Source organism: Rahnella victoriana, assembly GCF_021276285.1.
In the GTDB taxonomy this organism is placed as follows: domain Bacteria; phylum Pseudomonadota; class Gammaproteobacteria; order Enterobacterales; family Enterobacteriaceae; genus Rahnella; species Rahnella victoriana.
The window spans coordinates 1,901,736-1,959,406 of the sequence record NZ_CP089919.1; the positions used below are offsets into that span (position 1 = coordinate 1,901,736).

Genomic DNA, 57,671 nt, shown 5'->3' on the forward strand with positions numbered 1-57,671 from the left:
GGCGCAACGTGCCATGGCGCTGCTGGCCGGGCAGTTTTCTGCCGGCCTCAGCGCACCGGTTCGCGGCCAGCTTTCCCTCCCTTCCTGACAAACCTCTCATGTCGCGCAGCAACGGATATCCGCCTGCGCGATTGTTTGCTAACATCACACTCTGATCCCTTAACCTTTCAGCGGCACCATCTCATTGATGAATATCAAGAAAAAAAGACCCGTACTCCAGGATGTTGCCGATAAAGTGGGCGTCACCAAAATGACGGTCAGCCGTTATTTGCGCAATCCTGAACAGGTTTCCGGCGCGTTGCAGGAAAAGATTTCTGCGGCGCTCGATGAGCTGGGTTACATCCCCAACCGCGCCCCGGACATTCTTTCTAACGCCAAAAGCCGCGCCATCGGCGTGCTGCTGCCGTCGCTGACCAATCAGGTGTTCGCGGAAGTACTGCGCGGCATCGAAAGCGTGACCGATATTCACGGCTACCAGACCATGCTGGCACACTACGGCTACAGTCAGGAGCGCGAAGAACAGCGTCTGACCTCGCTGCTTTCCTACAATATTGACGGGCTTATTCTTTCCGAACGCCATCACACGGCGCGAACGCTGAAGATGATTGAAGTGGCCGGTATTCCGGTGGTGGAAATGATGGACTGCGTGTCGCCGTGTGTGGATCTGGCGGTGGGTTTTAATAACTTCGAAGCGGCACGGCAGATGACCCAGCAAATTATCGCGCACGGGCACCGCCATGTGGTGTACTTCGGCGCCCGTCAGGACGAACGAACCATTATCAAACAGCAGGGGTACGAGCAGGCGATGCGCGAATCCGGGCTGGAGCCGTACAGCGTGATGACCAGCCGTTCCTCAAGTTACAGCGGTGGGGCGGAATTACTGCGTCAGGCCCAAAAAGACTGGCCGCAAATCGACAGTATTTTCTGCACCAACGATGACCTCGCGGCGGGCGCGTTCTTTGAATGCCAGCGTCAGGGGCTGAAAATCCCGTCCCAAATGGCGATTGCCGGTTTCCACGGACACAACATGGGACAGGCGATGGAGCCGCCGCTGGCCAGCGTACTCACGCCGCGCGAAAGAATGGGGCAGATTTCTGCTGAACACCTGCTGGCAAGATTACGTGGCGAAGAAGTAGTACCGAGGATGGTAGATGTCGGATTTACGATATCTGCGGGTGGAAGTATCTGATCTTTTACTCCTTCCCCTCTCACGAGGGGAAGGCTGGGATGGGGTGTGGGTTTTGCAGAAGACAGCGCTGCCATTAAAACCCCCTCCCGACCTCCCCCTTCGCAGGGGGAGGAGAAAGTCTTACTTCTGTACCGTCTTCAAAGCCGCGATACAACGATCCACCACACCATCGAGTTTGTGATCGATATTCACCCGCAACACATCCGGCTCATCTTCGCCCGGTTCTTCGAGGGCATCGAACTGGCTGCGCAGTAAATCGGTCGGCATGAAATGTCCGGCGCGGGCTTTCAGGCGCTCGGCAATCACATCAAAACTGCCTTTCATGTAGATGAACACCATGCCTTCGTTGTCTTTACGCAGCGCGTCGCGGTAGCGGCGTTTCAGCGCAGAACAGACAATAATGCCGGTTTCATTTTTATGGCGCAGGCTGTAGGCCGCGTCATTCAGGCGCAATAACCACGGCGCACGGTCGTCGTCGTTCAGTGGCGTGCCGCTGGCCATTTTCTGAATATTGGCGCGGGGATGAAGATCATCGCCGTCGATAAATTTCGCGTTAATTTCACGGGCCAGTGCCGCGCCGACGGTGGATTTACCGCTGCCTGACACGCCCATCAGAATGATGCTTTGTCCTGCCATAAGTATGATCTCTATCCCAAAATGAACATTTTGACTGCGTAGTGAGTCCTAATATTAGCATGTTACCGGTATCATGATACCGGTAACAAATGGAGATGTGACTAATATCACAAAGGAATGCACTGCTGTTTTAGCGGTCGCGGTCTGTACCCGTTGCACTGTTAATTCCTACAACATCTTGAAAATTAAAAACAATGCGTCACCCGGTTTTTTGACATACCGCCGTGACAGCATGAGGGGAAAAATATGCCATTAGTTATTGTAGCGGTGGGTGTCGCACTGCTGTTGTTACTTATGATCCGATTTAAGCTTAATGGCTTCATTGCACTGATTCTCGTCGCGCTGGCGGTGGGGATCATGCAGGGAATGCCGGTCGATAAAGTCATCACCTCGATCAAAAACGGGGTGGGCGGCACGCTGGGAAGTCTGGCGCTGATCATGGGCTTCGGGGCCATGCTCGGTAAAATGCTGGCGGATTGCGGGGGCGCACAACGTATCGCCACCACGCTTATCGAAAAATTTGGTCGCGAACACATTCAGTGGGCGATTGTGCTGACCGGTTTCATCGTCGGTTTTGCACTGTTCTATGAAGTCGGGTTCGTGCTGATGCTGCCGCTGGTCTTCACCGTGGCGGCGGCAGCGCGTCTGCCACTGCTGTACGTCGGTGTGCCGATGGCCGCGGCGTTATCCGTCACCCACGGTTTCCTGCCTCCGCACCCTGGCCCGACGGCGATTGCCACCATTTTCCATGCCGATATGGGTAAAACCCTGCTGTTCGGTTCACTGCTGGCGGTGCCGACCGTGATCCTGGCCGGTCCGGTTTATGCACGCTTCCTGAAAGGGATCGACAAACCGGTGCCGGAAGGTCTGTTCAACCCGAAAACCTTCACGGAAGAAGAGATGCCGGGCTTTGGCGTCAGCGTGGCGACGTCACTGGTGCCGGTTATCCTGATGGCATTCCGCGCGGTCTGCGAAATGATCCTGCCGAAAGGCCATCCGGTGCTGGCGTATGCTGAGTTCTTCGGCGACCCGGTAATGGCCACGTTGATTGCGGTGCTGATCGCTATCTTCACCTTCGGCCTCAACCGTGGCCGTAAGATGGATGAAGTGATGGCGACCGTGAGCGATTCCATCAAAATCATCGCGATGATGTTGTTAATCATTGGCGGTGGCGGGGCGTTCAAACAGGTGCTGGTAGACAGCGGGATTGAAAAATATATCGCTGCCCTGATGCACGGCAGCAACCTGTCGCCGATCCTGCTGGCCTGGTCCATTGCCGCCGTGCTGCGTATCGCACTGGGTTCCGCCACCGTGGCGGCCATTACCGCAGGCGGTATCGCCGCGCCGCTGATCGCCACCACCGGCGTCAGTCCTGAGCTGATGGTGATCGCCGTCGGTTCCGGCAGCGTGATTTTCTCGCACGTCAACGATCCGGGTTTCTGGCTGTTCAAGGAGTACTTCAACCTGAGCATTGTCGAAACCTTCAAATCCTGGTCGGTGCTGGAAACCATCATCTCCCTGTGTGGTCTGGGCGGATGCCTGCTGCTGTCGATGGTCGTCTGACGGCATATTGTTAGCATAAAAAAGGCGAGCCAGATGGCTCGCCTTTTTCGTTTCCTGTTGTCGCTAAATCTTCAAATACGCCCTGATCCCGTCGAGGAACATTTGCGTTGAGAGCATGACCAGAATCAGGCCCATCAGGCGTTCGAGGGCGCTGACGCCTTTGTCGCCGAGCAGGCGCAGGAACAGGTTGGACAGCAACAGGATGGCCATCGACAGTCCCCAGGCGATAAACAGGGCCAGCGTCAGGTGGCTCATCTGATTCGGGTACTGGTGCGAAAGCAACATCAGCGTGGCGAGGATCGACGGACCGGCGACCAGCGGGATCGCCATCGGCACCAGGAAGGGTTCTTCACCGGCAGGCAGGCCGCTGCTGCTTTTCTCTTCCGACGGGAAAATCATTTTGATGGCAATCAGGAACAGAATAATACCGCCGGAAATCGACACGGTTTCGGTGCGCAGATTCAGGAACGACAGGATTTTTTCCCCGGCGAACAGAAAAATCAGCATCAGGATCAGGGCGATCAGCATTTCGCGGATCAACACCACACGGCGGCGTTTCGGGTCGAGATGTTTTAATACCGACATGAAAATCGGTAAGTTGCCCAGCGGATCCATAATTAAAAACAGCAATATGGTTGCTGAAATCATTTCGGTCATGACTACCTCAGAATAATTCGGCTTAAAACGCCTGTTATAAGTCGTGCTGCTATTAAAGGCTGCACTATTGATTAAATTCACTTGCCACTTTTGGTGCATTTTGTAAGGTGGTAGACCCGCGCGTTAACGGGGCACAGTGCAGCAAAACAGGCACTCTCTTAGTGCAGGCGCGCGTTCGAGCCGTTTTAAGCAGTTATCACCCTCAGGGCAGGACAGATATTATGAAAAATGTAGGTTTCGTTGGCTGGCGTGGAATGGTCGGTTCTGTACTCATGCAACGCATGATTGAAGAACGCGATTTCGACGCTATCCGTCCGGTATTCTTCTCCACCTCTCAGCACGGTCAGGCCGCGCCTTCTTTCACGGGTCAGTCTGGAACCTTGCAGGATGCCTATGATCTGGACGCTCTGAGCGCACTGGACATTATCATCACCTGTCAGGGCGGCGATTATACCAATGAAATCTATCCGAAGCTGCGTGAAATCGGTTGGTCCGGCTACTGGATTGACGCAGCATCCTCTCTGAGAATGGAAGATGACGCGATAATCATCCTCGACCCGGTGAACAGCGCCGTGATCCACCAGGGCATCGACAAAGGCATTAAAACTTTTGTGGGCGGTAACTGTACCGTCAGCCTGATGCTGATGTCGCTCGGCGGCCTGTTTGCCAATGACCTGATCGAGTGGGCGTCTGTTGCCACCTATCAGGCGGCGTCCGGCGGCGGTGCGCGTCACATGCGTGAACTGCTGACCCAGATGGGCATGCTGCATAACAGCGTGGCGAAAGAGCTGCAAAACCCGGCCTCCGCCATTCTGGATATCGAACGTAACGTGACGGCGCTGACCCGCAGCGGCACGTTGCCGACCGATAACTTCGGTGTTCCGCTGGCGGGCGGTCTGATCCCGTGGATCGACAAACAGCTCGATAACGGCCAGACCAAAGAAGAATGGAAAGGTCAGGCGGAAACCAACAAAATCCTCGGCACTTCCGACATTATTCCGGTGGATGGCCTGTGTGTGCGCATCGGCGCGCTGCGTTGCCACAGCCAGGCGTTCACGCTGAAACTGAAAAAAGACGTGTCGATCCCGGAAATCGAACAGATGCTGGCGTCGCATAACGACTGGGTTCGCGTGATCCCGAATGACCGTGAACTGTCGATGCGTGAACTGACACCGGCGGCGGTCACCGGCACCATGAACACCCCGGTGGGCCGTCTGCGTAAACTGAATATGGGCCCGCAATATCTGTCTGCGTTCACCGTCGGTGACCAGCTGCTGTGGGGCGCGGCAGAGCCGTTGCGCCGCATGTTAAGGATCTTACTCTGACGGGAAAACTGCCCTGTTTTCTTTGAGATGATTTCGCACGGGACACCAGCACGGTGTCCCGTTTTTGTATCTGCCATCCCTCACTTCACCCTTTATCCGCCTTTTTCCAGCGCAACTCTCTGAATTTCATTTTGCGAAAAATTCCTCAGTTTCTTCACGCTGATTTTTCGAACCTTTGTCTATGCTTAGTAGAAGAGCTCTGCCTCTTTGAGAAGCTGAAATAAGCACTTATTTGGAAATTGTGAGCGTAAGCGTCATCGCGCACCTTTTGGCAAAACTGAAACATAGCCGGATCACAAAGCGGCGATAAAAAGGGGAGCACACTGGGATCACGTTTCGTATTGAATACCTGAATGATTTTATTGGATTTATTGATTTAATTAATCATAGGACGAAATACATGTCTGTACTTCCCGATCAGCACGTTATTAATCAAATTATATCTGGCCACTACGCTGATCCTTTTTCTCTTTTGGGCATGCATTCTGTGGCCGCCGGGCTGGAAGTGCGTGCCCTGTTGCCGGATGCCGATCAGGTCTGGGTCATCGATGTAGAAAAGGGTAAGCAGGTGGCGGAACTGCGTCGTTATGACGATCGCGGTTTCTTCGTCGGCCTGATCCCGCGCCGTAAAAATGCGTTTCGCTACAAACTGGAAGTCCGCTGGGGCGAAAATCTCCATGTGATTGACGACCCGTACCGCTTCGGCACGCTGTTGCAGGAGCTGGATATCTGGCTGCTGGCGGAAGGCACGCACCTGCGGCCCTACGAAAAACTCGGCGCGCATCTGCAAACGCTGGATGACGTCGATGGCGTCAGTTTTGCGGTCTGGGCACCAAACGCCACGCGGGTTTCCGTGGTCGGTGAATTCAACTTCTGGGACGGCCGCCGCCACCCGATGCGTCAGCGCCGCGAAAATGGTATCTGGGAATTGTTCATTCCTGCCGTCAGCGAAGGTCAGCTGTATAAATTCGAAATTATCGACTGCCGCGGGCATGTCAGCCTGCGCGCCGACCCTTATGCCTTTGAGGCGCAGATGCGTCCGGACACCGCCTCGTGCGTGCGTAAATTACCGGACGTTGTGCCGCATTCAGAAAGCAGAAAGAAAGCCAATGCGCTGAATCAGCCAGTTTCTGTCTATGAAGTGCATCTGGGATCCTGGCGTCGTCATACCGACGACAATTTCTGGCTCAGTTATGGCGAGCTGGCCGAACAACTGGTGTCGTACGCCAAATGGATGGGCTTCACGCATATCGAACTGATGCCGGTCAACGAGCATCCGTTCGACGGCAGCTGGGGTTATCAGCCGCTCGGCATGTATGCGCCGACCCGCCGATTTGGCACGCCGATGGAGTTCAAGGCGTTTGTCGATGCCGCGCATAACGCCGGTCTGAACGTCATTCTCGACTGGGTGCCGGGGCATTTCCCGAGCGATGCCTACGGGCTGGCCCAGTTCGACGGCACCGCGCTGTACGAATATGCCGATCCGCGCGAAGGCTACCATCAGGACTGGAATACCCTGATCTACAACTATGGCCGTCATGAGGTACGAAACTATCTGGCGGGCAACGGCTTTTACTGGATAGAACGCTTCGGCATCGACGGTCTGCGCGTGGATGCGGTGGCGTCGATGATTTACCGCGATTACAGCCGCAAAGCCGGCGAGTGGATCCCCAATTATTACGGTGGCCGCGAAAACCTCGAAGCCATTTCCTTCCTGAAATACACCAACCATACGATTGGCCGTGAACTCGGCGGCGCAGTGACGTTAGCGGAAGAATCCACTGATTATCCGGGCGTCACCATGCCGCCGGATGCCAACGGGCTGGGTTTCCATTACAAATGGAATCTGGGCTGGATGCACGACTCGCTGGCGTATATGCAGCTCGATCCGGTTCACCGCAAATACCATCACAATCTCATGACGTTCGGCGTGCTTTACGCCTACAGCGAGAACTTCATGCTGCCGCTTTCGCACGATGAAGTGGTGCATGGCAAAAAATCCCTGCTGGATAAAATGCCCGGCGACGTCTGGCAGAAGTTTGCCAACCTGCGCGCCTATTACGGCTTTATGTGGGCGCATCCGGGCAAAAAACTGCTGTTTATGGGCGGAGAATTTGCGCAGGGGCGAGAGTGGAATTTTGACGCCAGCCTCGACTGGCATCTGCTCGATGACCCGGCAGGTTGGCACAGCGGCGTGCAACATCTGGTGCGCGACCTGAATCTGACCTATCAGGCCAATGCGCCGCTGTATGAACTGGATTACAACCCGCGCGGCTTTGAATGGCTGGTGGTCGACGACCACGAAAACTCGATTTTCGCCTTTGCACGTCGCGACGAAAATGGCGGTGAAATCATCGTTATCAGCAATTTCACGCCAGTGCCGCGTGAGCACTACCGCATCGGCATCAGTCAGCCGGGCCGTTATCGTGAAATTCTCAACACCGATTCGCATTACTACCGTGGCAGCAATGTCGGCAACGGCGGCGATGTTTACAGTGAAAATATTGGCCACCATCAGCGCGATCACTCCATCAGCGTGGTGATCCCGCCGCTGGCCACTGTGTATCTGCGAAGGGAGGCGTAATGAAACAACCCGGGCCCGGTCTGCCTGCACCTTTTGGTGCGCATCTCAGAGATAACGGCGTCAATTTTTGCCTGTATTCCGCCCATGCGGAAAAAGTCGACTTGTGCCTGTTTGATGAGAGCGGTAGCGAGCAGCATCTGCCTTTAACCGGCCGCACCGGCAATCTGTGGCACGGGTTTGTGCCGGATCTGAAAGCCGGACAACGCTATGGTTACCGGGTTTACGGACCGTTCGATGCGAAAAACGGCCATCGTTTTAACCCGAAAAAAGTGCTGATCGACCCCAGCGCCCGGGCGATAGACGGCGTGCTGCTTGATAACGCACGTTTTACCGGCGGCACCGATGCGCCGGACGATAAAGACAGCGCCGTGGTTGCGCCAAAATCCGTGGTGGTCGCCGGGAATTTCGACTGGGGCGATGATAAACCGCCCGCCAGACCGTGGGGCGAAACGGTGATTTACGAGGCGCATGTGCGCGGGCTGACCCGTCAGCATCCGCATATTCCCGCCGCCCTGCGCGGCACCTACGCCGGGCTGGCGCATCCGGTCATGCTGGAGTATTTGCAGCATCTGGGTGTGACGGCGATAGAGCTTTTGCCGGTACAACATCATGCCGACGAGCCGCGTCTGCAACGACTCGGACTGAGCAATTACTGGGGCTACAACGTGCTGGCACCCTGCGCCGTGGAACCGCGTTACGCCAGCGGACAGGGCGGCGTGTCGGCGCTGAATGAGTTTAAATCGGCGGTCAAAGCGCTGCATCAGGCGGGCATCGAAGTGATCCTCGACGTGGTGTTCAACCACAGCGCGGAACTGGATATCGACGGGCCGTTTATTTCGTTTCGCGGCATCGATAACGCCAGCTGGTACTGGCTCAACGATGACGGCTCAGACAACAACATGACCGGCTGCGGCAACACGATGAGGCTGGTGGATGAAGAGGTGATCGCCTGGATACTCGACTGCCTGCATTACTGGGTTCGCGAATGTCACGTCGATGGCTTCCGCTTTGATCTGGCGTCTGTTCTCGGCAGAACGCCGGAGTTCACTGCGCAATCGCCGCTGTTTGAAGCCATTAAAAACGATGAAATCCTGTCAAAAACCAAACTGATTGCCGAGCCGTGGGATATCGGCACCGGCGGCTATCAGCTCGGGAATTTTCCGGCACCTTTTGCCGAATGGAGCGATATCTGGCGCGACGATATGCGTCAATTCTGGCTGCATGGCGACACCTCCCTCGGTCAGTTTGCCGGACGTTTTGCCGCTTCGGCGGACAAATTCAATCCCGCACAGCGCGAACCTTACGCCAGCATCAACATGCTGACGGCACACGACGGCTTCACGCTGCGCGATCTCGTGAGTTTTAACCAGAAACACAACCAGGCCAACGGCGAAGAAAACCGCGACGGCCATAACGAAAATTTCAGCCAAAACCACGGCGAAGAAGGGCTGGAGGCGTCTGCACACGTTCTGCAACAGCGCCGTCTCAGTCAGCGTGCTTTGCTGGCGACGCTGTTTCTGTCACAGGGCACGCCGATGTTGCTGGCCGGTGACGAACTCGGTAACAGCCAGTCGGGCAACAACAACGCCTATTGTCAGGACAATCCGCTGACCTGGCTCGACTGGGAAAATGCCGATGACAGCCTGATGGCCTACACCAGCGCGCTGATTGCCCTGCGCCGGAAAATTCCGGCACTGACGCAAAACCGCAGGTGGCAGGCAGGCAGCGACGACGTGCAATGGCTGAATCAACAGGGGCAACCGATGAGCCCCGGCGACTGGGAACAGGGGCCGCAGCAATGGCTGCAAATCTGTCTCTCCCGGCGCTGGCTGCTGATCGTGAATGCCTCGCTGCACGAGGTGGATATGCACCTGCCGCCGGGAAACTGGCAGCCGGTCGCACCGTTCAACAGTGTGCTTTTTGATGAGGAACCCCGGCGTGTCATGGACGGCTCGCAATGGCGGGCAGCAGCAAAAACCCTCTGTGTCCTACAAGATTTCACTCCACAGAGCCGGTAATAATAAAAACGAAGGAGTCAGATATGGCGACATTAGATAACCGGGACCCGGTCATGCTGGCACGACAGTTGCCGCTCAAATCCGTGGCATTGATCCTTGCCGGTGGCCGGGGTTCCAGGCTGAAAGATTTGACCGCAACCCGGGCAAAACCCGCCGTTCACTTTGGCGGTAAATTTCGCATCATTGATTTCGCCCTGTCGAATTGCCTGAATTCCGGCATTCGCCGCATCGGTGTGATCACGCAATATCAGTCGCACACGCTGGTTCAGCACATTCAGCGCGGCTGGTCTTTCCTTAACGAAGAAATGAACGAGTTCGTGGATTTGCTCCCGGCGCAGCAACGCCACAGTACCGAGCACTGGTACAAAGGCACCGCCGATGCGGTCTATCAGAATCTGGATATTATTCGCCGCTATGACGCCGAGTTTGTGGTGATCCTGGCCGGGGATCATATCTACAAGATGGACTACTCGCGCATGCTGATCGACCACGTGCAGAAGGGCGGTGAATGTACCGTCGCCTGTCTGGAAGTCCCGCGCGCCGAGGCCAGTGAATTCGGGGTTATCGGCGTGACTGAAGATTATCACATCACCAGTTTTGTCGAAAAACCGCAAGATCCGCCTGCCATGCCCGGCAATCCTGATATGGCGCTGGCGAGCATGGGCATCTACATTTTTAATGCAGACTATCTGTTTCGCATGCTCGAAGAAGACATGGCAAGTGAGGAATCCAGTCATGATTTCGGCAAAGACCTGATCCCAAAACTGACCCGTCAGGGCGTCGCCCGCGCGCATCCGTTTGGTCTTTCCTGCGTGACTCAAAATGATGAATTGCCGCCGTACTGGCGTGATGTCGGGACGCTGGATGCCTACTGGCGCGCCAATCTGGATCTGGCATCGGTCACGCCGGAACTGGATATGTACGACCGCGACTGGCCGATCCGCACCCATATGGAGCCGTTGCCGCCAGCCAAATTTGTGCAGGACCGCTCAGGCAGCCACGGCATGACCATGAACTCGCTGGTGGCGGGCGGTGTGATTGTCTCGGGTTCCGTGGTGGTGCACTCCGTATTGTTCCCGCGGGTGCGCATCAATTCTTTCTGCAATATCGACTCAACGATTATTTTGCCGGATGTGAACGTGGGGCGTTCATGCCGCTTACGCAAATGTGTCATTGACCGCGCCTGCCAAATCCCCGAAGGGATGGTGATTGGCGAGAATGCGGATGAAGACAGCCGCCGGTTCTACCGCTCGGAAGGGGGCGTGGTACTGGTGACGCGCGCGATGCTGGCGAAACTATAAACAGACGTTAGAAAGCACGACTTTTCGTCATCCCGCTGAACGCCGGGATGACCGGGATAATCAGGAGCGCGAATGCAGGTTTTACATGTTTGTTCCGAGCTGTTTCCGCTGTTAAAAACGGGCGGCCTTGCTGACGTCGCCGGAGCACTTCCCGCCGCACAAATTGCGGAGGGCGCGGATGTCCGCGTGCTCATTCCGGCGTTCCCAGATGTCAAAAAAGGACTGGGGGAAACGCAGGTGATCGGTACGCTGGCGACCTTTGCCGGACACGTCACCCTTTCACTGGGGTACTTTGATGGCGTGGGTATTTATCTGATTGATGTGCCGGGTTTGTACGATCGTCCCGGCAGTCCGTATCACGATCAATCGTCTTTCGCCTATCCGGATAACCATCTGCGCTTTGCGCTGCTGAGCTGGATGGCCTGCGAGCTGGCGCTGAATTTCGACCCGCACTGGAAGCCGGATATTGTCCATTCTCATGACTGGCACGCCGGGCTGTGTTCTGCCTATATCCGCGCCCGCAACGCGCCGGTGAAGACCGTTTTCACGGTGCATAATCTGGCGTTTCAGGGATTGTTCTTCGCGCATCATCTCGATGAGCTGTACATCCCGCGCGAATTCTTCCAGATGCACGGGCTGGAATTCTACGGCCAGATTTCTTTCCTGAAAGCCGGTCTGTTCTATTCCGATCATGTGACGACGGTCAGCCCGACCTACGCGAAAGAAATCACCCGGCCGGAATTTGGTTACGGCATGGAATCTCTGCTGCTGGAACGCGAAATGCAGGGGCGGCTGACGGGGATCCTCAACGGTGTCGATGAAGCTATCTGGCAGCCGCGTGATGACGTGTTGTTGTCGGCGCGTTACGACGCTGATGATTTGCGTTCGAAAGCGGTCAACAAAGCTTATCTGCAACGGGCGATGGGGCTGGATGTGGATGACTCGCGTCTGGTGTTCGCGGTGGTCAGCCGCCTGACCAGCCAGAAAGGGCTGGATCTGGTGCTGGAAGCCTTGCCGGACCTGCTCGAACGTGGCGGCCAGCTGGCGCTGTTAGGCGCAGGTGACGCGGTGCTGCAACAGGCATTTCTGGCGGCGGCGGCGGACAATCCGGGGCAGGTCGGCGTACAGCTGGGTTATCACGAAGCGTTTTCCCACCGCATCATCGGCGGGGCGGACGTCATCATGGTGCCGAGCCGTTTCGAGCCGTGTGGATTAACCCAGTTGTATGGCCTGAAATACGGCACCCTGCCGCTGGTGCGCCGTACCGGCGGGCTGGCCGACACGGTGGTCGACTGTGCGCTGGAAAATCTGGCTGACGGAACCGCCAGCGGGTTTGTCTTTGAAGACGCAACGGGGAAATCGCTCGGAAGTGCGATCCGCCGGGCATTTGTTTTGTGGAGCCGACCGAAACACTGGCGACACGTCCAACAACACGCCATGGGTATTGATTTCGGCTGGAAGGTAGCTGCACAGGAATATCTCGTCCTGTACAACCGCCTGCTGTCCTGACCCTGAACGTAGCTAACTTGATCGGGAATGTAACGTTATGACTTCACCGTTTAATTACAACTCACCGACAGTCAGTGTCGAAGCGCTTAAGCATTCTATTGCCTATAAACTGATGTTTATCATCGGCAAAGATCCGTCTATTGCGACACAACATGACTGGCTTAATGCCACATTGTTTGCGGTACGCGATCGCATGGTGGAACGCTGGCTGCGTTCTAACCGGGCGCAAACCTCACAGGATGTCCGGCAGGTGTATTACCTGTCGATGGAGTTTCTGATTGGACGGACACTCTCCAACGCGCTGCTGGCGATGGGGATTTATGACGACCTGAAAAGCGCCCTCGATGAAATGGGCTTTGACCTCGAAGAACTGATCGGCGAAGAAAATGACCCCGGTTTAGGCAACGGCGGTCTCGGACGACTGGCGGCCTGTTTCCTGGATTCACTGGCCACGCTGGCGCTGCCGGGGCGCGGTTACGGCATCCGTTATGAATACGGCATGTTCGCGCAAAGCATTATCAACGGTGAGCAGAAAGAAGCGCCGGATTACTGGCTGGAATACGGTAATCCGTGGGAATTTCAGCGCTACAACACCCGTTATAAAGTGCGTTTCGGTGGCCGTGTGCAGCATGAAGGCGTCAAAACCCGCTGGCTGGAAACCGAAGAAGTTATCGCCTGCGCCTACGATCAGGTAATCCCCGGTTACGACACGGACGCCACCAACACGCTGCGGTTGTGGGGCGCACAGGCCAGTAACGAAATCAATCTGGGTAAATTTAATCAAGGCGATTATTTCGCGGCGGTGGAAGATAAAAACCATTCCGAGAATGTATCCCGCGTGTTGTATCCCGATGATTCGACCTATTCCGGCCGCGAGTTGCGTCTGCGTCAGGAATATTTCCTGGTGTCAGCGACCGTGCAGGACATCCTCAACCGCCATTACACCACGCACCATACTTACGACAATCTGGCCGACAAAATTGCTATTCACCTCAACGATACGCACCCGGTGCTGTCGATCCCTGAGCTGATGCGTCTGCTTATCGATGAGCATAAATTCGAATGGAAAGACGCGTGGGAGACGGTGTGTCGTGTGTTCTCTTACACCAACCACACGCTGATGAGCGAAGCGCTGGAAACCTGGCCGGTGGACATGATCGGCAAGATCCTGCCGCGTCATCTGGAAATTATTTTCCAGATCAACGATCACTTCCTGAAAGAAGTGGCGGAGAAGATCCCCGACGATAACGGCCTGCTGTCGCGCGTCTCAATTATCGACGAAGGCCACGGCCGCAAAGTGCGTATGGCATGGCTGGCGGTGATCGCCAGCCACAAAGTGAACGGCGTTTCCGAACTGCATTCCGAGCTGATGGTGCAGTCGCTGTTCGCGGATTTCGCCCGCGTTTACCCGGACCGTTTCATCAATAAAACCAATGGTGTGACGCCGCGCCGCTGGCTGGCGCTGGCCAATAAACCGCTGTCGGCGGTGATTGACGATGCCATCGGTCAGACCTGGCGTTCGGATCTGAGCCAGCTGGCGGAACTGAAACAGAATCTGGATTACCTGAGTTTCCTGCAGGCGATCCGCAAGGCCAAGCTGGACAACAAAAAGCGGCTGGCGCTGTTTATCGCCCAGAAGCTGAACATTGTGGTGGATCCGAAAAGCCTGTTCGATGTGCAGATCAAACGTATTCACGAATACAAACGCCAGCTGATGAACGTGCTGCATGTCATCACCCGTTATAACCGTATTCTGGAAGAGCCGGATGCCGAATGGGTACCGCGCACGGTGATTTTCGCCGGTAAAGCGGCATCGGCCTATTATGCGGCGAAACAGATCATCCGGCTGATCAACGACGTGGCGACGGTGATCAACAGCGATCCGCGTATCGGCAACAAACTGAAGGTGGTGTTCATTCCGAACTACAGTGTCAGTCTGGCGCAGCTGATCATTCCGGCGGCGGATCTTTCCGAGCAAATCTCGCTGGCGGGTACCGAAGCCTCCGGCACCAGTAACATGAAATTTGCCCTGAACGGTGCGCTGACCATCGGCACGCTGGACGGTGCCAACGTCGAAATGCTCGAACATGTGGGCGAGGAGAATATCTTTATTTTCGGCAACACCACGCCGCAGGTCGAGGCATTACGCCAGAAAGGTTACAACCCGCATACGTATTTTGAGCAGGACGCCGAGCTGCATCAGGTGCTGACGCAAATCGCCACCGGCGTTTTCAGCCCGACCGAGCCGAAGCGTTATACCAACCTGTTCGACACGCTGGTTAATCTCGGCGATCACTATCAGGTGCTGGCGGATTACCGCAGTTATGTCGATACGCAGGATAAAGTCGATGAGCTGTATAAACTGCCGGAAGAGTGGACGCGCCGCACGCTGCATAACATCGCCAACATGGGATATTTCTCCTCGGACCGTACCATTCAGGAATACGCCGATGAGATCTGGAACATTAAACCGGTGAGGTTGTAAAGCGGGAATAGAGGTGAGACTTTCAGCTCCTCCCCCTGCGAAGGGGGATTCAGAAGCGACTTCAATCAGCTCCCTCCCCTGCGAAGGGGAGGGTTGGGGTGGGGTATTAAGGTCAAAAACAAGATGTTAAGTGTGCATAACCACTTGTTTTGTCTGTTAAACCCCCTCCCAGCCTCCCCCTTCGCAGGGGGAGGAGCTAACTAAATCAAGACGCCAGCGACAAATGTTTCTTCTGCTGTTTGTGTGTTTCCAGCCATTCGGCGACGCGTTGTTGCTGGGCTTTATCCAGCCACATACCGAGTTTGGTACGGCGCCAGATGGCATCATCGAGCTGTGACACCCACTCTTTTTCCACCAGATAGCGCAGTTCCGCTTCGTAGAATCCGTGACCGAAATCTTCGCCCAGCGATTCCAGGCTGGTCGCATCATTGAGGAACAACTCCGTCTGGCTGCCGTAGGTCCGGGCATAACGGCGTGCCAGCGATTCCGGCAACCATTTGAAACGGGTACGCAGATTGGCGCTGTAGGTATCGCGGTCACCGTTGAGTTTCCCGCCCGGCAATACGGCCGTTTTGGTCCACGCCGGACCGGCTTTCGGATAATACTTCACCAGTTTTTCCAGCGCGTGTTCCGCCAGTTTACGGTAAGTGGTCAGCTTGCCGCCGAACACAGAAAGCAGCGGCGCTTTGCCATCCTGATCGTGCACGTCGAGTGTGTAATCACGGGTCACCGCCTGCGGTGAATCGGATTCGTCATCGCACAGCGGACGCACACCGGAATAGGTCCAGACGATGTCTTCGGTGGTCAGCTGTTTCTTAAAGTGGTCGTTATACACTTTCAGCAGATAACCGATTTCTTTGTCATCGATTTTCACGTCTTTCGGATCGCCGTGATATTCCACGTCGGTGGTGCCGATGATCGAGAATTCATCCATCCACGGGATCACAAACACGATGCGGTGATCTTCGTTTTGCAGAATGTAGGCCTGCGGCTGATTGTGCGCGCGTGGCACCACAATATGGCTGCCTTTGATCAGACGTATGCCGTATGGCGATTTCAGCTTCAGGCCGTCGTCGAAGAAATGTTTGACCCACGGACCGGTGGCGTTCACCAGACCTTTGGCGCGCCAGGTGAAGGTTTTGCCGGTATCGATATCTTCGGCTTCCACCATCCACAAACCGTCTTCACGCCATGCGCGGGTGACGCGGGTGCGGGTACGGACTTCGCCGCCACGCTCTTCCACTTCCTGTGCGTTGACGACCACTAAACGCGCGTCGTCCACCCAGCAGTCCGAGTATTCAAAACCTTTGGTCAGTTCCGGTTTCAGCACGGATTCGCTGCCAAATTTCAGGCCCTTACTGGCCGGCAGGCTGGTGCGTTTGCCCAGATGGTCGTACAGGAACAAACCGGCGCGGATCATCCAGGCCGGGCGCAAATGCGGCTGATGCGGTAAACGGAAACGCATCGGGAAGGCAATATGCGGTGCCATTTTCAACAGCACTTCACGTTCAGCCAGCGCTTCGCTGACCAGACGGAATTCGTAATGTTCCAGATAGCGCAGGCCACCGTGGATTAATTTAGAACTGGCCGAAGAGGTCGCGCAGGCCAAGTCTTGCGCTTCAAGCAGCAGAACAGACAGCCCGCGGCCAGCTGCATCTACTGCGATGCCGGTACCATTAATACCGCCACCAATTACGATCAAGTCTTTGGTTTCCACGTCATCTTCCTCCAGATGTTCGAAATAGCTCTTTTATGTTCGTTTTCGCTCACGATTGTAATCGAGAATCGACAAACAAGCCAAGCGTTAACCAAATAAAAACAATTATGCGTGATGAAGGTAACATTTTTGTGTCGGTTTCGAGCAAAACGGCAAGAGGGAATCGAAACCGAGCGCCATGAAGGGCGGGTTTTTTCGCAATTGTTCGTTTTGGGATGTGTCGGGGAGAGGAATACAGGAGCGCCTGAGCGGCGCTCCGCAACAGAAGGAAAATCAGCAGAGTTCGAGATGCACGTCGTATTTGTCGATGATTTGCTTCACGCTTTCCGGCGGCTGTTTATCGGTGAACAGATAGTGGATCAGATCCATTTTTCCGAGGTTCACCATCGCGTTACGGCCAAATTTGGAATGGTCGGTCACCAGCATCACACAGCGGGAATTTTCGATAATCGCGCGTTTGGTGCGTGCTTCGTGATAGTCGAATTCGAGCAGCGAGCCGTCCATATCGATACCGCTGATGCCGAGAATGCCGTAATCGAGGCGGAACTGGGAGATAAAATCGAGCGTCGCCTCGCCCATGATACCGCCGTCGCGGGCGCGCACTTCGCCGCCCGCCAGGAACAGACGGAAATCTTCTTTGGCGGTCAGCAGCGTGGCGACGTTCAGGTTATTGGTCACAATGCGCAGGTTTTTATGGTTAAGCAGCGCATGGGCGACGGCTTCCGGCGTGGTGCCGATGTCGATGAACAACGTCGAGCCGTCGGGGATCTGGCTGGCGACACGTTCGGCGATGCGCGCTTTCGCTTCCGACCACATCACTTTACGGTCGTTATAGGCCGCGTTGACGGAGCTGGATGGCAATGCCGCACCGCCGTGGTGACGGTGAATTTTGTTCTGCTCCGCCAGATCGTTGAGATCGCGGCGGATAGTTTGCGGGCTGACTGCAAAATGCTCCACCAGCTCTTCGGTGCTGACATAACCCTGCTGGCGGACTAAATCGATAATCGCATCATGGCGTTGTGTTTGTTTCACCCGGATCCCCTACTTACTTTTTTTGCGCGGAGTGCGCGTATCAACAAATGCCATGATCAGGCCGAGGCCCAGACCAAATGCATGGGCGGCATTCGACACGGCAGCGCCACCTGTTGCATATCCAATAAACATGAAAATCAGCGAGATGACCAGCAATCCGCCCGGTACGTACAAACGGCTTTCCGGTTTCAGCTGGCCGGTCAGCCAGGCATAACCCATCAGCGCATAGACCACGCCGGACAATCCGCCGAACCAGGATCCGTTGACCATCGACTGGCCCCAGCCGCTGATCAGCGCCGAAATTAATGTCACGGTGAACAGCTTGCCGCTGCCCAGATGCATCTCTACCTGACTGGCGAGATACCACCACCACGCCAGATTAATCAGCAGGGCAATAAAGGAAAAATTCATCAGGGCAGGGGTGAACCAGCGCCATAACTGGAAAACGCGCGAACTGTCCGGCCACGCCAGCCAGCTCATCACCAGCTGGTCACCGACCATCTGTTGCAGAATAAACACCGCCAGACTCAGCATAATCATGCCGATGGTCAGCGGTCCGGCGCGGCTGCGCAGGGTTTTCAGAAACGGCGTATGCGACATGCGTAAATTCGGCTGCGCCTTGCCGGTTTTCCAGCTGGCTTCCTGATAGCGAGGATGCAGCGGATCGCGGACAAACAGCGCCACCTGCTTCTCGGCCTCTTCCAGACGGGATTCATCCTCCAGCCAGAGCTGCACTTCCTGACTTTCAAGTTTTATCGTCAGCGTAAAACCCTGCGTTGCCATGTAATCGACAAACGCCTGAGCGAGGCGGGGGTTGTTCAGGTTAAGAATGCGCACCATAGCGTTAAGCGATTTCCCTAATTGTTTGACTGCGGTAATTCATTGTTATGTAGACAGGCGATAACGGTATCGCCCGATTATCTGTCAGCAGGCGTCTGGTTAACAGTGTCATGCTAACCTAAATGCTGACGACATCGCACTTTGCTCGCGTGCAGAGAGGCCAATTTTGCTGGCAATTGTTGGCCACTGCCTGACGATTTGCCGGCAGCGCCAGATGATATCCTGCGCATCGCTGTCTGAAATGCGAAAAACTGGCGCGACGGAAAGCGCTAAATCGAGATCCATCGCATTATCAGATTCGCTGATATTCAGTTTCAGTCCTGTGCTTTGTGCCACCGGATTCATGTCGTAGGCCGGTGCAAGACGCCATCCTTTTCCCGGCTCCAGCAGAAAGCCGTGATTACGCAGATGATCGTCGGTATTGGATACCAGTAAGTTGAAAACGATGCGCGACCAGAGTTCGCATAAATCCTGATTGGGTTGTGCGCCCTGATTAATAAGTACCGCTGCCAGCTCAAGGTAGCTGACACCGGAAGAGGCGTCATCGCCATCCTGGTGGCCGGTCAGTGTCATGGCCGAGGCAAAATGTTTACGCTGACCCTCTGCCGTCCGGTCAAAACGCTTCACTAAAAAACAGTGGTGAGGATTGGCATAGCGGCGGGCAAGGCTTTCAGGCACATTCAGACCACAAGCTTTTGCCAGCGTATTGACCACCAGTTCCCAGGCGCCGATATCATATTCGTCATTAATGCTGGGGAATTTTGCTATCCACAGATGACCATCTGGTGCGCTGACGCTGGCTTTCGGTCGGGCGCCGCCAAGCGATCCGCCCGGTGCAATCAGTAAACGTAACCATTCATCACCCGCGGCATCCTGATTTTCACTGTCCTTTTCCAGCGCCCGGCTGGCGGCTTCGAGTTCGCGGATCTGAATGAAAGGAGGAGCCGCGACATCATGACGGTCATCCAGAAAATTGCCTTCATCATTGAGCCGAAAACGCAGCGCGCCGATACGAAAATTGTCATGAACGCCCAGCAGGTAATCAGATTCATGCAGACGTTGAGTTGCAGGGGCCACGCCTGCGCGTTTTTCCCGTTCCAGCCGTCTTTTCATCAACAACCGTCCCCAGCGATCCGGACTGGTATCCGCGAAGGCACCAAAAATATCCTGCCCTTGTGCCGGATATTGGGGGCCAGTGAATAAACCTATCCGTGGATCAAGCTGAAGATTGGCAAAATCAGGATGCTCCAGCGCAGCCTGATCATATTCAAAGGCAAAAATTTCACGACCTGCGGCCTGATGCACATTGAGATAACCGATGCGCAAAGCTGCAGGGAGGGGGTTCCAGTCGGCATATACGGCAATCCTTACCGTCATTTCTTCGTCCTTTTAGGGGTTTTTTTACCGGTATCTTCACCCTCCTGAAGCAGTGACGCTAATGAACCGGCACTTAAAAAATCATCCCTGGCCCAGTCAGTTTCGGTATCCGTTTCCTCAGATTTTAAAGAAGGACTCTCTGAGGGCGCAGATGAAGGCGTCCGTTTTGAACGGGAATTGCGTGAGATGGGTTTACGGGGAATTAATGTGGCGTCCTGTAACTGGCGGCCGAACGGATCATCTTTGAGCAACAAATTGAGATCTTGTTCTACGCCCAGAACCTGCATTACCGCCAGACACGCACCGAGAGTGACGCCTGTGTTGCCGCGTTCAAGATTGCGCAATGTCATGGGAACCATACCTGCGCGTTCTGCGACCTGTGCTGCCGTCAGTTTGCGGCGCAGCCTCGCCAGACGAAGACGATCGCCAAATTCAGTTAATAGCGATTCAGTTGCCGGGAGCAAAGGTGACGTTTTACGGGGCATAGTAGCAGCCAATGTGAAGTGTAAACTGAAAGTATTATGGCGATATATGCGCTATATCGCCATAATAATTACACTTTAGCATGCAGGAGATGTGATGCTCAGCGCGATTTCCGGGTCTTTTACACCCCTTCCAGCGCCTGTTGCAGATCGGCAATCAGGTCTTCGGTGTCTTCAATGCCAATGCTGATGCGCACCAGCCCGTCGGTGATGCCGCTCTGACGGCGGATTTCCGGCGCGACGGCGCTGTGCGTGGTGGACGCCGGATGGCAGGCCAGCGAATCGGTGTCTCCCAGAGAAACCGCCTGCGTGATGATGCTCAGCTTATCGAGGAAAGTTCGTGCCGCGTTCAGCCCGCCTTTCAGCTCAATGGCCATAATCCCGCCAAACAGTTTCATTTGTTTCGATGCCGTAGCGTGACCCGGATGCTGTTTCAGTCCCGGATAAAACACGGTGTCTACCGCGCTGTGCCCGTCGAGGAATTCCGCCACCGCCTGTGCGCTCAGCGAGCTGGCTTCCACGCGCAGCGGCAGGGTTTTCAGGCCGCGGATCAGCAGACTGGCTTCGAACGGGCTGAGGTTGCCGCCGAACTGTTTCAGGCCCAGGGTGCGGATGGGCGTGATGAGTGCCGCCGAACCCGCCACCACGCCGCCGGTCGCATCGCCGTGACCGCTGATGTATTTGGTCGCGGAATGCAGAACGATATCAATGCCCAGTTCCAGCGGGCGCGTCAGGTACGGCGTGGCAAAGGTGTTGTCCGCCACACTGACGGCTCCGGCGGCTTTAGACAGACGGGCGATTTCCGCCAGATCGGCAATATCCAGCCCCGGATTGGCCGGGGTTTCCACCAGTACCACTTTGGTATTTTGGGTGAATGCGGCTTCCAGTTCTTTCACATTCGCGACGTGCACCGGTTTTATGCCATAACGTGGCAGCAGGTTACGCACCACGCCTTCGGTGCCGCCATACAGCGTGCCGATATGAATGATTTCATCACCGGGCACCAGCAGCGCAAACAACGTGGCGCTGATCGCCGCCATGCCGCTGGCGCAGGCCACGGCGGTTTCTGCGCCTTCGAGCGCCGCCAGTTTCTGTTCGAAAACGGCCACCGTCGGATTGGCGAAACGGCTGTAAATATAGCCGGGTTCTTCACCGCTGAAACGGCGTGCGCCGCTGTCAAAATCCGGGTATGAAAATGCGGATGCGGCGGTGATCGGCGTCGCAATGGCACCGGTCAGGGCATCAGGTTGTTGTCCGCCATGAACGGCGAGGGTACGCATGCCTAAAGAACGTGAAGTGTTCAGATGTTTCATCTTGAAATCCTGTCGATAGTAGGCGGAAATTATATCAACACTGGAGAACGGTAGCTTTTTCGGCTTAAGAACATTTTCGGCGCAGACCGGATAGCCTGGTTATAAAGACTATAGCGTGCGCCGGAGGCAAATAAAGGCAGGATCAGGCTTCGATGTCTTGCGGGAAGGTTTTTGCCCAGGCTTCGAAACCGCCGTCAACGCTGTAAACGGATTCGAATCCCTGGCCGATCAGGAACTGCGCGGCGCCACGGCTGCTGATGCCGTGATAACACATCACCAGCACCGGCGTTTTGGCATCGGCCTGCTCAATGAACGCAGGCAGGCTGTCGTTGCTCAGGTGATAAGCGCCCGGCGCGTGTGCGGCGGTGAAGCTTTGCGGGTCACGGATATCGACCATCACAGCTTCGCCGGACGTCAGGCGGGTATGGGCTTGTTCAACGCTGATTGCTTCAAATTGTTCCATTCTGGTCGTGCCTCATAAAAGGTGATGCCACCATTCTACCCAATAATTGCGCGACGAAGACCAGACGAAAAGCAGGGATAAGGGTTAAACCAGGATCACCTGCACGCCTTTCTGGCGTAACTGCGCGATGATTTCTTCGTTCGCTTCTTTCCCGGTGATCAGCACATTGATTTGTTCGGTGCGACTGAACAGCATGCCTGCGCGCTGGCCGATTTTGCTGCTGTCGACCAGCACCGCCAGTTTCCCGACATAATTCAGCATCTTCTGTTCAGCCATCGCGGTGAGCATATCGGTTTTGTACAACCCGTCGGGGGTCAGCCCCGCGCCGCTGGTGAACATCCAGTGTCCGGCATACAGGCTGGCGTCGCCGTCTTGCGGCGCTAAGGTAATGGACTGACTTTTATTGTACTGACCGCCCATGATCACCACGCTGTCATGCTCCTGCTCAATCAGATAATTGGCCAGCGGCAGATAATTGGTGATGACCTGAATGTCTTTTCCGCACATCTCACGGCCCAGCAGAAACGCCGTCGAACCGCAGTTAATCACCACACTCTCACCCGGCTGGCACAACTGGGCCGCCGCTTTGGCGATACGCATTTTCTCGTTGAGATTGTGCGTCTGATGGATATTCAGCGGTGTCCAGTTCTGGCGTGGCTGATTGACCGCTTCTGCCCCGTTGCGTACTTTGCGCAGTTTGCCGAGTTCGTTGAGCTTGGTGATGTCACGACGCGCCGTGGCGGGGGAAATATCAAACTGATCAATCACATCAGCGACGGAAATCTGCCCCTGACGTTGCAGCAAATCGAGAATGGCATTGTGGCGTTGTGGCTCTGTCATGGTGGCTCCGGGCAGGATCGTCAAATGATTATTCCATGATTATAAACGAGCGTAATTGCGAAATGCATTGTTTATGAAGACGCAAATTAACCGGCCTCAATCAATACCCTAAATAATTCGGGTTGCAGCAAGGCGACAAACTCAGAACGCCCCGGGAGCGTAGTTAACAAAGTGACCGGGGCGAGTGAGCGCAGTCAACGCATCTGCAACTTGAAGTATGACGGGTATTTATAGGAAAGATTTAAATGGCAGGTCGGTTTCTGTGGTAAAGCAGTCGTCAAAGCCACGCGGATAATGATACTCGAAGTTATCCTTATCATTTGGATACGTGAACTTGCCGCCAACCTGCCAGATAAACGGCTTGAAGCCGTATTTCAGGCGATCTTTTTTCATCTCCCACAGCACGCGGATTTCCTGCGGATCGGCCTGGAAATTCGACCAGATATCGTGGTGGAACGGAATAACGACTTTGGTGTTGAGGGATTCCGCCATGCGCAGCATATCCACGCTGGTCATTTTATCGGTCACACCGCGCGGGTTCTCACCGTAAGAGCCGAGCGCCACATCAATCTGGTACTCGTTGCCGTGTTTGGCGTAATAGTTGGAATAATGCGAGTCGCCACTGTGATACAGGTTTCCGCCCGGCGTTTTGAACAGATAATTCACCGCGCGCTGATCCATCATGTCCGGCAATACGCCTGCGGCTTTCTGCTCTGCGGGCAGGGTGATCAGCACCGTGCGGTCGAATGAATCCAGCGCGTGAATTTCCACGTCTTTGATCCGCACCACTTTGCCCGGCGTCATCACGATGCAACGGCTTGCTGGCACGCCCCAGCTCATCCACAAATCCACGCAGGTTTGCGGACCGATAAATGGTACGTCGGCAGCACAGTTTTGCATGACGGCGGCGGCCACGTTCACATCGATATGATCGTTGTGATCGTGGGTGGATAACACCGCGTCGATCTCCCTGATCGCAAAAGGATCGAGCACAAACGGCGTGGTGCGCAGGTTAGGCTGAAGCTTCTTCACACCGGCCATGCGCTGCATCTGGTGGCCGGTTTTCATCAGCGGGCTGCTGTGATTTTGCTTGCCGACGCCGCACCACAAATCGACACAAATATTTGCGCCGCCCTCAGACTTCAGCCAGATCCCCGTACAGCCCAGCCACCACATGGCGAAGGTGCCCGGCGCGACGTTTTCCTGCTCGATCTCTTCGTTTAACCAGGTGCCCCCTTCCGGAAAAGTGCTGAGGATCCAAGATTCGCGGCTGATCGTTTCTACTTTGCTCATAGTATTCCCTCATCTGAGTTGGCGTTAAAATGACGTCACAATAAATCATTTAATGATTATATGTGATTCGATTGTGAGAAAGTTATCACCGAAAACTCATTGTGACAATGATTATAAACGGGTGATTTTTAGCGTTAAGAAGGGGTGAGCAAAGCAGGATGGGAGGGTTTTAAGGGATTTTTGCCGGTATTATTTTATAATATCTGACTGATATTTATCATGAATTGAGGGGGTTTTAGTGAGTTAGCTCATTCTGCCTGTGACGATATCTTGCGAGACTGCTCACAAATAATCATTATGAATCTTTATCTGATTTAATGTGAGCATTAGAGTGCGTCTGTCCCTCACTGTTTAGCGCGGAGTTTGCTCGTTAAGCGCGTTGAAGAGATCCAACAAGGTCAGACGGAGAGTCTTATGGAATTCCTCTACACCATCTTCACCGTATTTTTTAATCAGGTCATGACCAACGCGCCGTTGCTGCTGGGTATTGTGACCATGCTCGGTTACATCCTGCTTAGAAAAAGCGCCACGGTGATCATCAAGGGCACCATCAAAACCATTATCGGCTTTATGTTGCTACAGGCAGGGTCCGGCATTCTGACCGGCACCTTTAAACCCGTGGTGGCGAAGCTTTCTGAAGTCTATGGCATTAACGGCGCAATATCAGACACCTACGCCTCGATGATGGCGACGGTCGAACGCATGGGCGAAGCCTACAGCTGGGTCGGTTATGCGGTACTGATTGCCCTCGCGCTGAATATCCTGATGGTGGTATTCCGCCGGATAACCGGCATCCGCACCATCATGCTCACCGGCCACATCATGTTTCAGCAGGCGGGGCTGATTGCGGTGTTCTTCTTCATCATGGGTTACCCGATGTGGACCACCATCTGGCTGACGGCGATCCTGGTGTCGCTGTACTGGGGCATCACCTCGAACATGATGTATAAACCGACGCAGGCCGTGACTGAAAACAGCGGCTTTTCGATTGGTCATCAGCAGCAATTTGCCTCGTGGATTGCCTGTAAAATCGCGCCCGCTCTCGGTAAAAAAGAAGAGAGTGTGGAAGACCTGAAACTGCCGGGCTGGCTGAATATTTTCCACGACAATATCGTCTCTACCGCCATCGTGATGACCGTGTTCTTCGGCATTATTCTGTGTTCCTTTGGCCTCGATACGCTGCAACAAATGGCCGGAAAAACGCACTGGACGATCTACATCCTGCAAACCGGTCTGATGTTTGCGGTGGCGATTTTCATCATTATTCAGGGCGTGCGGATGTTCGTCGCTGAACTGACCGAAGCCTTTAACGGCATCTCCCAACGCCTGATCCCCGGTGCGGTGCTGGCAATCGACTGCGCGGCGATATACAGCTTTGCGCCGAACGCCGTGGTCTGGGGCTTTATGTGGGGCACCATCGGCCAGCTGATTGCCGTCGCCATTCTGTTTGGCATGGGCTCGTCCATCATGATCATTCCCGGTTTCATCCCGATGTTCTTCTCCAACGCCACCATCGGCGTGTTTGCCAACCACTTCGGCGGCTGGCGCGCGGCGCTGAAAATCTGTCTGGTGATGGGCATGATCGAAATCTTCGGCTGCGTCTGGGCCATCAAACTCACCGGCCTCAGCGCCTGGATGGGTATGGCTGACTGGTCAATTCTGGCCCCGCCAATGATGCAGGGCTTCTTCAGTATCGGCATCGCCTTTATGGGCGTTATCGCGGTGATCGCGCTGCTGTATATGTTCTTCGCCGGTCGTACGTTGCGTGCGGAAGAAGACGCCGAAAAACAGGCGCTTAGCCAATCCACTTCTCATTAATGACTTCACACCAATGACGTCTCACAAACCAAGGAGATTCCCATGACAGTACGAATTCTGGCGGTATGCGGTTGCGGGCAGGGCAGTTCGATGATCATGAAGATGAAGATCGGCCAGTTTCTGACGCAGGAAGGCGTGGATCACACCATGAACAGCTGCGCGGTTGGGGAATACAAATCAGAACTGGGCGGTGCCGACATCATTGTCGCCTCCACGCATGTGGCGGATGAAATCACCGTCAGCGGCAACAAATACGTGGTTGGCGTGCGCAACATGCTGTCAGCAGCAGATTTCGGCCCGAAAGTGATGGACGTGATCAACGCGCACTTTTCCGCTGACCTGAAAAAGTAAGGAGCGATGTATGAAGTTGCGAGATTCGCTGGCTGAAAATAATTCTATTTGCCTGAACGCGGACGCTGAAACCTGGCAGGACGCGGTGAAAATTGGCGTCGATATGCTGGTCAGCGCCGGTGTGGTCGAGCCGCGCTATTACCAGGCGATCCTCGATGGCGTCGAACGATTCGGGCCGTATTTCGTGATCGCGCCGGGGCTGGCGATGCCCCACGGTCGCCCGGAAGAGGGCGTGATCAAAACCGGTTTCGCGCTGGTGACGCTGAAAAAGCCGCTGGTGTTTAACCATGAAGATAACGATCCGGTGGATATCCTCATCACGCTGGCGGCGGTGGATGCCAACGCGCATCAGGAAGTGGGCATCATGCAGGTGGTGAACCTGTTTGATGATGAAGCCAATTTTGACCGCCTGCGCGCCTGTACCACCGCGCAACAGGTGCTGGATTTAATCGACCTGACCTCCGCCACGGCGGTTCACTAACTCATTATCTGAGAAGGAATTCATTATGTCTCATTCATTACCGATGTTGCAGGTGGCGCTGGATAACCAGTCGATGGACGACGCTTATAAAACCACGCGCCTGATCGCCAGCGAAGTCGACATCATCGAAGTCGGCACCATTTTGTGCGTTGCCGAAGGGGTGCGCGCAGTGCGTGATCTCAAGGCGCTGTATCCGGAAAAAATCGTGCTGGCGGATGCCAAAATCGCCGACGCCGGAAAAATCCTCTCGCGCATGTGTTTTGAAGCCAACGCCGACTGGGTGACGGTGATTTGCTGCGCCGACATCAACACCACCAAAGGCGCGCTGGAAGTGGCGAAGGAATTTAACGGTGATGTACAGATTGAACTGACCGGTTACTGGACGTGGGAACAGGCGCAGGAATGGCATGACGCCGGTATCCTGCAGGTGGTTTATCACCGCAGCCGCGACGCCCAGGCTGCCGGTGTGGCGTGGAGCGATGCCGATATCACCGCAATCAAACGCCTTTCCGGCATGGGCTTCAAAGTGACCATTACCGGCGGGCTGGCGCTGGAAGATTTGCCGCTGTTTAAAGACATTCCGGTTCACGTATTTATTGCCGGTCGCAGTATCCGCGATGCGAAAGATCCGGTTGATGCGGCGCGTCAGTTCAAAAAATCCATCCGCCAGCTCTGGGGCTAAGGAACATCGCATGATGCACAAAGCCGTTCCGCTCGGTATCTATGAAAAGGCCCTGCCTGCGGGCGAAGACTGGCTGGCACGCCTGACCATGGCGAAAGCGCTGGGCTTCGATTTCGTTGAGATGTCGGTGGATGAAACCGACCACCGGCTGGCGCGGCTTGACTGGTCACGTGAGCAGCGTTTGCTGGTCGTCGATGCGATTTCGCGCACCGGCATCCGTATTCCGTCGATGTGCCTGAGCGCGCACCGGCGTTTCCCGCTCGGTGCAGAAGACGATGAAACCCGCAATCAGGGGCTGGAAATCATGCGCAAAGCTATCGTGCTGGCACAGGATTTGGGTATCCGCGTGATCCAGCTCGCCGGTTATGACGTCTGGTATCAACAGGCCAATGAAAATACCCGCGAGCGTTTTCGCGATGGCTTGCAGGAATCCGTCGAAATGGCCAGCCGCGCGCAGGTCACGCTGGCGATGGAAATCATGGATTACCCGCTGATGAATTCGATCAGCAAAGCACTTGGCTACACGCATTACCTGAACAATCCGTGGTTTCAGCTTTATCCGGACATCGGCAATTTGTCGGCGTGGGACAACGACGTGCAGATGGAACTGGCGAGCGGCGCAGGGCATATCGTCGCGGTGCATGTTAAAGACACCCAGCCCGGCGTATTTAAAAACGTGCCGTTTGGCAGCGGGGTGGTGGAGTTTGAACGCTGCTTTGAAACCCTGCAAAAAAGCGGTTATCGCGGGCCGTATCTGATCGAAATGTGGAGCGAAACCGCCGCCGACCCGATGCAGGAAGTGCGCAACGCCCGCGCCTGGGTGGTGGATAAAATGCAGAAAGCCGGGCTGAACATGGAGGCAACCGCATGACGGAAGCACTGAAACAACGTGTATTTGACGCCAACATGGCGCTGCCGGCTTTTGGTCTGGTGACCTTCACCTGGGGCAACGTCAGCGGCATCGACCGCGAGCGCGGGCTGATGGTCATCAAACCGAGCGGCGTGGAATACGAAAAAATGCAGGCCAGCGACATGGTGGTGCTGAACCTGCAAGGCCGGGTGGTGGAAGGGCATTACAAACCCTCTTCGGATACCGCCACGCACCTCGAACTTTACGCCCGTTTCCCGCAGCTTGGCGGCATCGTGCATACCCATTCGACTTATGCGACGTCATGGGCGCAGGCCGGCGTCGCCATCCCGCCGCTCGGCACCACGCACGCGGATTATTTTGCCGGAGCCATTCCGTGCACGCGGCCGTTGTCGCGTCAGGAAGTCGGCGGTGAATACGAACTGGAAACCGGTAAAGTGATCGCCGCGTCGCTGAGCGGCATCGACCCCCTGCATATGCCCGGCATTCTGGTCGCCCAGCACGGCCCGTTCTGCTGGGGCACCACGCCGGAACAGGCCGTTCACAACGCCGTCGTGCTGGAAGAAGTCGCCAAAATGGCATGGATCACCGGTTCCATCCGCTGTAACCAAACCCCGATGGATGACTATCTGCTGCAAAAACACTTCCGCCGCAAGCACGGGCCGGATGCGTATTACGGGCAGAAATAATCGCTGTTGAGATGCCATTAAAACCCCCTCCCCGCCTCCCCCTTCGCAGGGGGAGGAGCAAAGCCCGATATGCTCACACCCTGCGAATAAGCGTGGGTTTTAATGGCATCTCCCCCCTCCCTACGACATGATTTCATGCATTTTTCCTCATCCCCGCAGTGAGCATTTTTCCAGCATAGGGTTTATACATAGATAGCGAGATCACACTTTTTCTCACGGAAGCATTCCGTCCCCTCAGACAGAAAAGAGACTGCCCTATGTCGAAGATCACGTTCAAGCAGGATGTTTTTTTGGCGGCGCTCACCCGCCAGTGGCAAGCGTTCGGACTCACTTCAGCTTCAGATATGACTCAACATCAGTGGTGGCACGCAGTCAGCGCCGCGGTCGCTGAGCAGCTTCCTCCGCAAAGCGACGCGGTCAGCAGCAAAAGCAAAAAAATCACCCGCCACGTTAACTATATCTCGATGGAATTTCTGGTCGGACGCCTCACCGGCAACAACCTGATTAATCTCGGCTGGTACGAAAAAATTGCCAGCGCGCTGGAGCGGTTTGATATCAACCTGACGGACCTGCTGGAAGAGGAAATCGATCCCGCGCTGGGCAATGGCGGACTGGGGCGGCTGGCGGCCTGTTATCTCGATGCGATGGCCTCGGTCGGGCAGCCCGGCATCGGTTACGGCCTGAATTATCAGTACGGTTTATTCCGTCAGCGTTTTGTCGATGGCAAACAGAAAGAGTCGCCGGACGACTGGCACCGCAGCGACTATCCGTGGTTTCGCCATAACAGTTCGCTGGCGGTCAGTGTCGGGATTGGCGGCAAAATCGTGAAGAATGAACAGGGTGTACCGCGCTGGGAACCGGAATTTACCCTGCGCGGCGAAGCCTGGGATCTGCCGGTGATGGGCTATCGCAACGGCATCACGCAGCCGCTGCGTTTATGGGAAGCCACCCATCCGCATCCGTTTGATCTGGAAAAGTTTAATGATGGCGAGTTTCTGAAAGCCGAACAACAGGGCGTAGAGGCCGCCAAACTCACCAAAGTGTTGTACCCGAATGACAACCATCAGGCCGGTAAACGCCTGCGGCTGATGCAGCAGTATTTCCAGTGCGCCTGTTCGGTGGCGGATATCCTGCGGCGACACCACTTCCATGGCCGCAAAATCAGTGAGCTGCCGGATTATGAAGTCATCCAGCTCAACGATACGCACCCGACCATCGCCATTCCTGAAATGTTGCGTGTGCTGATCGACGAGCATCAGCTGAGCTGGAATGACGCCTGGCACATCACCAGCCGCACCTTTGCCTACACCAACCACACCTTAATGCCGGAAGCGCTGGAAACCTGGGACGAGCGTCTGGTACGCAGTCTGTTGCCGCGCCATTTCCAGATAATCAAACAGATCAACGCCGATTTTAAGAAGTTGGTCAGCAAGGAATGGCCGGGTGACGAGGCGGTCTGGGCGAAGCTTGCGGTGCATCACGACAAACAGGTGCGTATGGCGAACCTCTGCGTGTTGGCCGGATTTGCGGTCAACGGCGTGGCGGCGCTGCATTCGGATCTGGTGGTGAAAGATTTGTTCCCGGAATATCACCAGCTCTGGCCGCAGAAATTCCACAACGTGACCAACGGCATCACGCCGCGCCGCTGGCTGAAACAGTGTAATCCGGCGCTTTCCGCGCTGATTGATGAGCGGCTGAAAACCGACACCTGGGTGAATAATCTGGATTTGCTGAAAGGTCTGGAAGACGGCGTTAAAGACAAAAAATTCTGCAAGCAGTACCGCAAAATCAAACACGACAACAAAGTCCGGCTGGCGGAGTACGTCTGGCAGCGCATGGGGATCCGCCTCAATCCCGACGCGATTTTTGACGTGCAGATCAAACGCCTGCACGAGTACAAACGTCAGCATCTCAATCTGCTGCACATTCTTTCCCTGTACCGCCAGATCCGCGATAACCCGAAACTCGACATCGTGCCGCGTGTTTTCCTGTTCGGTGCCAAAGCCGCGCCCGGCTATTACCTCGCTAAAAACATTATCTATGCGATCAATCAGGTGGCGGAGAAGATCAACAACGATCCGATCGTCGCGGATCGTATCAAAGTAGTGTTCATTCCCGATTATTGCGTCTCGGTGGCGGAGCTGATGATCCCGGCAGCGGACGTCTCTGAGCAGATTTCGACGGCCGGGAAAGAAGCTTCCGGTACCGGCAACATGAAACTGGCGCTGAACGGCGCCCTGACCGTCGGCACGCTCGACGGCGCAAATGTCGAAATTGCCGAACAGGTCGGCGAGGACAACATCTTTATCTTCGGTCTGACCGTCGATGAAGTGAAAGCGCAACTCAAAAAAGGCTACAAGCCGAAAGCGCTGGTGAAAAAAGACAAACATCTCAAAGCCATTCTCGACGAACTGGCCAGCGGCTTTTATGCCAGGGGTGACAAAAAAGCCTTCGATCTGATGCTCAGCAGTCTGCTCGACGGCGGCGACCCGTATCTGGTGCTGGCGGATTTCGCCGCCTATTGCGAGGCGCAAAAACAGGTCGACACGCTCTATCGTAATGCTGACGAATGGACGCGCCGCACGCTGCTCAACACCGCCCGCGTCGGCATGTTCAGCGCCGACCGTTCCATCCGCGATTATCAGCAGCGTATCTGGCAGGCCAAACGATAGGAGCCGACATGGAGGACAAGCAACTCGTTGAGGCCGCCCGCCGGGCGGGCATTGTAGACAGTTTTATTAATATGACGGACGAGGTGGAAACGGTCTCCGATGACACGCGTATTGCCTTGCTGGCGGCGATGGGGCGTGGTGTGGCTGACGTGCCGGAGATCACGCCCGTGCCGCCGGTGAAAGTCTTTATTACCGGCAAAAAAATGCGGCTGACGCCGGAAGGCAGCGGCGCATTTCAATGGCAACTGACGCAGGAAAATGGCCGTCAGACGCACGGTGACCTTCCGGCGGGCAAGGTGCTGAACCTTGGTGCGGCGCTGCCTGCCGGTTATCACCAGCTGACGTTATCGCAAAACGGCAATGTCTGGCCTTGCCGGATTATCGTCGCGCCGCCGCGTTGCTATGAGCCGCAGGCGTTGCGGGCGGGCAAAAAACTGTGGGGCGCGACGGTGCAGCTTTATACCCTGCGTTCGGAGAATAACTGGGGCGTCGGGGATTTTGGCGACCTGAAAAAAATGCTCGAGGAAGTGGGAAAGCGCGGCGGGGCGTTCGTCGGGCTTAATCCTATTCATTCGCTGTATCCGGCAAATCCGCAAAGTGCCAGCCCGTACAGTCCGTCGTCCCGCCGCTGGCTGAACCTGACCTACATCGATGTGAACGCCGTGGAGGAATTCGCCGCCAGTCGCGAGGCACAAAACTGGTGGCATTCCAGAGAGACGCGTGACGCGTTATTGCAGGCACGCAGTACGGAGTTTGTGGATTATCCGCAGGTCATGGCGCTGAAATCCGCCGCGCTGAAACTGGCCTGGCCGCTGTTTTGTGAACTGCCGCAAGACAGCCTGCGTAAGCAGGATTTCCGCCGGTTCGTGGAACTCGGCGGCGACAGTTTGCGGCAACAGGCGCTGTTCGACGCGCTGCATGTGCATCTGCGGGATCTGGATTTAGGCCAGTGGGGCTGGCCGGTGTGGCCGCAAGCCTATCGCGATGCCCAAAGCGCGGATGTACGCGAATTCAGTGAGCGTTATGCCAGTGAAGTTGAGTTCTATCAGTGGCAGCAATGGCTGGCGCATACGCAGTTTTCCGCGTGTTATCAGCGCAGCAGGGAGCTGAAAATGCCGATCGGCCTGTACCGGGATCTGGCGGTGGGTGTCGCTCAGGGCGGTGCGGAAACCTGGTCGGATCCGGCGCTGTATTGCCTGAATGCCGCCGTCGGCGCGCCCCCGGATATTCTCGGGCCGCAGGGGCAAAACTGGGGGCTTCCGCCCATCGATCCCAATGAAATGAAAGCCCGTGCCTATCAGCCATTTATTGATTTATTGCGTGCCAATATGGCGGATTGCGGCGCACTGCGTATCGATCACGTGATGGGGCTGCTGCGTTTGTGGTGGATACCGGCGGATCAGGAGGCGGGGAATGGCGCGTATGTCCGTTATCCGCTGGAGGATTTACTCGGCGTGCTGGCGCTGGAAAGTCAGCGGCATCAGTGCATGGTGATTGGCGAAGATCTCGGTACAGTGCCGAAAGAGATTGTCGCCAGCCTGCGTGACAGCGGCGTGTATTCCTACAAGGTGTTGTATTTCGAACACGATAAAAACTACGTTTACCGGCCACCGGAGGATTATGTTTCGCAGGCGATGGCAACGGTCACCACGCATGATCTGCCGACGTTGCGCGGTTACTGGGAAGGTGGCGATTTAACGCTTGGTGCGTCGCTGGGTGTTTATCCTGATCCGCAGGTGCTGGAGAAATTGCGCGGGGAGCGTGAACACAGCAAGCAGGGATTGCTGGATGCGTTACATCGGACAGGGTGCGTGCCGAAATCGATCGGCAAAACCGCAGCAAACATGCCGATGACGCCGGTGCTAAATGGCGGGCTGCAGCGTTATCTGGCGGCGAGCGCCAGCGCATTGCTCGGCCTGCAACCGGAAGACTGGCTGGATATGGATTTGCCGGTTAATGTGCCGGGCACGAATACCGAATACCCTAACTGGCGGCGCAAACTGACGCGAACGCTGGAGGAAATGTTTGGCGATGAGCATATTGATGCGCTGCTGGCCGATTTGAGCAAACGGCGAAAGGGGTAATCCAGGAAGCAGAAAAGGGCCTGAGTTTCCTCAGGCCGCTGTGATTAATTCTCTGTTGCCGCCTTGTAGCCTTTCACGATCAGCAACGGTGGATGGTTGGTTTCGGTGGAATCGAAGGTGTACGTCCCGCCGTTCTGATCACCGCCGAGGTAGAAAGCGACTTCTGTTTTGCCTTCTGCCAGCGCCTGTCGGACCGCCGTATCCACAGTAATATCGCGATACTGATGATTATTGTTCATCGAGACTGATCCTGCGGACTGGTAATCCGTTGCCGGATGGTTATCCCAGTTCACTGTTTTGCCATCCCAGTCTGTTGAGGTGTTGTAGGCATATAATCTACCGGTGGCAGTTGAAGCAGCATTGCCACCAAACACCCGCAGACGGTAGACGAATAATCCCTCTTCAGAGGCCGGGATGGCTTCCGGCAGTGCAGGAATTTTAAACTTAAACAGGATCAGGCTTTCCGGATTGCTGGCATGGCCGCCGTTTTTCCAGTTGTCGCTGGCGGTCAGCAATGTGCTGCTGCCGTAATTGGTGCTGCTGTTGGTACTGCTGACGACCGTGTCTTCCAGTGCCGGCTCGTAGCTGTAAGGGATGGTGTTACTGCAATCGAAAGCCAGATTCATGCACAAGTCGGTCATGTATTTCGCTGACTGTTCAGGCCAGCCATTCACGAAATCGCCATGTGCGGTGTAAATGCTGCCCCACTTCTCGATGCGTTGATCACCGACCATTTCAGGGTCCAGCGAAAGCTGTATTTTGCTGGTATCCAGTGAGGTGATCTGCGGCAACACGTAGGCAATGTTCATGTTGACCTTAGGTATTTTCACCGGGAAAGCCGCCGGGCAGACATTGTTTGAGTCATACGTGGCGTTCGCCACACCCTTCTCAGGTTTCAGATGAACCCCGTCCCAGCAGTTGGGGAAGTTAATACCGATGTTGAACTGCACGGCATCCCCGCCTGAGCGTAAGCCACAGACCTGATCGGCGGTGTTTGTGTAGCCGTTCCCATTGGCACACAAGAAGCTTACGTGCGGATTGGGGCCGGTGCCCACGTGATCCCCGGCCAGCAACTGTAACCCCTTTGGGAAAGGCGTCAGCGGATACTTTTCTACCGAGTTGGCCTGATAGTAGGTTTTCTGATACGACGGCTTCACCACTTCGCCTGTAGGCAGTTTCATGGTCGGTGCCCAATAGGCGGTGGAGTCCGCCTTATTGTCACAGGTGGTTTCCGGTTTTGCCTGCAACGTATCGTAGGTGGAATACGCATCCGTGCTGGTGTTACCGAAGAAGTCGTGGAGCATCGCATGATTGGGCATACCAAACATCAGAATGGCATCGTCGCCCAGCGTGTGACTGTAGGAACAGGAGACGTTGGACTGTCCTGATGCCGCATGAGAAGCCAGCGGCATCAGGGCGAACAGACCCGCGAGAGGGACTAAAACGCGTAAGGTTTTTTTCATAACAGACTCCGGACAGACAGTGATTTCCTTAGAAATGACATCCGGGGAAGTGTGTGTCCGGCCTGGCTCTCGCTTGAGAAAGCAGGTCTGAGACGTGTTGTAATACACGATTCCTTTTCCCCTGCCTCTGTTTTATGCGCAATCTGTGCGTGCTGAAAGCGAGTCTGGTTGTGCCATTACGGGCACAACAGGAAGGGGGAAATTGCAGGCAATAAAAAGGGCCCAGCAGTGCTGAACCCTAAAGTATTGTGATACTGGAATGGCGTTAACCGATCAGTAGAACGAGTGTTCACCGCGCTGGTGTTCGGTCAGGTCGCGCACGCCTTTCAGCTCAGGGAAGTTTTGCAGCAGTTCTTTCTCGATGCCGTCTTTCAGGGTGACATCAATCATGGAACAGCCGTTACAACCGCCGCCGAATTGCAGGATAGCAATGCCGTCGTCGGTGATTTCCATCAGGGAAACACGGCCGCCGTGGCTGGCTAACTGCGGGTTAATCTGCGACTGCAACTGATATTCAACACGTTCCATCAGCGGCGCATCGTCAGAGACTTTACGCATTTTGGCGTTCGGTGCCTTCAGCGTCAGCTGGGACCCCAGCTGATCGGTGACGAAGTCGATCACCGCGTCCTGCAGATAAGGCGCGCTTAATTCATCAATAAAAGCAGACAGTTTCTCGAACTTCAGTTCGGTATCCGTCGCTTCTACGGCGTCAGGTGGGCAATAGGAGACACCGCATTCTGCGGTTGGCGTACCGGGATTGATCACGAATACGCGGATTTGGGTGCCTTCTTCCTGGCTTGCCAGCAATTTGGCAAAGTGCTCTTGGGCAGCATCGGTAATAAGGATCATAACATTCGCTCAATAGTTGACTACTCTAGTTGGTTATAATACGCCCTTTGTTTTTACCCGTCACCCTCAGTGTTGCGCTGGTGTTAGCAGCACGTGCCTATGTCTGCAACGTCCGGCAAATACAGGCGATTTGCAGCGAAGCAACGCCCTGATTGCGCAGAATTTTACCGATTTCCCGCACCGTGCTGCCGGTGGTGACCACATCATCGAGCAACATCACGTGTTTACCGCGCAGGCGGGTATGGCAGGTAAACGCCTTGCGCAGATTCCACTTCCGCTCCCGTTCGGTCAGGCTTTGCTGTGATGTCGTTTGCCGGTCACGGCTTAACGCACCGGGGAGATACTCACAATGCAGCCAGCGCGCCAGCGGTCTGGCGAGCAATTCACTCTGATTAAAACCCCGCCAGGCATAACGTTGCCGGTGCAGCGGCACGCTGAGGATGACATCGGGGCGGCGCAGGGTATTGCCCCGGTAGCGTTCCAGCCAGCGCAGCAGGAGCAGACGGGCGAGCGCGGTGTCCGGTTCCGGAAACCGGGACGATTTAAGGCGTAGCACCAGCCCGCTGACCGGCGGCTCATAGGGTGTGGCGAAAACCATGGCATCCCACGGCGGCGGTTTTTGCAGGCAGCGCCCGCAGTCGTGATGACCGCCGGAAGAGGGCAGTCCGCAGCGCGGGCAGCACGGCGGCGCGACGGGCAGATGTGACAGGCACACACTGCAAATGCCCTGAACCGCAAGATGCAGCGGACACTGGCATAGCCAACAGCGGCTGGCAATTGTTAGCATAGTGGCGGATTCCTTTTGCCATTCAGACAGACACGGACAATACGCTATGAAAACGCTTTACCGGGAGACAATCGGCGAAGGAGATCGCCATCTTGTGCTGCTTCACGGATGGGGGCTGAATGCCGAAGTGTGGCGTTACACCGCAGAGCGACTTGCGCCGCAATTTTGTCTGCATCTGGTGGATTTACCGGGCTATGGTCGCAGTGAAGATTTCCCGGCCATGAGCCTGACGGAAATGGCCGACATTGTGCTGGAGGCGATGCCGGAAAAGGCGTCATGGATGGGCTGGTCGCTGGGCGGGCTGGTCGCCAGTCAGGTGGCGCTGAGCGCACCGGAGCGCGTCGAAAAGCTGATCACCGTGGCGTCCTCGCCCTGCTTTGGCGCGCAGGAAAACTGGCCGGGGATCCGCCCCGACGTCTTGCAGGGATTCCAGCATCAGCTGAGTGAAGATTTTCAGCGCACCGTCGAGCGTTTTCTGGCCCTGCAAACGCTCGGCAGCAACAGCGCACGTCAGGATGCGCGCCTGCTGAAATCCATTGTACTCGGACAGCCGATGCCTTGCGTGGATGTGCTGAACGGCGGGCTGGAGATTTTACGCCAGGTCGATTTACGCCAGGCCATGACGACGCTGACGCTGCCGCTATTGCGCATTTACGGCGCGCTGGACGGACTGGTGCCGCGCAAAATAGTGCCGCTGCTGGATGCCTTACTGCCGCATTCCCGTTCTGAAATCATTGATAAAGCGGCACATGCGCCGTTTATCTCCCATCCCGAAAAGTTTTGTGAGCTTGTCGAGCGGTTCCTGGTTTCAGACTGAAAATCAATGTAAATATTTTTTTCGATTTTCTGGCTAATTTCCAAGGGTGACTAATACTTAAGCCGATGATGACGGGGTGAAAGGCACGCGTAAGTTGTTACGCCTGCCTGTTTGCGTCTCTGGGGAGTTTACTGGTGTTTAACCATGAAGGTCATGCCAGCGCAGATGCACCGATTGTTCATATCTTGACTGCTTTCTTTGAGAATTATTCATCCAATTTAGAGGTATTGTCATGAAATCAAACAAAATTATTATTGCTGCCGTGCTGGCAGGATTGTTCTCAGTTAACGCAATGGCCGCTGAAATGATCTCGAAACAAGAAGCCAAAGATAAGGGTTACACCAGCCTGGGTCTGGTTTCTACTATTAACGAATACACCGCGCCGATGGACGCGAAAGAAGAGTTGTCCAAGCTGGCGGATGAAAAAGGCGGCAAATACTATGTCGTTATCGCCGCGCAGGAGAAGAAGAAAATCAGTGCGTCGGCTGAAGTCTTCAAATAATCGTTCTTCTGACGGTCTGAACCCGGGGATGCCTTTGTGCATCCCTTTTTTATTTCCCGCTTTTTGTGCACTTCCTCTCTTTCTTTGTTCTGTATCAACTTGTTTTTAATGAATTAGCCCGAATCGTTACTCTCAGAGTAACGAACTGTCAGAGCACTTAATTGATGGAAAATTCCGCGCTGCCTACACTTAGCAGGCTATCAAAACAGGTCAAATGTGATGCAACCGCCACTTGACTGAACTTCCCAACGCCTCTTTGTTTCATCACGCCGGGAAAGATTCAGCAAGCTCAACCCAGGGAGGTTTGGCATGCCGCAACATCCGCAGACCACGAAAGTGTGGGACACCCGCCGCAATGAAAAACAACGGCGTATCGACAGTGTCCGTTCCGTGGCCGAGGGTAAAGTCTTACCCACAGATAAAATTATTCCTGTCCTCGAAACGCTGATTGCCTCCGGCGACCGCGTGGTGATGGAAGGTAACAACCAAAAACAAGCTGACTTCCTTTCCCGCTCACTGGCGAAAGTGAACCCTGAAAAGCTGCATGATTTGCATATGATCATGCCGAGCGTCAGCCGCGCCGAACATCTGGATCTCTTCGAACGCGGTATCGCCCGCAAGCTCGACTTCGCCTTCTCCGGCCCGCAAAGCCTGCGTATCGCGCAGCTGCTGGAAGACGGTCAGATGGAAATCGGCGCGATCCACACCTATATCGAATTGTATTCCCGCCTTTATGTCGATCTGGTGCCGAACATTGCCCTGATTGCCGGTTTCAAAGCCGACCGCAAAGGTAACCTGTACACCGGCGCAAGTACCGAAGACACCCCGGCGCTGGTCGAAGCCGCAGCCTTTAAAAACGGCATCGTGATTGCGCAGGTTAACGAACTGGTTGACGAAGAAACCGACCTGCCGCGCGTGGATATTCCCGGCGACTGGATCGATTTCGTGGTGGTGGCCGACAAACCGTTCTTTATCGAACCGTTGTTCACCCGTGATCCGCGTCTGATTAAACCGGTTCACGTGCTGATGGCGATGATGGCGATCAAAGGCATCTACGCCAAACACAACGTGCAGTCGCTGAACCACGGCATCGGCTTTAACACCGCCGCCATCGAACTGCTGCTGCCCACTTACGGCGAACAGCTCGGGCTGCGCGGCAAAATCTGTAAACACTGGACACTGAACCCGCATCCGACGCTGATCCCGGCGATTGAAAGCGGCTGGGTGGAAACCGTGCACTGCTTCGGTGGCGAACTGGGGATGGAAGAATATATCCGCGCCCGTCCCGATGTGTTCTTCACCGGTTCCGACGGCTCCATGCGCTCCAACCGTGCGTTCTGCCAGCTGGCAGGCCAGTACGCGGTGGACATGTTCATCGGTTCGACCTTGCAGGTCGACGGACTGGCGAACTCCTCAACCGTGACCCGTGGCCGTCTGGCCGGTTTCGGTGGCGCACCGAACATGGGGCATGACCCGCACGGTCGCCGTCACTCCACGCCCGCCTGGCTCGACATGATCGAAGAGCCGGACCCGATGGCGCGCGGTAAAAAGCTGGTCGTCCAGATGGTGGAAACCTTCCAGGCCGGTGGCAAACCGACCTTCGTTGAGAAACTCGAAGCCGTCGATGTGGGTAAAGAATCCGGTATGCCTCTGGCACCGGTGATGATTTACGGCGACGACGTGACTCACGTGCTGACCGAAGAAGGCATCGCCTATCTGCACCGCGCCCGTTCTCTCGAAGAACGTCGTGCGATGGTGGCGGCCGTGGCCGGTATCACTGACATCGGTCTGGGCGTTGACGCCAAACGCGTCGCCGACCTGCGCCGTCAGGAACTGGTGGTCTTCCCGGAAGACATGGGCATCCGCCGCACCGACGCCACCCGTTCATTACTGGCGGCAGGCAGCGTGAGCGAGCTGGTTGACTGGTCCGGCGGTTTGTATAACCCGCCCGCCAAATTCCGTAGCTGGTGATCACCATGCCGCAGACTTTAACGATTGGCGCTGTACTCACAGCGGAAGAACTGGCCGAAAGGCTGGCAGAAACGGCGACGCAGGCGCTGATCGACGAAGCGCGGCTTAGCCCGAAACCGGGGCTGGTAGACAGCCGGAGTGCCGGAGCCCATCAGGATTTAAGTTTGGATCTGATGGTGCGTTCGGCGCGCAGCCTGACCTCCACCTTCTATTTGCTGGCCTTACACAGCTGGCAGCGCCCGGCGGATATCGCCCTGCGTCAGGAAGTGGGGCGTTTAGGCCGCGCGGGAGAAGCGCAGATGATGGCGGAAACCGGCGGAGTGAATACTCACCGGGGCGCTATCTGGGCGATGGGGTTGCTGGTCAGCGCCGTCGCCATGCAGCCGGAAAAATTACTGCCGATGCATATTGCGCAGCGCGCCGCGAAAATTGCGGCGTTGCCCGACGCTTTCAGCCCGAAAAAATTCAGTAAAGGTTCGCACGCCGTGCAGCGCTATCAGGTGCCGGGTGCACGCGAAGAGGCACAAAGCGGTTTCCCGCACATTATCGGTGGTGCGCTGCCACAGCTTCATCACAGCCGGGCACGTGGCGCGAGCGAAAGCGAAGCGCAGGTCGATGCCTTACTGGCGGTGATGACCACACTGGCCGATACCTGCGTGTTATCGCGCGGCGGGTTGCCGGCGCTGGAGGCCATGCATCAGGGCGCGCAGGCCGTGCTCGAAGCCGGCGGAATGAGAACCATGGCGGGCAAACAACTGTTACGCCATCTCGAATACCGCATGCTGGCCGATAACGTATCGCCCGGAGGCGCTGCCGATTTACTGGCCGCGACGCTGTTCCTTGACCGCGTCAGCGTGGCCTGAACCGGACACGAATTAACTAACATCAGGACAAAGAGGTGTTATGGAACGTTTTGAATTTTCTTACCCGGCGGCCAAACCGCTGGCAGATCACGCCCAGGCGGGTGTGGTAGGTTCCGGCGATTTAGAAGCGCTGTATGAACCACAAACAACCCGTGCGCTGAACATTACCGTGACCACGTCCGTCGACGGCAGTCACAGCCTGTGGCAGCACTTTTTCGACCGTCTGAACGCGCTGCGTGAATTACCGGCCGGGCGTCTCGACATTAACGATTTTGGCGCCACACCCGGGGTTGCCCGTCTGCGTATCGAACAGGTCTTTGAGGAGGCTGAACATGCCAACTGATACTTCCGTTCAGGATCAGAGCTTTATTGAACTGAATGCGCGCCAGCGCGCCCGCAAATTGCTGGACGCAGGGACTTTCCGCGAACTGCTCGGGCCGTTCGAACGCATCCAGTCACCGTGGCTGGAACCGCAAGGCATCGTGCCGCAGGCCGATGACGGCATGGTGGTGGCGAAAGGCCAGATTAACGGCCAGCCCGCTGTTGTTGTGGCGATCGAAGGCAGCTTCCAGGGCGGCAGCATGGGCGAAGTGTCCGGCGCCAAAATGGCCGCTGCGCTGGAAATGGCCGCAGAAGACAACCGCAACGGTATCCCGACGCAGGCCGTTCTGCTGCTGGAAACCGGTGGCGTGCGTTTGCAGGAAGCCAATCTGGGCCTTGCCGCGATCGCTGACATTCACGCCGCGATTGTGGATTTACGCCGCTATACACCGGTGATCGGCGTGGTTGCCGGTACTGTCGGTTGCTTTGGCGGGATGTCGATCGCCGCCGCACTGTGCAGCTATCTGATTGTCACCCGTGAAGCGCGTCTGGGGCTGAACGGTCCACAGGTGATCGAACAGGAAGCCGGTATCGATGAATACGATTCCCGCGACCGTCCGTTTATCTGGAGCATGACCGGTGGCGAAGTGCGTTATCACAGCGGTTTTGTCGATGCGCTGGTGAAAGATTCCCTCGCTGAAGTGAAAGACAGCATGCTGGCCTTCATCAAAAAAGGCGTTCCGGCGACCCATCGTTCGGATAACTATGAGTATTACCTGCCAAAACTGACCGGTTTTGACACCGCGCAGCAGGCCAGCCGTGAAGTCACGGAAGCCTTGTTTAACCGGGAGGATCGCGCATGAGCAACGTAAATAACAACGCAGTCAGCCGGGGTGATTACTGGTTCGCTGAACTGACCAAAGACGCCACACCGGTTGCCGGTCTTTGCCCTTCCGTGAAAGCGGCGGACGGCAAAATGAATGACCAGCCTGTGCGTTTCATCGCCGTGGTGCCGGACAAAAATAACCAGTATCCGCGTGCAGCGGGCGGTGAAGTCGGTCTGCTCGAAGGCTGGAATCTGGCGAAAGTCGTCAACGACGTCATTGATGCCGACGCTGATGCCAGCACCAAACGCGCCATCGTGGCAGTGATTGACGTGCCAAGTCAGGCATACGGTCGTCGCGAAGAAGCATTCGGTATCCATCAGGCGCTGGCCGGTGCCGCAGGCGCTTACGCCAAAGCGCGTCTGGCCGGGCATCCGGTGGTCGGGCTGATTGTCGGCAAAGCGATGTCCGGTGCGTTTCTGGCGCACGGGTATCAGGCCAACAAACTGATCGCCTTCAAAAACAACGGCGTGATGATCCACGCGATGGGGAAAGAATCCGCCGCACGTATCACCTTACGTTCTGTGGACGCGCTGGAAAAACTGGCTGCCACCATTCCTCCGATGGCTTATGACATCGAAAACTACGCCACGCTTGGGCTGCTGTCGCAATTACTCGACATCGCTGACCCGGACAAGGCAACACCCGATGACATCAGCAGCGTAGAAAACGCTGTCTGGCAAAACATCCAGGACGCACGCAAAGAAGGCGTTAGCCTCAGCAACCGTCTGGGTGCGGAAAACCGCGCAAGTTCGCAGCGCGTTCGCCAGCAGATGCGTCAGGAATGGTAATTCGTTAACACTTTCAGTCTCAACCGGTAACGCACCTGCAAACAGCGTGACGCAGCCGCATTGCGGGTTCCCGCCCTGACATACCGTCCGGGCGAGGGCCTGCTGTTGTCTGCAACTGGACTGTCATACTAAAAAAACCATCGCACCGGCGCCGACTGAGCATTCATTTTTTGCCTCAGGAAAAACGCTATGACTTACGTAATATTGCACGCGCTTGCCCCTATTTTCGTCATCATGATCCTCGGTTTTTATGCCGGGAAAGCGAAAATGGTGGATAACCAGAATGTCTCTTTACTGAATATTTTCGTGATGGATTTTGCTTTACCCGCTGCGCTGTTTGCAGCAACCGTACAAACCCCGTGGGCGGGCATTGTGGAACAGTCGCCGCTGATTCTGGTGCTGGTTCTGGCGATGTGGATCACCTACGCGGCGATTTACTTTATTTGCACTAAAGTCTTCAAAAAGTCTCCGCAGGATGCGGCTGTGCTGACGCTGACCGTGGCACTGCCAAACTATGCGGCACTGGGCTTGCCTATTCTGAGCAGCGTAATGGGCGATGCGCCGTCAACGTCACTGTCCGTCGCGGTGTCTATCGCCTGCGGTTCCGTGCTGATGACGCCGTTCTGCCTGCTGATCCTGGAGCGTGAAAAAGCGCGTCTCAGTGGCGAAAATCAGGGGTCTTCTCTGGCACTGCTGCCGGTGCTGATGTGGCGTTCAGTGAAAAAACCGATCGTCTGGGCACCGTTGCTGGGCGTGATCCTGTCAGCGATTGGCATTAAAATGCCGGAAATTTTCCTGGCATCGATCAAGCCGCTGGGTCTGTCAGCGACCGCGTCTGCGCTGTTCCTGACTGGTGTGATCCTGTCAGCCCGTAAACTGAAAATTAACGGTCCGGTGTTGTTGTCTTGTGTGGCGAAAAACCTGATCCAGCCGTTTATCGCCTGGGGTCTGGTGCTGGCCTTTGGCCTGAGTGGTCAGGTGGCGGTGACCGCTATCCTGATGATTGCACTGTCTGCCGGTTTCTTCGGTATCGTGTTCGGTAACCGTTTTGGTGTGCAGTCTCCCGATGCCGAAGCGTCACTGCTGATCAGTTCCGTGTTGTGCATCGTGACCTTGCCGCTGTTTATCTCACTGACCGCTGCATTGCATTGATTTAAAAGGATTGAATATGTGTGACCCGCGTGCCCATGATTTTGTCTGGATCCGTGACCGCTCCGCGCTGCAAAGCGACGATGAATTACCCGCGTGGGTGAACACCGGCTGGCGCAGTTCGCTGCCGCTGGTGGTGCGTCGTGACCAGCGGGCTGACGGCGCAGTTCCGGTGGGCATTCGCGGCATGACCCGCATTCAGCGTGCCGCCGCCTGGGTCAGCCCGGCGGCGGTGGTGCGGGTCGTCACACCGGAATCACTGGTCAGCGACGTGAATGCGCTTTTGCACTCTCCGTTTGTGTCACAGCAACCGGTGCAGGCGCTGATTACGTTATGCAGTCTGCAACTGCCTTTCCCGTGGGGCGTGACGGGCAGTTGCGCCTACGCGCTGGCCAGTGACCTGCCGGTCATGCACGCCGACAGCGATCTCGATTTACTGGTGCGCTGCGACGCACCGGCGGATCCTTCTCAGTTTTCTGATTTTTACGACCAGCTTCAGCGGCTTCCCTGCCGCGCCGACGTTCAGATCACGACGCCGCAGGGGGGATTTGCCCTCAGCGAATGGCTGCGCGGCGGTGACATCATGCTGAAAACGGCGTCCGGCCCGGTGCTGGTGCGTGACCCGTGGCAATCGCCTGCAGGCTGATGCCTGCAAAAAGAAGCAAGGAGCACGATGAAAATCTTATTTACCTTCCCCGGACAAGGGCCGCAGGTGCCGCAGATGCTGCATCGCCTGCCGGATAATCCGCTTACGCATTCCCTCATCGGACAGGCCAGTCGCGCCCTCGGCGAAGACGTTCTGCTGCTCGATACCGCCGATGCCTTACGATCCACCCGCGCGGTACAACTGTGTTTGCTGATTGCCGGTGTGGTCTGGGCGAAACAATGTCAGGCCGCAGGGATTGAGGCAGATTTTTGCAGCGGGCTGTCCATTGGCGCGTTTCCTGCCGCAGTGATTGCCGGTGCCCTCGACTTTGATGATGCCGTGCGTCTGGTTGCCCTGCGCGGTGAACTGATGCAACAGGCGTATCCGCAGGGCTTTGGCCTGTCGGCGATCACCGGACTGCGTCAGATGCAGGTTGAAGCGCTGGTGGCGCAGGTCAACAGCGCCACATCGCCGGTGTATCTGGCGAATATTAACGCCGAAGACCAGCTGGTGATTGCGGGCAGCGACGCCGCGATGGCGCAGGTGATGCAACTTGCGAAAGGGCTGGGGGCGCAGAAAACGCATCAGCTGGCGGTCAGCGTGCCGTCACATTGCGCCCTGCTCGATGAGCCTGCGGCAAAACTGGTGGAGGCGTTTAAACAGATCCCCATTTCCCGTCCGGCCTGCGGCTATCTCAGCGGAACAACGGGGCGTGTTTACTGGCAGCCTGAGAAAATCGCCGACGATCTGGCGATGAACATGGCGCGCACCGTCAACTGGCGGGACGCGATGGTGGCGGCCTACCAGCGCGATGTCCGGCTGGCGATTGAAATGCCCCCTGGCGCGGTGCTGACCGGCCTGACCCGCCGTGCGATGGAGCAGGGCGAAGCGTTGTCTTTATGCCAGTCCGGCATGCAGGTTGCGGCACGTCTCGCAACACGGTTACGGGAAAACGAACGTTGATTAAAGGCATGATAGGTTGGTGATGAAGGAACAATGCGCAATCATTTTTGTTTGATTCTTGCGCAGCGTGCTATTGTCCAACCACTCTGATTGAAGGGATATCATGCCAGTTTTAATTCGCGGGGATTCGCAAATGATCGTGCTTGAAAGATCGTACAGTCCGGCCACTCTGTCCAGACGGTTTGAAATCATTGATGAAATACGTTTCAACAACATTGATATGTTGGTCATCTATGATGAAAAAATCCCCTTTATCGCCATTGCTGAAGCGCAAACCCGAACCGATAACCGGGGTGAAAACCGACACCACGTGGTGGCAACGCTGGAACTTGCCCGCAGGGAAAAGAGCGATGAACTGCTCGAAGTGCGTCAGTTCTGGGAAGACGATAAAGCGTTTCAGGTTGAAGGCATTGTGGTGAATCCCGGTATGCGGGATTACCGTTTAGCGACGTTGTTGTATGAGACGCTGGTTGTGAAAAAGCATCTCACATTGATGAGCGATAATGACCAGTACACTGGCGGGCGTGCCCTGTGGAAACGTCTGGCGCAGGATTCTGCAGGCTTACTGGTTTTCGTACTTGATACAGAGAAAGGGCAGTTTTACCCTTATGATGGATCAAAAATGCGTTATGATGGTGTCAGCATTCCGGAATCTGCCATCTGGAGTCACCATCCTGATAAAACGCACTGGCCGGTGGTGTTGATTGCGCAAAACAGCGAGCATCTGTCAGCGCTTTCTGCTCGCTAGCGCATACATCCGGCTTTCAGCGGCGAGGGCGAGCAGGTTCGGATCGTGCTCGCGGCTGTGCGGGAAGACCAGCGAGATGGTCTGGCGCATCTGGTAGGCTTCCGCCAGGGGCAGTAACTTTACCGTATTTTCATACACGCCTTTCATCCTGCCGGGGATCAGCGTGTAACCGACACCCGCCTGTACCAGACTCAGCATTGAGAAAATATCGTTCACCCGCGTCACGATATCCGGCTCGAAACCGGCCACCTGAAAGGCTTCCTGAAAGCCGTGATAGGTGGCGAATCCTTCGGCCAGCGACACGAACTTCTTCTGTTTGAAATCACGTAAATCTGCGGTGCCTTCTGACGCCAGCTCTGCACTGGCCGGTGCGGCAAGAAAAATATCATCCTGAAACAGCGGCAGTTGATCGTAACGCTGGGCATCGACGGTCGAATCGCTGGTCGAAATCAGGATGGCATCCAGCTGACCGTCTTCCAGCTTGTGCAGCAAATCATTATTCGACCCCATCACCAGTTCCAGTTCAAGCTCCGGACGGCGCAGTTTCAGTCCCATGATCAGGCGCGGAATGGTTTCCAGTGTCAGCGAATATAAGGTGCCGACTTTCAGGCGCTTATCACCAAACCCGGCGGCGCGCTGGGTCGCCAGAATGCCGTGTTCCATTTGCTCAATCACCTGCGTGGCATGCTCCAGCAACGCTTCGGCGGCGGGCAACGGCAGCAGGTTACGGCCACGATGGATAAACAGCGGACAACGCAAACCTTCTTCCAGCGAATGCAGGGCGCGATGCACGCTGACGCTGCTCAGACCGAGTTGCTCGGCTGCGCGGGTGATATTTTGCTTTTCCATGTAAGCGAGAAAAATTTCGAGTTTACGGAAGGTAATTTCACTGTCGATCATGCAGGCTCCTGCGGCGCGTAAACGAGGAGTGATGATAGCCGCGACGCGGCTATCATGAAAGGCGTGGGTTCAGTGTTGCGTCAGCTGATAGCTGACCGTGAGGCACTTTTTACCGTCGGCGCAGCTTTTACAGCTGCCGCTCAGACAGCTGTCATCGGCGTCGATCACTTCGGCTTTGCGCATGGCGACCAGCCGTTCAAGCATCGCCTGCACCAGCGGTTGTGGCGCGTTAAGCTGCTGGCTGAGCTGGCGGGCATCGGCCCGTCCGGCCAGTGCAAGACTGTCGCGCACCTGAATCAGACTGGTCATCGCATCTCCTAATGGCAGTCGCTGCCGGTGGCGGGTTCACAACAGGCCGCCACATTACGCGGTTGCAGGTGAACACTAACCCGGCTGCGGGCTTTGCGCAGGGCAGTCAGGATGATGGCATTGAAAATCAGCACGCAAAGGATAATGCCCGCGCTGTGAGCCGGATGGCTGCTGAACGTCGCCGCCTGATAGAACAGCGTGGCCAGCGAGTACGCCACATTCAGCCCCCAGAAGATGGAGAATGTCATCCAGCTGCGGCTGGTTTCACGGGCAATCGCCCCCATCACCGAGACGCAAGGCACGTAAAGCAGCACGAAAATCAGGTAGCTGTAAGCAGAAACCGCCGAGCCAAATTTGGTGCTCATCACGCCCATGGAGCTGACGCCCATTTCGCCGTCACCTTTGCTGGCTTCGATCGGGTTCGACAGCACGCTGAGGCTGAAGGTGTCTTTCAGGCCCTGCCAGGTTTCATTTACCGCGCCACCCAGTTCATCGAACAGGTTGAAACTGGCGGCATCGAACGCTTCATTATGGATATGTTCGGCGGTGTACAGGGTGTTCAGCGTACCGACCACCACTTCTTTCGCCATCGCACCGGTCACCAGACCGACGGTCGCCTGCCAGTTGTCAGAATGGACGCCCATCGGCGACAGCACTGGTGTCAGCACTTTACTGACCGACGCCAGCGCCGAGTCATTGATGTTATCCACGGCCTTGCCGCTGAACGAGAAGCTGTTCAGTGCACCGATGAAAATACTGGCGACAACGATCACCTTACCGGCACGCAGCACGAAGCCTTTCAGGCGTTGCCAGGTTTGCAGCAGCAGGCTTTTCAGGTGCGGAACGTGATAAACCGGCAGTTCCATCACAAACGGAGAGGCTTCGCCGCGCATGATGGTGTATTTCAGCAGCAGGCCGGTCAGGATGGCGACCACGATACCCAGCAGATACAGCGAGAACACCACGGACGCGCCTTTCTGCCCGAAGAAGGCCGCGGAGAATACCGCGAAAATCGCCAGCCGTGCGCCGCAGGACATAAACGGCGCCATCATTACGGTGATCAGACGTTCGCGCGGCGCATCCAGCGTACGGGCACCCATAATGGACGGCACGTTACAGCCGAAGCCGACGATCAGCGGCACGAAGGATTTACCCGGCAGACCGAGGGACTGCATCAGGCGGTCCATCACGAACGCGGCGCGCGCCATATAACCGGAGTCTTCAAGGAAGGACAGGAACAGATACATCATGCCGATTTGTGGCACCAGCGGCAGGACAGTGTTGATCCCGCCGCCAATGCCCTGCGCCAGGAAAATGGTCAGCCACTGCGGGAAGTGCAGGGTAAAACCAATCCACTGCATCCCCTGAATGAAAATCGCGGCTGAGCCGATATCGAAAATCGGTTGCAGTGCACCGCCGATATTGATCGCCAGCACGAACATCAGATACATCACCAACAGGAAGATCGGCACGCCGAGGAAACGGTTGAGGATCACGCGGTCCAGCGCCTGCGTCAGTTTGTTCGGTGCGGTGAGGTGCGAGTTACTGACGTCTGCGCAAAGCGCCGCAATGCTCTGATAACGCGCGTCGGCAATCAGCAGCGCCGGGTCTTCCAGCTTCTGCTCAGTCAGCCGGGCTTTCACCTCGGGCAGAAGTGCCTGCGCTTTGCCCGCATGCGTCTGGCTGTAAATATCCCCTTCCAGAATTTGCAGCGCCAGCCAGCGGCGCTGTTGCAGCGTCATGTCTTGCGGCATGTCAGCGGCCAGCACATCCACTTCCTGTTGCAGCACCGGGTGATATTTCACCCGTTCCAGCGCGGCCACTTGCGGCAACGGGTCGATGGCGGCTTTCAGCTCTTTGATGCCGCTGGCGCGGGTAGAAATCAGCGGCACGACAGGGCAACCCAGCCGCGCTGACAGCGCCGGGATATCAATATGGATGTTCTGGATTTTGGCGATATCGAGCATGTTCAGCGCCACGATACAGGGCACGCCCAGCTCGAGCAGTTGCAGAGTCAGGTACAGATTGCGCTCAAGGTTTGAGGCATCCACCACGTTGATCATCAGATCTGCGTCGCCGCTCAGAATGTAATGGCAGGCAATTTGCTCATCGAGCGAGGTTTGCTCGGAAATGGTGGTCAGGGAATAGGTGCCCGGTAAATCCACCAGCGTAATCTGATGCTCTGCGGTAGCGAACTGGCCTTCTTTGCGCTCGACCGTGACACCGGCCCAGTTACCTACACGCTGGCGGGAACCTGTTAACTGATTGAAGAGTGTGGTCTTGCCTGAATTGGGATTACCAATCAGGCCGATCGTTAATGGTTTCATACGATAAAGTCTACGTGTCAGAAAGGGTAAACAGGCAAGCCAAAGGGCTGCCCCAAAAAATGAACTGCCAAAGGCCTGATGTGAGGATCAGGCCAGCATCTCGAGCTGGAGGAGATCGAGGTCTTTTCTGCGGACGACGAGACTGGTGCGGCGGGTTTCGATTTGTACCGGATCGCCCATCGGCGCAACGCGGATGATGTTAAAAAAGGACCCCGGTAGCATCCCGAGTGACAGCAGTTTCTGACGGTAGGCCGGGCTGATTTCGTGTGAAAAGCCGGTAATTTTATAAGCACGTTTTGATTGAAGTTGCATAGTTCCTCGCGAGGCGATCAGGCATTAAGGGTGACGGCGCCTGGATATTGTGCGCCGTGCGTCCCTGCCCGGTGATGTCGCTGGCTGGCGATATATGTGGCTAAAATTATTGCTCAGAAATTGTCCCTGGTGCGAAATTGCTGGCCTGTGGCTGGCGGCGTAGTGAATACGCAAAGAAGTACAAACGAAAATAGTTATCATAATTAGTACGCGTAGTGAGACAAAAGAGAAGAGGCGAACCTCTTCGCGGGTATCTCCACCGCGACGCTATCCTATGCCTGCCAAAGCCCCGATTTATTGATTTACCTCAGTGATTGATTCATTAGGATAGAGTTTAAAAAGTGTCGAAAAAAGATACATAAAAAAAGCCGCTGATTTTCAGCGGCTTTCATAACGCGGAGGGAAAAACAAAAATTAGCGTTTTTTACCGAGGGCAGCCGCCAGCGCATCCGCCATGGCATTATTGCCTGCTGGCGCGGCATTGCGGCCCGCAGGTTTGTTCGGCGAATGGCGTTTCTGGTTGTCGCGGGCATCTGACGCTGGCGCGGAAGAACGGCGGGCAGGCGCTTCGCCCGGCTGCTCATCCAGTCGCATGGTCAGCGCGATACGTTTGCGTTGCAGATCGACTTCCATCACTTTGACTTTGACGATATCGCCGGCTTTCACCACGGTATGCGGATCTTCCACGAACTTGTTCGCCAGTGACGAGATGTGAACCAGACCGTCCTGATGCACGCCGATATCCACAAACGCGCCGAAGTTAGTGACGTTGGTGACCGAGCCTTCAAGGATCATGCCCGGCATCAGGTCATTCATGGTTTCGACACCTTCGGCAAAGGTCGCGGTTTTGAACTCAGGACGCGGATCGTGCCCCGGTTTTTCCAACTCTTTGATGATGTCGGTGACTGTCGGCACGCCGAACTGTTCGTCCGTGAATTCACTGGCTTTCAGGCCGCGCAGCACATTCGAATCGCCCATCAGTTCTTTCAGCGCCAGCTGCGTCGCAGCCAGAATGCGTTCGACCACCGGATAGGTTTCCGGGTGAACCGTGGAGGCGTCGAGCGGGTTGTCGCCGTGGTTGATACGCAGGAAGCCCGCGCATTGTTCAAAGGCTTTCGGCCCCAGACGGCTGACTTTCAGCAACTGTTCGCGATTGCGGAACTGGCCGTTTTCGTCACGCCAGTTAACGATATTCTGCGCCATCATGCGGGTCAGACCGGCCACGCGGGTCAGCAGCGGAACAGACGCGGTATTCAGATCCACGCCGACGGCGTTTACGCAGTCTTCCACCACGGTATCGAGTTTTTTCGCCAGCTGAGACTGACTGACATCGTGCTGATACTGGCCGACACCGATAGATTTCGGGTCGATTTTCACCAGCTCGGCCAGCGGATCCTGCAAGCGACGCGCAATGGAAACGGCACCACGAATGGACACATCCAGATCCGGGAATTCCAGCGCCGCCAGTTCGGACGCGGAATACACCGACGCACCGGCTTCACTGACAATCACTTTCTGCGCTTTTACCGCCGGGAACTGTTTTTGCAGTTCGAGGAAGAAACGCTCGGTTTCGCGGGACGCCGTACCGTTTCCGATCGCCACCAGTTCGACGTTATGTTTGATGCACAGTGCAGCAACCTGTTGCGCGGCTTTCGCGGCCTGACCGGTATGGGGATAAACAGTATCGATATCCACCAGTTTGCCGGTGTTATCCACAACGGCGACTTTAACACCGGTACGTAAACCCGGATCGAGGCCCATGGTGGCGCGCATACCGGCCGGTGCGGCCATCAGCAGATCATGCATGTTGCGGGCAAAGACGTTAATCGCTTCATCTTCGGCGCGTTCGCGCACGGTGCCCATCAGCTCGGTTTCGAGGTGCAGCAATACTTTGATGCGCCACGTCCAGTTAACCACCGCACGACGCCAGACGTCGGCAGGCGCATTGTTCAGACGCAGACCCAGATGATCAATGATCAGCTGTTCGGCATAACTCTCTTTCGGCGGCTCATCGTGCTGCGGATCGGCATTCAGCGCCAGCTGCAATACGCCTTCGTTGCGGCCACGGAACATCGCCAGCGCACGGTGCGATGGCACCTGAGAAATCGGTTCGTGGTGATCGAAATAGTCGCGGAATTTCGCGCCTTCCTGCTCTTTGCCTTCCACCATGCGGGAAGTGAGATGGGCATTTTTCCACAGATAATCACGGACTTTCGCCAGCAGCGATGCATCTTCGGCAAAGCGTTCCATCAGAATGTAGCGCGCGCCATCCAGCGCCGCTTTGGTATCGGCCACGCCTTTACCGGCATCAACGAATGTGGCAGCGGTCGCTTCCGGCTCGTTTTGCGGATCGTTCCACAGCAGTTCGGCCAGCGGTTCCAGACCGGCTTCGATGGCGATCTGACCACGGGTGCGGCGCTTCGGTTTAAACGGCAGATACAGGTCTTCCAGCTCGGTTTTGCTCAGCGTGGTGTTGATGGCTTTCGCCAGATCGTCGCTGAGTTTGCCCTGTTCTTCGATGGATTTGAGGATGGTCTGGCGGCGGTCTTCCAGCTCCCGCAGATAACCCAGACGGGTGTCCAACTGACGCAGCTGGGTATCATCCAACCCACCGGTGACTTCCTTACGATACCGCGCAATAAAGGGCACGGTATTACCTTCATCCAGCAGACGCACCACGGAAGCAACCTGCTCCGGGCGAACCTGCAATTCACTTGCGATAATGCGGCTCAGTTGATCATTCATAGGTCTGTTATCTGTTTAATTGGCTGTAAAAAGCAGGGGCACAGTTATACGGTTTGAAGACCAAAAATGCCAGTCATCAGGCCGAGCACCCGCGTGTTTTGAGAGTTAGCTGATCATTTAACGTATTCAATGTCATTGACGTACCAGGTCGCGTCGCCGACCGGCGTGGTGACAATCAGGCTGTCGCCGACTTCTTTTTTCAGCAGCGCGCGTGCCATCGGCGAGTCGATAGAAATGTAATCCTTGCGGCCAAAGATTTCATCGTAACCGACAATGCGGAAACGCTTGATGTCGCCGTCGTCGTTTTCCACTTCGACCCACGCCCCGAAGAACACTTTACCGTCCTGTTGCGGCGAGTAATCGACGATGCGCAATTGCTCCAGACATTTCGTCAGGTAACGCACGCGGCGGTCGATTTCACGCAGCCGCTTTTTGTTGTACTGGTAGTCGGCATTTTCGCTGCGGTCGCCCAGACTGGCGGCCCAGGTGACCTTTTTGGTCACTTCCGGACGCTCTTCACGCCACAGGAAATCCAGTTCAGTTTTGAGCTTGTCGTAGCCTTCCCGGGTAATCAGTTTTGTTTTCATGTCACCTGCCGCTTTCCTCAAAATCCTTTTACTATTGTTTCACACAATCGTGCCGCTGACAGCGCAGAAATCAGCCGGACATGCCGTGTTACTGCTACGCTTTATCTGTTGGCTTTTTAGTCAAATAATCTTTATCCTGCGGCGCAATATATTGAATTTAATAAAAGTCCTGATTTAAATAAAAATATCACTTCTGGCTATGGATCACAGGGATTAGGGGTACAGCAACAAATGGATTTATTAAAATTCTTACTTCGTCTGCCTTTTACATTGATAAAAGGCATCTTCCGCGCGCTGGCTTTCATTCTGGGTCTGCTGGGTCGCGTCTTTAAACCGGTGGTCGGCAATATTGACTGGCGGGCGCCCGGCTGGTGGACGGCCACCTCCGGCTGGCTGAAACGGGGTTTCCTGCGCATGGAAAGCGGGGTGGATAAATACCCGAAAACCATCAGCCTGACCATCCTGCTGTTACTCTGCGCCGCCGGGGCGGGCGTTTATGGCTGGCACTGGTGGCTCAACCGTCCGCAGCCGATCGAACCGGCACCGATGGTTTATCAGGACACCAGCGTGCGCGTCAGCGGCCCGGAAGCCGTCAATTATGCGGCGCAAAAACCGGCACCGCAGCAGGCGATTTTCACTTTCCGCCATTCTGCTGCGCCGGTGACGGACGTCGGTAAAGTGGTCGAAAAAGGGATTTCCCTGAAACCGGCCACCGAAGGGGAATGGAAATGGCTGAGCGGTTACACCCTGGCGTTCACCCCGAAAAACCCGCTGCCGATGGGCAGCAAATATGAAGTGAACTTCACGCCTGAGGTGCTGCTGGCGCCACAAATCAGGCTGGCAGAAACCCGCTATGAATTTACGGCTCCGGCTTTCGATTATCAGCTGGGGCAGGCCGAGTATTATCAGGACCCGCAGGATCCACAAAAACGCAGCGCGATTTTTAACGTGAAATTCAACGCGCCGGTGGATGTCGCCAGTTTCGAAAAACACATCTCCCTTGGCCTGACCGAAGGAAAAGCCAAAACCGAGTCGAAACTCAATTATTCCGTGGTCTATGACCAGAAAAAACTCAACGCCTGGGTGCATTCCGAACCGCTAAAATCGCTGGATCACGGCGGTGCCGTGCGCGTCACGCTTGGCGAAGGCATTAAATCTACCGTGCCGTCGAATTCGACTGCGCAGGCGAAAAATGCCGTGGTGTCTGTACCGACGCTGTACAGCCTGACGGTAAACGAAGCCAGCGCGCAGGTCGTGGATGCCGAGGGGGCGAAAGGTCAGCGTGCGCTGATCGTCGGGTTCAGCGACGCGGTGAAAGATAAAGATATCCGTCAGGCCGTCAAAGTCTGGCTGTTGCCGCAGCATAATCCTAACGATCAGGACGAGGCCAAAGGGCCGGATGATTACGCCAGCTGGGACGTCGACAGCGTGGAGAATAACGTCCTCGCCCAGTCCACGCCGCTGAACATTCAGCTCAATGACGCGGAAAGCGATTATCAGCTGCAGTTCAGTTTCCGCTTCGATGCCCCTGCGCACCGCGCCATGCTGGTGGAAATCGATAACGTGCTGACGTCGTCCGGCGGCTACAAAATGCCGGAAAAAGTCTACCGCATCGTCGCAGTGCCGGATTATCCGAAATCGCTGCAATTTATGTCACAAGGCTCGCTGTTGTCAGTCAGCGGTGACAAACAAATCAGCGTCGCTGCGCGTAACGTGCCGGGGCTGCGTCTGGACATCAAACGGGTGATCCCGAGCCAGCTGCAACACATCGTGTCGTTCAAAAGCCGTGAATACTCATCGGCGGAATTTAACCGTCTGAACGACGAGTATTTTACCGAGCACTTCAAATACCAGACGGCGGTAAACAACGACAAACCGGGTGAAGTGAATTATCAGGGCGTCGATCTTTCACGTTATCTCTCCACCGATCCGGCTTCGCATCGCGGCGTATTCCTGCTGACGCTGTCGGAATGGGATCCGAAGAAAAAAGAACAAAAACCCGAAGCCGATGACGACGGCAATGTCTATCAGGATGAAGAGCAGAGCGGAGATGATGCGCCGGTCGGTGATTCGCGATTCGTCGTGGTCACCGATCTGGGGATTATCGCCAAGCGTTCGCAGGATAAAACCCGCGACGTGTTTGTGCAGTCGATTCACAGCGGGGCGCCGGTCGCGAACGCCAAAGTCTCTGTCATCGCTAAAAACGGGGTGACATTGCTGACCCAGACCACCGGTGCCGACGGCCACGTGCGCTTCCCGGCGCTGGACGTGTATACCAGCGAACGCCAGCCGGTGATGTTCCTGGTGGAAAAAGAGGGCGATGTCTCCTTCCTGCCTGCGGACCGCAATAACGATCGCGGCCTCGATTTCTCCCGCTTTGACGTCGATGGCGAAATCACCCCGAACGATTCGCGCACGCTGAGCAGTTATCTGTTCTCCGATCGCGGCGTTTATCGTCCGGGCGACACCTTTAATATCGGGTTGATCACCCGTGCCGCTGACTGGAGTCACGGTCTGGCGGGCGTCCCGGTACGTGCGGAAATTCACGACCCGCGCGATAAGCTGATGAGCACTATCCCGCTGACGCTGGGTGCCAGCGGTTTCAATGAACTGAGTTATACCACTGACGATAATTCACCGACCGGTGAATGGAATGTTTATCTGTACCTGATCGGCAAAGACAATGAATCATCGACCTTCCTCGGGCATACCGCCGTCAACGTCAAAGACTTTGAGCCGGATCAACTGAAGGTCAAACTGCAACTGACGCCGGACCGCAAACAGGGCTGGGTGAAACCGTCGGAATTGCAGGCCAATATTGATGTGCAAAACCTGTTTGGTACGCCCGCGCAGGACCGCCGTGTAACCTCGAAACTGACGCTGCGCCCGATGTATCCGAGCTTCGATCAGTTCCCGGATTACGCCTTCTACGAGAACCGCCAGAACAGTGACGGTTTCGAAACGGAACTGGAAGACCGTACCACCGATGAAAACGGTGCCGCGAATATCCCGCTGGATCTGAAATCTTACGCCGACGCCACCTATCAGCTGCAACTGCTCTCCGAGGCGTTTGTGGCCGGTAGCGGGCGCTCGGTAGCCGCAACGGCGCGGGTGCTGGTGTCACCGTATGATTACCTGATTGGCGTGAAAGCCGATGGCGATCTGGGTTACATCAACCGCGATGCTGCCCGTCATCTGAACATTATTGCCGTCGACCCTTCCCTTAAACAGATGGCGATGCCGGACCTGAAAGTCGCGCTGATTGAACAGAAATACATTTCAGTGCTGACCAAGCAGGATTCCGGCGTCTACAAATACCAGTCGAAAATGAAGGAAGTGCAGTTGTCGGAACAGCCGCTGTCGCTGACGGCGCAGGGCAACGATCTGACGCTGGCGACGGACAAGCCGGGCGATTTCGTGCTGGTGGTGGAAGACGCGAAAGGCAACGTGCTGAACCGCATTGGTTAC

Annotated in this window: 49 protein-coding genes (2 of these 49 cut by a window edge); 29 read left to right on the forward strand and 20 right to left on the reverse strand. The window is 55.8% G+C overall.

All coding sequences use genetic code 11. The features are described 5' to 3' along the window. Together J9880_RS08745 and gntR are read left to right on the forward strand one after the other, a co-directional pair. Window positions 1-88, forward strand: the end of a protein-coding gene (locus J9880_RS08745) for a LacI family DNA-binding transcriptional regulator (RefSeq protein ID WP_119825367.1). The gene continues 830 nt to the left of window position 1, outside the view; the window shows 88 of its 918 coding nt (coding positions 831-918); its start codon lies beyond the left edge, outside the window; it ends in the stop codon at window positions 86-88. Between the two features lie 105 nt (window positions 89-193). Continuing rightward, on the forward strand, window positions 194-1,189 hold the full coding sequence (gene gntR / locus J9880_RS08750; RefSeq protein WP_232770453.1) for a gluconate operon transcriptional repressor GntR: 996 nt from the start codon (window positions 194-196) through the stop codon (window positions 1,187-1,189). A 120-nt stretch (window positions 1,190-1,309) separates the two neighbouring features. On the opposite strand, the gene J9880_RS08755 is transcribed toward gntR, so the two are convergent. Then, window positions 1,310-1,825 (reverse strand): gluconokinase, encoded by a 516-nt coding sequence (locus J9880_RS08755; protein WP_119825365.1) that lies wholly within the window; start codon window positions 1,823-1,825, stop codon window positions 1,310-1,312. 246 nt (window positions 1,826-2,071) lie between these two features. On the opposite strand from J9880_RS08755, the gene gntT reads away from it, so the two are divergent. Then, on the forward strand, window positions 2,072-3,388 hold the full coding sequence (gene gntT, locus J9880_RS08760) for a gluconate transporter (protein WP_095923865.1): 1,317 nt from the start codon (window positions 2,072-2,074) through the stop codon (window positions 3,386-3,388). A 63-nt stretch (window positions 3,389-3,451) separates the two neighbouring features. Here gntT and J9880_RS08765 read toward each other — a convergent pair whose 3' ends face one another. Beyond that, window positions 3,452-4,045: a YhgN family NAAT transporter gene (locus tag J9880_RS08765; protein ID WP_095923864.1), complete on the reverse strand. Its 594-nt coding sequence runs from the start codon at window positions 4,043-4,045 to the stop codon at window positions 3,452-3,454. A gap of 221 nt (window positions 4,046-4,266) precedes the next feature. Between J9880_RS08765 and asd the strand changes: the two genes are divergently transcribed. From asd to glgP, 6 genes are all read left to right on the forward strand, one after another. Beyond that, window positions 4,267-5,370, forward strand: coding sequence for an aspartate-semialdehyde dehydrogenase (asd, locus tag J9880_RS08770; RefSeq protein WP_095923863.1), 1,104 nt, complete (start codon window positions 4,267-4,269; stop codon window positions 5,368-5,370). A gap of 400 nt (window positions 5,371-5,770) precedes the next feature. Beyond that, entirely contained in the window at window positions 5,771-7,954 is a 2,184-nt protein-coding gene (glgB, locus tag J9880_RS08775; protein ID WP_119825363.1) for a 1,4-alpha-glucan branching protein GlgB, read from the forward strand. Next, window positions 7,954-9,972, forward strand: a complete 2,019-nt coding sequence (gene glgX / locus J9880_RS08780) for a glycogen debranching protein GlgX (RefSeq protein ID WP_232770335.1) — start codon at window positions 7,954-7,956, stop codon at window positions 9,970-9,972. Before glgB ends, glgX begins: the two co-directional genes overlap by 1 nt. A gap of 23 nt (window positions 9,973-9,995) precedes the next feature. Then, window positions 9,996-11,273: a glucose-1-phosphate adenylyltransferase gene (gene glgC / locus J9880_RS08785; RefSeq protein ID WP_095923860.1), complete on the forward strand. Its 1,278-nt coding sequence runs from the start codon at window positions 9,996-9,998 to the stop codon at window positions 11,271-11,273. A gap of 72 nt (window positions 11,274-11,345) precedes the next feature. Beyond that, window positions 11,346-12,782, forward strand: coding sequence for a glycogen synthase GlgA (gene glgA / locus J9880_RS08790; RefSeq protein WP_119825359.1), 1,437 nt, complete (start codon window positions 11,346-11,348; stop codon window positions 12,780-12,782). A 37-nt stretch (window positions 12,783-12,819) separates the two neighbouring features. Next, window positions 12,820-15,267, forward strand: a complete 2,448-nt coding sequence (glgP, locus tag J9880_RS08795; RefSeq protein WP_232770336.1) for a glycogen phosphorylase — start codon at window positions 12,820-12,822, stop codon at window positions 15,265-15,267. Window positions 15,268-15,472: 205 nt separating this feature from the next. On the opposite strand, the gene glpD is transcribed toward glgP, so the two are convergent. The 9 genes from glpD to ulaG form a co-directional block, all read right to left on the reverse strand. Further along, complete coding sequence (glpD, locus tag J9880_RS08800) at window positions 15,473-16,984, reverse strand: glycerol-3-phosphate dehydrogenase (protein WP_131693658.1); 1,512 nt, start codon at window positions 16,982-16,984, stop codon at window positions 15,473-15,475. Window positions 16,985-17,257: 273 nt separating this feature from the next. Next, window positions 17,258-18,016, reverse strand: a complete 759-nt coding sequence (locus J9880_RS08805) for a DeoR/GlpR family transcriptional regulator (RefSeq protein WP_095923856.1) — start codon at window positions 18,014-18,016, stop codon at window positions 17,258-17,260. 9 nt (window positions 18,017-18,025) lie between these two features. Beyond that, window positions 18,026-18,856: a rhomboid family intramembrane serine protease GlpG gene (gene glpG / locus J9880_RS08810; protein ID WP_232770337.1), complete on the reverse strand. Its 831-nt coding sequence runs from the start codon at window positions 18,854-18,856 to the stop codon at window positions 18,026-18,028. A gap of 108 nt (window positions 18,857-18,964) precedes the next feature. After that, window positions 18,965-20,233 (reverse strand): type II toxin-antitoxin system HipA family toxin, encoded by a 1,269-nt coding sequence (locus J9880_RS08815; protein ID WP_232770338.1) that lies wholly within the window; start codon window positions 20,231-20,233, stop codon window positions 18,965-18,967. Next, window positions 20,230-20,718: a helix-turn-helix domain-containing protein gene (locus tag J9880_RS08820; RefSeq protein WP_119825351.1), complete on the reverse strand. Its 489-nt coding sequence runs from the start codon at window positions 20,716-20,718 to the stop codon at window positions 20,230-20,232. Before J9880_RS08820 ends, J9880_RS08815 begins: the two co-directional genes overlap by 4 nt. 119 nt (window positions 20,719-20,837) lie before the next feature. Then, a complete protein-coding gene (locus tag J9880_RS08825) occupies window positions 20,838-22,028 on the reverse strand; it encodes a trans-sulfuration enzyme family protein (protein WP_133823100.1) in 1,191 nt (396 codons plus the stop codon). A 142-nt stretch (window positions 22,029-22,170) separates the two neighbouring features. Further along, window positions 22,171-22,491 carry a thiosulfate sulfurtransferase GlpE gene (gene glpE, locus J9880_RS08830; RefSeq protein ID WP_095923851.1) on the reverse strand — a complete coding sequence of 107 codons (321 nt, stop codon included), beginning with the start codon at window positions 22,489-22,491 and terminating at the stop codon, window positions 22,171-22,173. 84 nt (window positions 22,492-22,575) lie between these two features. Continuing rightward, window positions 22,576-23,331, reverse strand: a complete 756-nt coding sequence (gene ulaR / locus J9880_RS08835) for an HTH-type transcriptional regulator UlaR (RefSeq protein WP_095923850.1) — start codon at window positions 23,329-23,331, stop codon at window positions 22,576-22,578. A gap of 228 nt (window positions 23,332-23,559) precedes the next feature. Beyond that, entirely contained in the window at window positions 23,560-24,624 is a 1,065-nt protein-coding gene (gene ulaG / locus J9880_RS08840) for an L-ascorbate 6-phosphate lactonase (RefSeq protein ID WP_232770339.1), read from the reverse strand. A 414-nt stretch (window positions 24,625-25,038) separates the two neighbouring features. Between ulaG and ulaA the strand changes: the two genes are divergently transcribed. From ulaA to malQ, 8 genes are all read left to right on the forward strand, one after another. Next, window positions 25,039-26,442: a PTS ascorbate transporter subunit IIC gene (ulaA, locus tag J9880_RS08845; protein ID WP_119825344.1), complete on the forward strand. Its 1,404-nt coding sequence runs from the start codon at window positions 25,039-25,041 to the stop codon at window positions 26,440-26,442. 42 nt (window positions 26,443-26,484) lie between these two features. Continuing rightward, the gene (ulaB, locus tag J9880_RS08850; protein ID WP_095923847.1) at window positions 26,485-26,793 is read left to right on the forward strand and encodes a PTS ascorbate transporter subunit IIB; all 309 of its coding nucleotides are present in this window, start codon (window positions 26,485-26,487) and stop codon (window positions 26,791-26,793) included. Window positions 26,794-26,803: 10 nt separating this feature from the next. After that, window positions 26,804-27,274 (forward strand): PTS ascorbate transporter subunit IIA, encoded by a 471-nt coding sequence (gene ulaC / locus J9880_RS08855; protein ID WP_095923846.1) that lies wholly within the window; start codon window positions 26,804-26,806, stop codon window positions 27,272-27,274. Window positions 27,275-27,299: 25 nt separating this feature from the next. Further along, window positions 27,300-27,956: a 3-keto-L-gulonate-6-phosphate decarboxylase UlaD gene (locus J9880_RS08860; RefSeq protein WP_095923845.1), complete on the forward strand. Its 657-nt coding sequence runs from the start codon at window positions 27,300-27,302 to the stop codon at window positions 27,954-27,956. 10 nt (window positions 27,957-27,966) lie between these two features. After that, window positions 27,967-28,827 carry an L-ribulose-5-phosphate 3-epimerase gene (locus J9880_RS08865; protein WP_119825342.1) on the forward strand — a complete coding sequence of 287 codons (861 nt, stop codon included), beginning with the start codon at window positions 27,967-27,969 and terminating at the stop codon, window positions 28,825-28,827. Then, on the forward strand, window positions 28,824-29,513 hold the full coding sequence (locus J9880_RS08870) for an L-ribulose-5-phosphate 4-epimerase (RefSeq protein WP_095923843.1): 690 nt from the start codon (window positions 28,824-28,826) through the stop codon (window positions 29,511-29,513). Before J9880_RS08865 ends, J9880_RS08870 begins: the two co-directional genes overlap by 4 nt. A 257-nt stretch (window positions 29,514-29,770) precedes the next feature. Further along, window positions 29,771-32,185 (forward strand): maltodextrin phosphorylase, encoded by a 2,415-nt coding sequence (gene malP / locus J9880_RS08875; protein WP_232770340.1) that lies wholly within the window; start codon window positions 29,771-29,773, stop codon window positions 32,183-32,185. 8 nt (window positions 32,186-32,193) lie between these two features. Beyond that, a complete protein-coding gene (gene malQ, locus J9880_RS08880) occupies window positions 32,194-34,269 on the forward strand; it encodes a 4-alpha-glucanotransferase (protein ID WP_131693651.1) in 2,076 nt (691 codons plus the stop codon). A gap of 44 nt (window positions 34,270-34,313) precedes the next feature. Here the strand turns inward: malQ and J9880_RS08885 are convergent, their stop codons facing one another. From J9880_RS08885 to gntX, 3 genes are all read right to left on the reverse strand, one after another. Further along, entirely contained in the window at window positions 34,314-35,732 is a 1,419-nt protein-coding gene (locus tag J9880_RS08885; protein WP_232770341.1) for a CBM96 family carbohydrate-binding protein, read from the reverse strand. Between the two features lie 273 nt (window positions 35,733-36,005). After that, window positions 36,006-36,581, reverse strand: coding sequence for a Fe-S biogenesis protein NfuA (gene nfuA / locus J9880_RS08890; RefSeq protein ID WP_013573573.1), 576 nt, complete (start codon window positions 36,579-36,581; stop codon window positions 36,006-36,008). A gap of 97 nt (window positions 36,582-36,678) precedes the next feature. Next, window positions 36,679-37,368 carry a DNA utilization protein GntX gene (gene gntX / locus J9880_RS08895; RefSeq protein WP_131693650.1) on the reverse strand — a complete coding sequence of 230 codons (690 nt, stop codon included), beginning with the start codon at window positions 37,366-37,368 and terminating at the stop codon, window positions 36,679-36,681. Window positions 37,369-37,414: 46 nt separating this feature from the next. Here gntX and bioH point away from each other — a divergent pair, with 46 nt between their 5' ends. The 11 genes from bioH to J9880_RS08950 all read left to right on the forward strand — a co-directional run bounded on the left by bioH (window position 37,415) and on the right by J9880_RS08950 (window position 47,023). Next, entirely contained in the window at window positions 37,415-38,185 is a 771-nt protein-coding gene (bioH, locus tag J9880_RS08900; RefSeq protein ID WP_119825331.1) for a pimeloyl-ACP methyl ester esterase BioH, read from the forward strand. Between the two features lie 232 nt (window positions 38,186-38,417). Next, window positions 38,418-38,687, forward strand: a complete 270-nt coding sequence (locus J9880_RS08905; RefSeq protein ID WP_119825329.1) for a YdgH/BhsA/McbA-like domain containing protein — start codon at window positions 38,418-38,420, stop codon at window positions 38,685-38,687. A 309-nt stretch (window positions 38,688-38,996) separates the two neighbouring features. Then, window positions 38,997-40,658 carry a malonate decarboxylase subunit alpha gene (mdcA, locus tag J9880_RS08910; protein WP_095923836.1) on the forward strand — a complete coding sequence of 554 codons (1,662 nt, stop codon included), beginning with the start codon at window positions 38,997-38,999 and terminating at the stop codon, window positions 40,656-40,658. Between the two features lie 5 nt (window positions 40,659-40,663). Next, window positions 40,664-41,521, forward strand: a complete 858-nt coding sequence (locus J9880_RS08915) for a triphosphoribosyl-dephospho-CoA synthase (RefSeq protein WP_131693649.1) — start codon at window positions 40,664-40,666, stop codon at window positions 41,519-41,521. A gap of 40 nt (window positions 41,522-41,561) precedes the next feature. Then, window positions 41,562-41,864, forward strand: coding sequence for a malonate decarboxylase subunit delta (locus J9880_RS08920; protein ID WP_095923834.1), 303 nt, complete (start codon window positions 41,562-41,564; stop codon window positions 41,862-41,864). Next, window positions 41,854-42,705: a biotin-independent malonate decarboxylase subunit beta gene (locus J9880_RS08925; RefSeq protein WP_095923833.1), complete on the forward strand. Its 852-nt coding sequence runs from the start codon at window positions 41,854-41,856 to the stop codon at window positions 42,703-42,705. Before J9880_RS08920 ends, J9880_RS08925 begins: the two co-directional genes overlap by 11 nt. Continuing rightward, window positions 42,702-43,517, forward strand: coding sequence for a biotin-independent malonate decarboxylase subunit gamma (gene mdcE, locus J9880_RS08930; RefSeq protein WP_095923832.1), 816 nt, complete (start codon window positions 42,702-42,704; stop codon window positions 43,515-43,517). Before J9880_RS08925 ends, mdcE begins: the two co-directional genes overlap by 4 nt. A gap of 189 nt (window positions 43,518-43,706) precedes the next feature. Then, a complete protein-coding gene (locus tag J9880_RS08935) occupies window positions 43,707-44,669 on the forward strand; it encodes an AEC family transporter (RefSeq protein ID WP_095923831.1) in 963 nt (320 codons plus the stop codon). 16 nt (window positions 44,670-44,685) lie between these two features. Beyond that, window positions 44,686-45,312 (forward strand): malonate decarboxylase holo-ACP synthase, encoded by a 627-nt coding sequence (locus tag J9880_RS08940; protein WP_095923830.1) that lies wholly within the window; start codon window positions 44,686-44,688, stop codon window positions 45,310-45,312. A 27-nt stretch (window positions 45,313-45,339) separates the two neighbouring features. Beyond that, on the forward strand, window positions 45,340-46,275 hold the full coding sequence (gene mdcH / locus J9880_RS08945; protein WP_232770342.1) for a malonate decarboxylase subunit epsilon: 936 nt from the start codon (window positions 45,340-45,342) through the stop codon (window positions 46,273-46,275). Between the two features lie 103 nt (window positions 46,276-46,378). Then, window positions 46,379-47,023, forward strand: coding sequence for a hypothetical protein (locus J9880_RS08950; protein WP_047607976.1), 645 nt, complete (start codon window positions 46,379-46,381; stop codon window positions 47,021-47,023). Here J9880_RS08950 and J9880_RS08955 read toward each other — a convergent pair. The 6 genes from J9880_RS08955 to greB form a co-directional block, all read right to left on the reverse strand. Then, complete coding sequence (locus tag J9880_RS08955) at window positions 47,003-47,923, reverse strand: LysR family transcriptional regulator (protein ID WP_095923826.1); 921 nt, start codon at window positions 47,921-47,923, stop codon at window positions 47,003-47,005. The two genes, J9880_RS08950 and J9880_RS08955, sit on opposite strands and share 21 nt — an antisense overlap. Window positions 47,924-47,992: 69 nt before the next feature. Continuing rightward, on the reverse strand, window positions 47,993-48,232 hold the full coding sequence (locus J9880_RS08960) for a FeoC-like transcriptional regulator (RefSeq protein ID WP_095923825.1): 240 nt from the start codon (window positions 48,230-48,232) through the stop codon (window positions 47,993-47,995). Window positions 48,233-48,240: 8 nt separating this feature from the next. Then, window positions 48,241-50,559 (reverse strand): Fe(2+) transporter permease subunit FeoB, encoded by a 2,319-nt coding sequence (gene feoB, locus J9880_RS08965; protein ID WP_131693647.1) that lies wholly within the window; start codon window positions 50,557-50,559, stop codon window positions 48,241-48,243. A gap of 87 nt (window positions 50,560-50,646) precedes the next feature. Beyond that, on the reverse strand, window positions 50,647-50,871 hold the full coding sequence (feoA, locus tag J9880_RS08970; protein ID WP_014333518.1) for a ferrous iron transporter A: 225 nt from the start codon (window positions 50,869-50,871) through the stop codon (window positions 50,647-50,649). Window positions 50,872-51,285: 414 nt separating this feature from the next. Then, window positions 51,286-53,616: a Tex family protein gene (locus J9880_RS08975; RefSeq protein ID WP_232770343.1), complete on the reverse strand. Its 2,331-nt coding sequence runs from the start codon at window positions 53,614-53,616 to the stop codon at window positions 51,286-51,288. 113 nt (window positions 53,617-53,729) lie between these two features. Further along, window positions 53,730-54,203 (reverse strand): transcription elongation factor GreB, encoded by a 474-nt coding sequence (gene greB, locus J9880_RS08980; protein ID WP_095923822.1) that lies wholly within the window; start codon window positions 54,201-54,203, stop codon window positions 53,730-53,732. A gap of 231 nt (window positions 54,204-54,434) precedes the next feature. On the opposite strand from greB, the gene J9880_RS08985 reads away from it, so the two are divergent. Continuing rightward, window positions 54,435-57,671, forward strand: partial view of an alpha-2-macroglobulin family protein gene (locus J9880_RS08985; RefSeq protein WP_232770344.1) — the 5' portion only. It continues 2,772 nt past the right edge of the window; only the first 3,237 of its 6,009 coding nucleotides appear in the window; its start codon is at window positions 54,435-54,437; its stop codon lies off the right edge, out of view.

Bases quoted from the DNA above. Each gene is read 5' to 3' on its own strand.
- J9880_RS08755 (WP_119825365.1), bottom strand. From the start codon at position 1,825: ATGGCAGGACAAAGCATCATTCTGATGGGCGTGTCAGGCAGCGGTAAA.
- gntT (WP_095923865.1), top strand. From the start codon at position 2,072: ATGCCATTAGTTATTGTAGCGGTGGGTGTCGCACTGCTGTTGTTACTT.
- J9880_RS08765 (WP_095923864.1), bottom strand. From the start codon at position 4,045: ATGACCGAAATGATTTCAGCAACCATATTGCTGTTTTTAATTATGGAT.
- asd (WP_095923863.1), top strand. From the start codon at position 4,267: ATGAAAAATGTAGGTTTCGTTGGCTGGCGTGGAATGGTCGGTTCTGTA.
- glgB (WP_119825363.1), top strand. From the start codon at position 5,771: ATGTCTGTACTTCCCGATCAGCACGTTATTAATCAAATTATATCTGGC.
- glgX (WP_232770335.1), top strand. From the start codon at position 7,954: ATGAAACAACCCGGGCCCGGTCTGCCTGCACCTTTTGGTGCGCATCTC.
- glgC (WP_095923860.1), top strand. From the start codon at position 9,996: ATGGCGACATTAGATAACCGGGACCCGGTCATGCTGGCACGACAGTTG.
- glgA (WP_119825359.1), top strand. From the start codon at position 11,346: ATGCAGGTTTTACATGTTTGTTCCGAGCTGTTTCCGCTGTTAAAAACG.
- glgP (WP_232770336.1), top strand. From the start codon at position 12,820: ATGACTTCACCGTTTAATTACAACTCACCGACAGTCAGTGTCGAAGCG.
- glpG (WP_232770337.1), bottom strand. From the start codon at position 18,856: ATGGTGCGCATTCTTAACCTGAACAACCCCCGCCTCGCTCAGGCGTTT.
- J9880_RS08815 (WP_232770338.1), bottom strand. From the start codon at position 20,233: ATGACGGTAAGGATTGCCGTATATGCCGACTGGAACCCCCTCCCTGCA.
- J9880_RS08820 (WP_119825351.1), bottom strand. From the start codon at position 20,718: ATGCCCCGTAAAACGTCACCTTTGCTCCCGGCAACTGAATCGCTATTA.
- J9880_RS08825 (WP_133823100.1), bottom strand. From the start codon at position 22,028: ATGAAACATCTGAACACTTCACGTTCTTTAGGCATGCGTACCCTCGCC.
- glpE (WP_095923851.1), bottom strand. From the start codon at position 22,491: ATGGAACAATTTGAAGCAATCAGCGTTGAACAAGCCCATACCCGCCTG.
- ulaR (WP_095923850.1), bottom strand. From the start codon at position 23,331: ATGACAGAGCCACAACGCCACAATGCCATTCTCGATTTGCTGCAACGT.
- ulaG (WP_232770339.1), bottom strand. From the start codon at position 24,624: ATGAGCAAAGTAGAAACGATCAGCCGCGAATCTTGGATCCTCAGCACT.
- ulaA (WP_119825344.1), top strand. From the start codon at position 25,039: ATGGAATTCCTCTACACCATCTTCACCGTATTTTTTAATCAGGTCATG.
- ulaB (WP_095923847.1), top strand. From the start codon at position 26,485: ATGACAGTACGAATTCTGGCGGTATGCGGTTGCGGGCAGGGCAGTTCG.
- ulaC (WP_095923846.1), top strand. From the start codon at position 26,804: ATGAAGTTGCGAGATTCGCTGGCTGAAAATAATTCTATTTGCCTGAAC.
- J9880_RS08860 (WP_095923845.1), top strand. From the start codon at position 27,300: ATGTCTCATTCATTACCGATGTTGCAGGTGGCGCTGGATAACCAGTCG.
- J9880_RS08865 (WP_119825342.1), top strand. From the start codon at position 27,967: ATGATGCACAAAGCCGTTCCGCTCGGTATCTATGAAAAGGCCCTGCCT.
- J9880_RS08870 (WP_095923843.1), top strand. From the start codon at position 28,824: ATGACGGAAGCACTGAAACAACGTGTATTTGACGCCAACATGGCGCTG.
- malP (WP_232770340.1), top strand. From the start codon at position 29,771: ATGTCGAAGATCACGTTCAAGCAGGATGTTTTTTTGGCGGCGCTCACC.
- malQ (WP_131693651.1), top strand. From the start codon at position 32,194: ATGGAGGACAAGCAACTCGTTGAGGCCGCCCGCCGGGCGGGCATTGTA.
- J9880_RS08885 (WP_232770341.1), bottom strand. From the start codon at position 35,732: ATGAAAAAAACCTTACGCGTTTTAGTCCCTCTCGCGGGTCTGTTCGCC.
- nfuA (WP_013573573.1), bottom strand. From the start codon at position 36,581: ATGATCCTTATTACCGATGCTGCCCAAGAGCACTTTGCCAAATTGCTG.
- gntX (WP_131693650.1), bottom strand. From the start codon at position 37,368: ATGCTAACAATTGCCAGCCGCTGTTGGCTATGCCAGTGTCCGCTGCAT.
- bioH (WP_119825331.1), top strand. From the start codon at position 37,415: ATGAAAACGCTTTACCGGGAGACAATCGGCGAAGGAGATCGCCATCTT.
- J9880_RS08905 (WP_119825329.1), top strand. From the start codon at position 38,418: ATGAAATCAAACAAAATTATTATTGCTGCCGTGCTGGCAGGATTGTTC.
- mdcA (WP_095923836.1), top strand. From the start codon at position 38,997: ATGCCGCAACATCCGCAGACCACGAAAGTGTGGGACACCCGCCGCAAT.
- J9880_RS08915 (WP_131693649.1), top strand. From the start codon at position 40,664: ATGCCGCAGACTTTAACGATTGGCGCTGTACTCACAGCGGAAGAACTG.
- J9880_RS08920 (WP_095923834.1), top strand. From the start codon at position 41,562: ATGGAACGTTTTGAATTTTCTTACCCGGCGGCCAAACCGCTGGCAGAT.
- J9880_RS08925 (WP_095923833.1), top strand. From the start codon at position 41,854: ATGCCAACTGATACTTCCGTTCAGGATCAGAGCTTTATTGAACTGAAT.
- mdcE (WP_095923832.1), top strand. From the start codon at position 42,702: ATGAGCAACGTAAATAACAACGCAGTCAGCCGGGGTGATTACTGGTTC.
- J9880_RS08935 (WP_095923831.1), top strand. From the start codon at position 43,707: ATGACTTACGTAATATTGCACGCGCTTGCCCCTATTTTCGTCATCATG.
- J9880_RS08940 (WP_095923830.1), top strand. From the start codon at position 44,686: ATGTGTGACCCGCGTGCCCATGATTTTGTCTGGATCCGTGACCGCTCC.
- mdcH (WP_232770342.1), top strand. From the start codon at position 45,340: ATGAAAATCTTATTTACCTTCCCCGGACAAGGGCCGCAGGTGCCGCAG.
- J9880_RS08950 (WP_047607976.1), top strand. From the start codon at position 46,379: ATGCCAGTTTTAATTCGCGGGGATTCGCAAATGATCGTGCTTGAAAGA.
- J9880_RS08955 (WP_095923826.1), bottom strand. From the start codon at position 47,923: ATGATCGACAGTGAAATTACCTTCCGTAAACTCGAAATTTTTCTCGCT.
- J9880_RS08960 (WP_095923825.1), bottom strand. From the start codon at position 48,232: ATGACCAGTCTGATTCAGGTGCGCGACAGTCTTGCACTGGCCGGACGG.
- feoB (WP_131693647.1), bottom strand. From the start codon at position 50,559: ATGAAACCATTAACGATCGGCCTGATTGGTAATCCCAATTCAGGCAAG.
- feoA (WP_014333518.1), bottom strand. From the start codon at position 50,871: ATGCAACTTCAATCAAAACGTGCTTATAAAATTACCGGCTTTTCACAC.
- J9880_RS08975 (WP_232770343.1), bottom strand. From the start codon at position 53,616: ATGAATGATCAACTGAGCCGCATTATCGCAAGTGAATTGCAGGTTCGC.
- greB (WP_095923822.1), bottom strand. From the start codon at position 54,203: ATGAAAACAAAACTGATTACCCGGGAAGGCTACGACAAGCTCAAAACT.